The sequence below is a fragment of the Microbispora siamensis genome, from assembly GCF_016863095.1.
Lineage (GTDB): Bacteria > Actinomycetota > Actinomycetes > Streptosporangiales > Streptosporangiaceae > Microbispora > Microbispora siamensis.
Genome location: NZ_BOOF01000023.1, coordinates 56,147 through 113,817, shown reverse-complemented (window position 1 = coordinate 113,817; position 57,671 = coordinate 56,147). Strand labels below are relative to the sequence as shown.

The window sequence follows — 57,671 nt, the reverse complement described above, 5'->3', positions numbered from 1 at the left end:
GGCCAGGGCCCGGCCGAGCCGCTCGGCGGCCTCGGTCCACCGGGCGATCTCCTTGTCCGGCACGTGGTCGTCCTCGATGCCGAGCGCCTTCTCGCTGCGCTGGTAGAAGCCGAAGAGCTGGGCCAGCACGCCGGTGCCGAGCTGCGCGCCGCGCGGCCCGAGCCGCACGCCGAGGTAGACCTCCTTGCTCCAGAAGTCCTTGGCCCAGACGTGGCGGTACATCTCCTCCAGGTACTCCCGCCAGCCCGGGCCCTCGTCGGAGGTCGAGTTGAGCGCCATCGCCCAATCCGCCGCCGGGTAGGCCCGGTGCGCGATCCGCAGGTGCACCTCGGCGTCGGGCATCCTGATCGCGGCCAGCGCGATCGTGATGTTGGTGGCCAGCGCCTCGCGCTCCTCGGGGGTGAGGAACTCGTAGCTCACCGTCGGCAGCCGGAAGTAGGCCCAGGCCGCCGAGTCGGTGAGGAGAACGCGATCGTCGAAGTAACGCACCGCGAGGCGACTGCGCGCCTTGCTCATCGACCTCTCACCAGCTTCCTCGCTCGCCCCTCATCTGGCCACCTCCTGCTTGGCCTGGACAGCCGCCAGGCCGCTCACGATCACACCCGCAAGCGCAACGTACGCCCTGCGGCCGCCCATTCGGAGGTGATTGACGTCGACCGGTCCCGGCCGCCCGGGGGCCAGCTCGTCCTCCCAGGGCACCCGGACGATCGCCCGGCACCGGCCGCTGGCCACCGCCTCGGCCTGCTCCACGTCGGGGAGGCTGCGGCGGCTCACGCCGTTGATCACCATCACGGCGCGACGCCGCAGGTCGGAGCAGCCGTGCCCGTCGAGCCACTCGTAGGTCATCGCCACCGCCTCGGAGGCGTCCTCGCTCGCGGGGGCGACCAGCACGAGCTGGTCGGCGTACGGCAGGAGCCGGGCCGCCAGCGCGGCCGCGGGGTCGATCACGGTAAGCCGGTAGTGCCGGTCGAGCGCGGCGAGCGTCCTGCGCCAGTCGGCCAGGAACGCGCGTTCCGCCAGGCGCTGCGTCACCCGGTCGTCGGTGTCCGCCCCGACGACCTCCAGTCCCGATTCGCAGCGCGTCGTGTACGCCCGCATGCCGAGGTAGCCGGTCACCTCTTCCGAGCCCTCGATGAGCGAGCTCAGCGTCTCGGGGGACTCGGCGGCGATCCTCGTCGTGAGCGTGTCCTCTCCGGTGTTCGCGTCGAGCGCGAGCACGCGGTCGTCTCGATAACGGGCCAGTGTGTGGCCCAGCATTAACGCCGTGGTGGTCTGCCCGGCGCCGCCGGTGCAGCCGAGCACCATGATCCGCCTGCTCGTGGTGAGCGGGATGCGGGTGCGGGCCTCGTCGACCTCCATGCCGTCCGTACGGCTGCCGCCCACGACGACCTGTGCCAGCCGCCGCCAGCCGCCCGAGGTGTCACGCCCGACGACGGCCTCGACGCGGCGCAGCCGCGGCGGCTCCTCGTGCGCCGGCCTGCCGGGGGTGGTCGTCCCCGGGGTGGGCAGCGACGGCCGGGCGGGACCTGCCGGGCCGACCGCGCGGGGCCCCGCGGGCACGGCCCGGATCGACACTGCCGCCGGACCCGCCGGAGGCGGCGTCACGTCCCCCTTGCCCGTGGCGCTCTCGTACGGCCTGGACCCCGGCGCATGCGTCCCCTCCCGCGCGGGGTGAGCGGCAGAGTGCGCGCCGGAACCGGCCTCGTCCGGAACCTCCTGCGGCGTACGGGACGGCCTGATCCAGGTGGGCGTGTCCTGCGTGTCCTGCGTGACCTCCGCGGCCTCCGCGACCTCCGTGACTTCGGCGGCCTTCACGGGAGCCGGTGCCGGAGGAGCCGCCGCGGACGCCACCTCCTCCATCGCGGCCCGCTCGGCCGCCACGTCCTCGTCCGGCACGCGGGGGCGCACGAGCCGCGGCGGACGGCCCTTGCGATGCTGCTCAAGCGCCTCGGCGTCCCGATGCGCCGGGTTCTCCCGGCCCGCGTCATCGCCGGGCGAGGTGCCTACGCCCACGGGGGGCGCGGACTCCGCCTCGGGCCCCTGCGGCGCCGCTGCGGCATCGGCGGTGTGGGGAGTGTCGTCGGAGGCGTCGGAGGCGTCGGTGTCGGCGGGAGGGACCGGGTCAGGGACGCTCAGGTCGTCGGCGCCCTCCCCATCGGCCTCGGCGTCGTGCGCGCGCTCGTCGCGAGGCCGCTCCTCGTGCACCGACTCGCGCACCGGCTCGTGCACCGGCTCTCCCGTGGCCGGCTCGGTGAAGGAGGCCACACCGGACTGCCGTACGGGGCGGGGTTCGGCCGAGGCGGCGAGCCTGCGCAGGCGGCGCAGCGTCTCGGTGCCGATGGGCGGGACGGCCGGCGCCTCCGAAGCCTCGGCGGGAGCGGCAGGGGGCGCCTGGCGGCCAGAGCCCTGCTCCTGCCCCTCATCGCTCTGGTGACTCTCGTGGCTCTCGTGGACGTCATGTCCCTCGCCGTGTCCCTCATGCGGGTCGCGTTCGCGATCCGGGCCGGTGACGTGGCCGGTCTGCGGCTGCGCCGGGAGCGCGGGCGGTTCCGCGAGGTAGAAGACGCGGTCACCGGTGGCACCGGCCCGGGCGGCGGCACCGCTGCGGGAGGAGGTAGTGGGGGGTGTGTCGGTGACCGGTGCGGCGGCAGCCGCCGCGGCCGCCACGGCCGGGCGTACGACACGCGAGGGGTCCACCTGGTGCGCGCCCACTCGCGCGGCGGCGCCCGAGGCCGCCCGTGCGCCGGTCCTGGGAACCTTCGGGACGGGCACCTTGACCGAGACCCCGCGGCGCGCCTTGCGGGCCGCCTTCGCGTGCGCCGCCGCGACCGGCGGCGTGGTCCGCCAGACACGCGCCGTGAAGGCGACCTCGTCCGGCTCGTCGAACGGGGCCATGCGGCACCACGTGCGGGGCTCGCTCATGTAGCGGAGCTGCGACTGGAGCAACTCGGTGAGGCGCTTGCTCTCGATGACGGGACGGGTGGAGAGCCAGGTGAGCACGCCTGGAGGAACGAGGTAGATGACGTGCCAGGGGGCCGCGAACGGCAGTCCGATCAGGTAGAGGAAGACCCACCACGGCACGGAGACACCCACGAACACACCGATCCAGACGACCGGAAGCGGCATTGGCAGCCGTAGGTCGTACAGCTTGTACAGCCGCTTCTCAATGCGCCAGATATTGGTATATGTGGGCAGATCCACCCCGAACCTCCTCTCCGCCCGATCACTTGATGCCGAGCGCGCCCGCGATCGCCTTCGCCGTCACCTCGATGATGTTGGGAACGTAGAAGATCACTCCGATCGCGATCGCCAGGATGATGAACTGGACGAACCTGGTGATCTCGCGGGTGAAGAGGAAGAAGATCGCCACGACGGAGACGACCGCGAGGAAGAGCGGAGCGAAGAACTTCCGGAGGAAGTCGGCGAGACCTTCGGTGTTGATGCCCGTCGTCGGCGCCGGTGACGGCGCTGCCAGATCAAGGACGTGGTCCGCGATGGTCTTCAGTATCAACTCTCGCCCTCCCGGGGGTATGGATCAGCGATGTCTTTGCCGGGCATGCGCTACCCCACGGACCGGTTCGCACCCTGGATGTCCCTGACGAACCACTTGCCGCCCTGCTTTTCGATCGTCAACTGATAGGCCTGCTCGAGACCGGCCGGCTGCGCCGCCGGATCCTGCGACGGGCTCGCCACCGCCGTCGACTGTCCGGACGCCACCGCCCACACGACCACCGCCGTGACCTTCCTGCTGTCGGCGCCGCCCGGCGGAACCACCACGTCCTTCAACTCGGCAAGAGTGAACTCGCCGTTGAACCCGTTGACGGTCACCCCGCTCGTGACGTACCGCTGGAGGTCGACCTGGTTGCCCGCGGCGTACGCCTTGAAGAAGCCTTCGAGCTGGGGACGCAGTTCGGCCTCGGTGGCGGAGTCGCGGTCGGGGTCGGGAAGCTGCGGCAGGCCCGCCGGGCCCGGCGCGGGCAGCAGAGCCGGCTGGGCGGAGACCACGAACCTGCCGTTGTCGTAGTAGACCGGCACGGACAGCAGACCCCGGCTGCCCCCGGACTGGTACGTCACGGTCACACGGGCGTTGTGGTCGTCGACCACGTCGATCCCGGCGAACTGGAAGGCCCCCGCCGACATGCGGCCGTAGCCGTTCCAGCCGAACTGCTCGTCGGCGCCTTCCGGCAGGAACGACTTCAGCCGTTCCGCGCGCTGCTGGGGGTTGGCCGCGTCGTAGTTGAGGTAGACCGCCGCGAACTGGTTGGCGAAGGCCGCGGCCTCGGTCGCCGGGAACCCGGACGTGGCCGTGCCGGTGGGGGTCACACCGGCAGGGTCGTCCTGCGTCAGCCGTTCGAACGGGGCGCGGACGCCGTTGACCACGATGACGACGATCAGTGCCCAGAGGATGACCCGGCCGGTCCAGACGAGCCAGCGGCCGCCACCGCCGCTCCAGCCTCTGCGGCGGGGGGCCGTGCCGTGCGCGGCACTCGCCGCCTCGAAGCCTTCCAGTGGGTACGGGTCAGGGTCGCCAGCGATCCGAGGATCCTGCTGGACGTCTGACCTGCGAGCCATCACGCCTCCGCTCGCGCCGATCCCTCCGGCTGGCGCGGTTTCCTCTTGCTCTCGATCCGGTTAACCGCATTGAAGTATTCACCCTAGCGGTCTCGCCAATTCTTCCAGGTAAGCCACGCCCATGGTGCAAGCATCGCCGCGACCGAGCAAACCGGGTCTACATCCCGTAGAGACGCCCCACAGCTATCCACTCCGCGGAAAAGCACGTTACGCCTGGCCAGCGGGGGCATCGATTACCTAAGCGCCACCTATTGCTGTCTTCGCAGCTCGCAGGCATAACGAAAGCGACCGTGCGCTCCGCCCCGGTCCCCCGCCGCCGGACATCGGACGGCCCCGCGCGGAGCGGGGCCGTCGTGTCGCGAACTACGCCCGCGCCCTCACTGGCACGCCTCGGAGGAGGACGAGGAGGACGACTCACTCGAAGCCGGCGGGATGCCCGCCGGCGGGACGCTCTCCGGACCCGAGATCGCGGGCGGGACGCTCTCCGGAGCACTGCCCAGAGCGCTACCCGGAGCGCTCTCCGGCAGCGAGGAGCTCTGCGACTGACTCGCCGACGACTGCGACTGTGACTGCGCCTGCTCCGACACCCGCTGCTGCGCGCTCTGGGACATCTGCTCGATGCGCTGCTGCGCGCTCGCCGCGTCCCGCATGATCTGCTGTGTGGCGCGGCTCGCCTCGTCCCTGATGCTCTGCCGGGCCTCCTCCGCCGACTGCTCCATCGGCGCACCCGCGGCCGGGAACTCCGCCTCCGTGACCAGCCCGGTGACCAAACCCGCCAGGGGTAGGTCCTCGGTCGCCAGCAGCGGCTCGCGGATGGTCGTGTACGACGTCGCGCGCACCGAACCGCCGGGCTCGCTCGCCTGCGGCGCCCACGCCGCTCCCGGAGCGCCGGTGGCCGCGGAGGCGGTGCCGCCGAGCAGCGCGACCGCGCCTGCCGTGAGCGTCGAGGCGAAAATCGCCGCGAGAGCCGGCTGTGTGGATTTCCGATGCATAGTCCCTCCTTGGGCCCGATCGGGCCTCGCCAGGTCAGGCCACCTGGGCTTTTCCCGGTGCCCGAATTCGGCCGCCTCCCCTTCCGCCATGCCGGATTACGGCACCGGAGAGATTTGTCACGAAAAGGGATTCATACGGCGACTATGCGCCAAACGGCCTCATCTCGATGCTTCAACGAGCCTCACGAATGCGTCTAGGGCAGTTGGCCCAAGCGTTTCCGCTGGCCATGGAGGATCTGACCGGAGGGAGGGCTGCGGCTGGTGATGCCGGTCAGGCGGTTTGCGGCCCCTTGTACGGCAGAGCAGCCTGGGATTGTCCGCCGTGATCGCCGGGGTCCCGGCCGTCTCAGGGCCGTTCGAGGTCGTAGGTGACGTCCGCGACGCGGACCGTCCGGACCAGCGGATCCTCGATGATCTTCCGCAGCTCCCCGATCGTCGTGAACGGGTCGACGTAGGCGTAGGCCAGGCCGTCGTTCGCGGCCTTGCGCAGCCGGGCCAGACTCAGATCGAAGTCGTGCAGGTTGTCGTCGTCGTAGTCCTTGAGGATGCCGACCCAACGGCGGAAGTTCGCGAGGTCCGACGTGATCGGCTCGTCGGGCTCTCCCGGCATCGGGGCCCTGTCCCACATCGTCGGCCCTCCCCAGGTGATGGGGATCGACCTGGGACGCCGCTCGAAGACCACCTTGTCGGCATGCGACTTGTACGTGGCGGTGAAGGCGACCAGCTCATCGGTGGTGAGCGGCTTGGCGAACTCGACCACCGCCAGCGCGTTGAGCCCCTCCGGGAGCCTGGCCAGCACCTTGCGGCTGTCCTCCTTGGGCTGGTTGCCCGTCCCCACGTTCATCAGCGCCATGCTCAGCGTGGTGCCGGCGTAGTTGCCGAGCGGCAGCCTGCCCACGTGGCCGAAGAAGTCCTGGGTGACGACGTGCTCGACGCCGCCGTACCCCTCGACGAAACCCCCGACGGCCCGCATGGGCCTGGCGGCCACGGTGAACGACATCGACAGCGGTGTGGTGGCACCCCGCTCCCGGATTTCGATGTCGTAGGCGGGGTTGTAGATCTTGAAAGCGGTGCCCAGTACGTCGGTCATGCGCTGTTCCCGGTCACCGCGCCGCTGGACCACGCCGGAGCCCACCGTCGCCGCCAGAACGAGGATGAGCAGTGCCGCCAGCACCGTGATCGCAGTGCGGGCGACTCCCCGCCGGACGGCCCGGCGCGTCGCCTTGGGATCGAAGTCGGGCATCGGCAGCGGCAGATCGTCGTCAGTCATGAGGACCTCCGTAGAGATCGGCGAAGGCCGCTCTGGCCCGCCACACGGCCGTCTTGACAGTGGTGTGCTTCTTGCCGGTCATCGCGGCCACCTCGACCAGTGAGAACCCCTCGAAGTAGACCAGGGTGAGCAGCCTGCGGTGCTCCTCGGGCAGCCGGTCGAGGACGTCGCGTACGGCCAGCGACTCGATGTGCAGCGGGGGCACGCCGAGCTCGTCGGGGTGGGGCAGGCCCAGCTCCCGGCGGTGGCGCCGGACGTGGTCGACCAGGACGTTGCGGGCGATGGTGAGCAGCCACGCGGCCGGGTTCCCGCCGCGCCAGCCGAGCAGCGCCCTGGTCGCCTTGACGAACGTCTCCTGGGCCAGGTCCTCGGCGAGGTGGGGATCGCGGGTGCGGCGTAACAGGAACCCGCACACGAGCGCCCAGTGCTCGCGGTACAGCTCCTCGATGATGATGCCCCCCGCGTTCTTGTGTCTGTCACAACAGACCAGACGCGGCCGGGGCGGGAATGGTCACCGCCTCTTCCCCGGATGCTCGAAAATAGCGTGCAGTCCGCCGGGCAGAGCAGGAAGGTTGCAGAGGTGGCCATACCACAGCAAGAGCATCTGGTACGGCAGGCGACGACGTCCGACGCCGCTGTCGTCGCGGAGTTGCTGGACGCTTTCAACCGGGAGTTCGACGCTCCGTCACCGGGAACGGACGTGCTCACGGCACGCCTCCGCCGGCTGGTCGCCGGTGACCGCCTCGTCGCCCTTCTCACCGGCGAACCGGCCGTCGGCGTCGCGGTCCTGTCCTTCCGGCCCAACGTGTGGCAGGAGGGTCCGGCCGTGATCCTGGACGAGCTGTACGTACGGCCCGACATGCGCGGACAGCGGTTCGGGCACGCCCTGCTGGAAGAGGCGTGCCGCCTCGCACGGGAACGCGGCGCGGAGACGCTCGAGATCAACGTCGACGGCGAGGACACCGACACCCGCCGCTTCTACGAGGCGCACGGCTTCGCCAACAGCGAGCCCGGGGCGGCCGAGCCGATGTTCTACTACTACCGCGACCTCGCCTGACGTTCAGACGTTGAAGCGGAACTCCACGACGTCGCCGTCGCGCATCACGTAGTCCTTGCCCTCGATGCGAGCCTTGCCCGCCGCCCTGGCGGCGGTCATTGAACCCGCCTCCACCAGGTCGTCGAACGAGATGACCTCGGCCTTGATGAAACCGCGCTGGAAGTCGGTGTGGATGACCCCGGCGGCCTCGGGAGCGGTCGCGCCCTTGCGGATCGTCCAGGCCCGGGCCTCCTTGGGCCCGGCCGTCAGGTACGTCTGCAGGCCCAGCGTCTCGAAGCCGACCCGGGCGAGCTGGGAGAGGCCCGACTCCTCCTGGCCGACCGACTGCAGCAGCTCCAGCGCCTCGTCGTCGGGCAGCTCCACCAGCTCGGACTCGATCTTGGCGTCGAGGAACACGGCCTCCGCCGGCGCCACGATCGCCGAGAGCTTGGCCCGCAGGTCGGCGTCGGTCAGCTCGTCGGCGTCGAGGTTGAAGACGTACAGGAACGGCTTGGCCGTGAGGAGGTGGAGCTCGCGCAGGTCGGCGAGGTCGATCCCGGCGGCCTTGCCCCCGGCGTACAGGGTCGTGCCGGTGTCGAGCAGCTTCGCCGCGGCCTCGGCGGCCTCCAGGAGGACCTTGCGGTCCTTGTTGTTGCGCGCCTCCTTCTGCAGGCGGGGCAGCGCCTTCTCGATCGTCTGCAGGTCGGCGAGGATCAGTTCGGTGTTGATCGTCTCGATGTCGCGCTCCGGCGCGACCTCGCCGTCCACGTGCGTGACGTCGGGGTCGGAGAAGACCCGGATGACCTGGCAGATCGCGTCGGTCTCGCGGATGTTGGCGAGGAACTGGTTGCCCCTGCCCTGGCCCTCCGACGCGCCCTTCACCAGGCCCGCGATGTCGACGAACTCGACCTTGGCCGGGAGGACGCGCGCGGAGTTGTAGATCTCCGCCAGCTTGTCCAGACGGGAGTCCGGCACGCCGACGATGCCCACGTTCGGCTCGATCGTGGCGAACGGGTAGTTGGCCGCCAGGGCGTTCCCGCTCTTGGTCAGGGCGTTGAAAAGCGTGGACTTGCCGACGTTGGGCAGGCCGACGATGCCGATGCTCAGGCTCACGTACCACGAGTTTAGGGGCCTCGGGGGGTGCGCCGGACATCGGCGGCTCGGCCCGCTCCCGGGCGCGCCTCCCTGTTTGGCACGCCAATGCCTGAAATCATCCAGACCGTGGATGTCGTGGCTCTCGCATTGGGACTGGTGATCGGCGTGGTGGTCGGCGCGGCGCTGGCCGGGATGCGGACCGCCGGCCGCACCGCCCAGGCGGCCGCCAGGGTGGCCGAGGCCGAGGCGCGGACGCGGGCGGCCGAGGACAAGGTGGCCTACATGGAGAACCAGCTCACCGAGCGGTTCCAGGCCATCTCCGCGCACGCCCTCGACGTGGCCAACCTGCGCTTCCTCGAACTCGCCGAGAACCGGCTGAACACCACGAGGGCCGAGGCGGCCGGGGACCTCGACCAGCGCAGGCAGGCGGTCGAGAACCTGGTCGCGCCGCTGCGGGAGACGCTCGCCAAGGTGGAGAGCCAGCTCAGGGAGAGCGAGTCGGGCGCCCGCGCCGCCCGCGCCGAGCTGAGCAAGCAGATGGACTTCGTACGGGAGAGCTCCGATCGGCTCAAGGCCCAGACGGACGCGCTGGTGCGGGCGCTCCAGCGGCCGGAGGCCCGGGGACGCTGGGGGGAGCTGCAGCTGCGCCGGGTGGCGGAGATCGCCGGGATGGCCCGCTTCTGCGACTTCGACGAGCAGGTGAGCGCCGTCACCCGCGACGGCGTGGTCCGGCCCGACATGGTCGTACGGCTCAGCGGCGGCAAGAACGTCGTCGTGGACGCGAAGGTCTCGCTCGCGGCCTACCTGGAGGCGGCCGAGGCCGCCGATCCCGAGTTCGCCTCGGCCCGGCTGGACGCCCACGCGCGGCACGTGCGCGAGCACGTGGACCGGTTAGCCGCCAAGTCCTACTGGCAGGCGTTCAACCCGTCGCCCGAGTTCGTGGTCCTGTTCATCCCCGGCGAGGCGTTCCTCGCGCCCGCTCTGGAGCGCGACCCCGGGCTTCTGGAGTACGCGATGCGCAGGCGCGTCCACATCGCCACTCCCACGACGCTCGTCACGATGCTCCGCACCGCGCAGTACGCCTGGCAACAGACCGCGGTCAGCGAGAACGCCAAGGCCGTCTTCGATCTCGGCAAGGAACTGTACGAGCGGCTCGGCGGCCTCGGACGGCACGTGGACGGCCTGGGCAAGGCGCTCACGAGAGCGGTCACCGCGTACAACCAGACGGTCGGCTCGCTGGAGAGCCGGGTCCTGGTCAGCGCGCGGAGAATGAACGACCTCGGTCTCGTGGACTACTCGCTCGACGCCCCGTCGGCGGTCGAGGAGGTCCCCCGTCCGGTCGCCATCCCCGAACTCGAAGGTGAAGAGCGGGTAAGCCCCCCTCCCCCGCATCGTCAGAACGGTAAATTGACCCGAGACTTGTCGTAAGGGGGGCCCGATGACAGGCACCGGTCGAGCGGGGCTGCGGCTGACCGCTCGGGGGGCGATCGTCATGCTCTTCGTGATCACCGTGGTGGGCATGCCGTTCCTGCCCGGGCCCGCGTTCGTGGCCGGTTGCCTCGCGGCGGCCCTGCTGGTGCGTCCCCGGGACCTGCTGCCGCTGGTGGTGACGCCTCCGCTGGTCTTCTTCGTCGCGGCACTGCTGGTGGAACTCGTGCGGGCGCTCAGGTCCGCTTCGATGCTCCAGACGTTCGGGCTCGGCATGTTCACCGCGCTGTCGTCCAGCGCGCCGTGGCTGTTCCTCGGGTCCGCACTGGCGCTGGGGATCGCCTGGGTGCGCGGCCTGCCCGCCAACCTGAAGGAGTTGCGCGGCGCGCCGGCACCCGCGCCGACGCCCGCCTCCCGCTCCCGTTCGCGCCGTGGCCGCGTCCGCACGTTCGACCCGGAGCCCGAGGGCTACTTCGAGCCCCGCGTGTACGGCAGGGCCGCCGACGAGTAACCCGGATTCCGATCAGACTGCACGGAGGTCCTTGCGGAGTTCGTGGGGCAGGGCGAACCGCATGCTCTCCTGCACCGACTCGACCTCCTCGACCTCGGTGAAACCGTGGTCGGCCAGCTTGGCGAGCACGCCCCGCACGAGTTCCTCCGGGACGGAGGCGCCGCTGGTCAGGCCGACCGTGCGCACGCCCTCCAGCCACTCGTCCCGTACGAACGAGGCGTCGTCGACGAGGTAGGACGCGGCGGCGCCGTAGTCCTTGGCGACCTCGACCAGCCGCTTGGAGTTGGAGGAGTTGGCGGAACCGACGACGATGACCAGGTCCGACTCGGCGGCGATCTGCTTGACGGCCGTCTGCCTGTTGGAGGTGGCGTAGCAGATGTCGTCGCTCGGCGGGTCGATGAGGTTCGGGAACCGCGACCGCAGCCGGGCGACCGTCTCGGTGGTCTCGTCCACCGACAGGGTCGTCTGGGAGAGCCAGACCACCTTCTCCGGGTCCCGTACGGACACGCCGTCGACGCCGTCGAGCCCGTCCACGAGCTGGATGTGCTCGGGCGCCTCACCGGCGGTGCCCTCGACCTCCTCGTGCCCCTCGTGCCCGATGAGCAGGATGTCGTAGTCCTTGGCCGCGAACCTCTTGGCCTCGTTGTGCACCTTGGTCACCAGCGGGCACGTCGCGTCGATCGTCCGGAGACTGCGGCTCGCGGCCTCCTCGTGCACGGCGGGCGAGACGCCGTGAGCGGAGAAGACGACGATGGCGCCCTCGGGGACCTCCTCGGTCTCCTCCACGAAGACGGCGCCGCGCTCCTCCAGCGTCTTCACGACGTGGGTGTTGTGCACGATCTGCTTGCGCACGTAGATGGGCGCGCCATACTGCTCCAGCGCCCGCTCGACCGCCTGCACCGCTCGGTCGACACCCGCGCAGTAGCCGCGGGGCTTGGCGACCAGGACACGGCGGGTCGCTGAGGTCTGCACGTCCATGTTCCTATGCTATGTGGAACGCGAGCCGCCTCTTGACCCTGGTCTTGCAAGACTGGGGGTACCAGATACGCATCTCCCCGGGAGCCAATATGTCCGTCCTTAAGGCAATAACGAAACCTCTGCGTGATTTGCCGGTCTTCGTACTTCAGACCGCTCTCAACGGGGTCGGACAGGCACTGCTGGTCGGTGACAAGATCAAGACCACCATCAAGGAGCGCTTCGCCGGTGGCGAGGCACAGGACGGCGAACGCCCCGAGACCGCCGAGGCGCCGCGGGCCGAGCAGGCAGCCGAGCAGGCAGCCGGGGAGCGCCCCGCGCGCCGGGAGCCCGTCATCTTCGCCCCTCGCCCGAGCAAGGCCGAGCAGGCCGAGGCGGTGACGACCGAGGCGCCGGCCCCGGAGACGCCGGCCGCGGAAGCACCGGCGGCGGAGACGGCCCCGGCCGAGGCCGCGCCCGCTGAGCCTGCGGAGGCCGCCGAGCCTGCGGAGGCCGTGAGCGAGCCGAAGCCCGAGGCCGCGCCCGCCGCCGAGCCCGCGGAGGCCGTGGAGGCCGTGAGCGAGGCCGAACCCCCGGCCGTCGCCGAGGTCGCGGACCGGACCGCCGCGCCCAAGAAGCCGCGCACCCGCCGCAAGGCCACCACCGAAACCACCGAGGCCGCCGAAACCCAGGCCGTCGAGACCACCGAGGCCGCGACCACGGAAGAGGCCGCACCCGCCGAGGCCAAGAAGCCGCGCACCCGTCGCAAGGCCGCCGCCGAAACCGCCGAGGCCGCGACCGGAACCACCGAGAGCGGCGCCGAGAGCACGGCCACCGCCGCGCCGAAGGCCACCAGGACCCGCAGGAAGACCACCGCCGCCGCTCAGGCGCCGGAAAGCCCTGCCGAGGCGCCGGTGGAGCAGCCCGTGGAGCAGCCGGCGGCCGAGGAGACGACCGCCGAGACGGCGGAGCCGATGCCGGGCTACGCGAACCTCTCCGTGGCGTCGCTGCGGGCGCGGATGCGCGGCAAGTCGGCCGAGCAGGTGCACGCGCTGCTGGACTACGAGCAGGCGCACCTGAACCGCCCCGAGGTGGTCCGGATGTTCCAGAACCGGCTGTCCAAGCTCCAGTCCGAGTCCTGATCCCGAGCCGCGCCCGCCCGGCCATACGCCGGGCGGGTGACGGCGCCCTCCGCCCGGTCGCCTGTGGATTGTCGGACGGTGCGGCTAGCCTGCAGGTGCGAGCCGGGCCAGGCGAGGAGGGCATTTGAGCGCGAAGACGTCCCCTGAGGCGCCGCTGCCGATCAGGTCGGTGCTGCAGATGGTCGCCCAGTGGATCGGCAAGCTGGGCACCGTCTGGGTCGAAGGGCAGATCACCGAGCTGACCGCCCGGGGCGGCACCGTCTTCCTGACGCTGCGCGATCCCGTGGCCAACGTCTCCGCGCGGATCACCTGCGCGCGGGCGGTGTACGAGGCGAGCGTGCCGCGTCCCGTCGACGGCGCGCGCGTCGTGATGCACGTCAAACCGGACTTCTGGGTCAACAAGGGCTCGTTCGCGTTCACGGCCCTGGAGATCCGGCCGGTCGGCATCGGCGAACTGCTGGCCCGGCTCGAACGGCTCCGCCAGGTGCTCGCGGGCGAGGGCCTGTTCAACGTCGACAGGAAGAGGCGGCTGCCGTTCCTGCCGGGCACGGTCGGGCTCATCTGCGGGCGCGACTCGGCGGCGGAGCGTGACGTGCTGGAGAACTCCCGCCGCCGCTGGCCCGCCGTCCGGTTCAAGGTGGAGCAGGTCGCCGTCCAGGGGTCGTACGCCGTGGGCGAGGTGACCGAGGCGCTGCGCAGGCTCGACGCCGACCGCGAGGTCGACGTGATCATCATCGCCAGGGGCGGCGGCTCCCTCGAAGACCTGCTGCCGTTCTCCGACGAGTCGCTGGTGCGGGCCGTCGCGGCCTGCCGTACGCCGGTGGTGAGCGCGATCGGCCACGAGCAGGACAGCCCGCTGCTCGATCTCGTGGCCGACGTGCGCGCCTCGACCCCGACGGACGCGGCCAAGAAGGTCGTGCCCGACGTGGGCGAGCAGCTCACGCTCGTCCACCAGCTCAGGGACCGGGGCCGCCGGGTGCTGCGGGGCTGGGTCGAGCGCGAGATCTCCTGGCTCGAATCCATACGCTCCCGGCCGTCGCTCGCCGATCCCGTCCGTGAGCTCGACCGGCGGGCCGAGCAGGTCGACGCGCTGCGCGAGCGGTCCAGGCGCTGCCTTTCGGCGTCCCTGGACCGCTCGGCCGACTCGCTGGAACATCTCCGGGCCCGGCTCGTGGCCCTGTCCCCCGCCGCCACGCTGGAGCGCGGCTACGCCATCGCGCAGCGTCCCTCCGGAGAGGTCGTCCGCCTGGCGGCGGACGTCAAGCCGGGCGACGAGCTCACGATCCGCTTCTCCGACGACCGCGTGACGGTGACCGCCCAGGACGCGTGACCCGGGCGCACCGGGTCGCGGCGAGGTCAGATGGCGAGGCGGACGTCGTAGGCGCCCAGCCAGGCGTTCATCTGCAGGATGCCCTCCAGCGACGTCCGGGCGCCCTGCAGGCTGACCGCGCCCATGGGCTGGTCGAGCATCGTGCGCACCTTGCCCGCGTCCACCAGGCAGCCGATGGCCGGGGCTCCGTCGAGCACGCGGGTCACCTCCGCGCGCAGCGCACGCTCGTACGCCGGGTCCTGCGTCGAGGGGTACGGCACCTTGCGGCGCTCGACCACCGAACGGGGCAGCACGTCGGCCGTCGCCGCCCGCAGCAGGCTCTTCTCGTGCCCGTCGAAGGTCTTCATGACCCAGGGGGCGTTGAAGACGTACTCGACCAGGCGGTGGTCGCAGAACGGCACCCGGACCTCCAGGCCGACGGCCATGCTCATGCGGTCCTTGCGGTCGAGCAGGATCTGCACGAACCGGGTCAGGTGCAGGTAGCTGATCTCCCGCATCCGCTTCTGCAGCCCCGTCTCCCCCGGCACGCGGGGCACCTCGGCCAGCGCCCGCTGGTAGCTGTCCGCGCGGTAGGCGGGGATGTCGAGCTTGCGCAGCAGTTCCTCGTTCAGGAACTCGCCCCGGGTGGACAGGCCCGTCTGGGTGTGGGTGGCGAGCCACGGGAAGGTGCCGGAGTTGACCGCCTCGGGATCGTGGAACCACCGGTAGCCGCCGAACACCTCGTCGGCGGACTCCCCCGACAGCGCCACCGTCGAGTGCCCCCTGATCGCCTTGAAGAGCAGGTAGAGCGAGGTGTCCATGTCGCCGATGCCGAGCGGGAGGTCCCGCGCCCGCAGGACGGCCGCGCGTACGGCGGGGTCCATGAGGTCGGCGGAGTCAAGCACGATGTCCGTGTGGTCGGAGCCGACGTGCCGCACGACGTCGTGGACGTACGGCGTGTCCGGGGTGTCGCGCATGTCGTCGGCCTGGAAGTTCTCGCTGTAGCCGGCGAAGTCGACGGAGAACGACCGCACCCCGCCCTGGCCGGCGAGCGCGCGGGCCGCCAGCGCGGTCACGGCACTGGAGTCGAGACCGCCGGACAGCAGCGTGCACAGCGGCACGTCGGAGATGAGCTGCCGCTCGATGATGTCGTCGAGCAGCTCCCGCACGGTCCTGATGGTCGTCTGCAGGTCGTCGGTGTGCTCGCGGGCCTCCAGCCGCCAGTAGCGGCGCTTGCTCAGACCCTCGCGCCGCACCTTCACCACCTGGCCGGGGCGCACCTCGTACATCCCCCGGAAGACGGCGCTCTCCGGCGTCTTGACGAAGGCCAGGATCTCGCGCAGGCCGTCGGCGTCGATCACCCGCTCGGCGAGCGGGTTGGCCAGGATGGCCTTGGGCTCGGAGCCGAACAGCACCCCATCCCGCGTCGGGTAGTAGTACAGGGGCTTGATCCCCATACGGTCGCGCACGAGCAGCAGTTCCTCGCGGCGGGCGTCCCAGATGGCGAAGGCGTACATGCCGTTGAGGCGGGAGACGAAGTCCTCGCCCCATTCGAGGTACGCCTCCAGGACGACCTCGGTGTCGCTCTGGGTCCGGAACCGGTGGCCGCGCCGGGTCAGCTCCGCGCGCAGTTCCCTGAAGTTGTAGACCTCGCCGCTGTAGGTGAGCGCGGCGACGACGTCGCCGGCGTCGGCGGTCATGGGCTGGCGCCCGCCCTCGATGTCGATGATGGCCAGCCGCCGGTGGCCGAACGCGGCGTGCGGAGCGAGCCACATCCCCTCGGCGTCGGGCCCCCGGCACGCCATCGTGTCCGTCATGGCCTGCACGGTCTCCCGTTCGCGACGAAGGTCGCGTCCGTAGTCCACCCAGCCGCTGATTCCACACATGAAGATGACCCCCCGATCATCGCCCCCGAAGATGGTTAGTACATCTAAGTAACGGACGAACCATCCGATTTATGCCCAAATGGGACAGCACCTAAGAGGCCACGGAGTGTCGGTCGCGGCCTCTAAGGTGGGGACGTGGCTGAGGACAAGCAGACCCCGTCGGACAAGCAGACCCCGTCGGACAAGCAGACCCCGTCGTACGAGCAGGCCCGCGAGGAGCTGACCGAGGTGGTGCGCCGTCTGGAGACCGGCGGGCTCACGCTGGAGCAGTCGATAGAGCTGTGGGAGCGGGGAGAGCGGCTGGCGGCGATCTGCGAGGAATGGCTCCAGGGCGCCCGCGCCAAGCTGGCCGCCGCGATGGCCCAGCGCCAGGAGCCCCAGCCGAACGGTCCCGAGGAGGCCCCCTTCTGACTCCGGGCCACTCCGGACTTGCTCGTCTAAACCTGCCAGAGGGCGGCAAGCTGCCGGGTGGCCAGCCGGGACGGTACGGCGCGCAGCAGCATGTCGCGCAGCCACGCGGCGATGCCGGTCTGGGAGGTCAGCCTCGACTGCCGGGCCGCCGCCAGCATCATGCGGTTGGCGCCGGGTCTGCGCTCGGCGTCGTAGCGGAGGAGCCGCTGGGCGACATCCGCCGGCTCCGCGTCGGCCAGGTGGTGGGTCAGCGCGGCGGCGTCTTCGAATGCCTGGCTGGCGCCCTGGCCGAGGTCGGGTGACATTGCGTGCGCGGCGTCGCCGAGGAGCGCGATCCTGCCGGTCGCGAACGAGGGCAAGGGTTCGGCCAGGCGGGCGATCGGGTCGACGTAGATGTCGTCGGGCGAGGTGGCCTCGATCAGTGCCGTGACGAGGGGGTGCCAGTCGGCCATCAGGGACAGCATCTGCCGGCGTGCCTCGTCCGCGCCTGGCGGCGTGCCGTGCAGGACGGAGTCGGTGAACCAGTACAGGCGGTCCTCCCCGACCGGGAACAGGCCGAACATCGCCCCACTGCGGCGGTCGACCAACTGGCTGGTGAGCAGGTCCGGTGCCATGCCGGGAGGGCGGGGCAACATCCCGCGCAGGTCCATCCGGCCGGTGCGCCGCAGCCCGGGGTGACCGGGGAAGAGCTGTGCGCGCAGCGTGCTGCCGATGCCGTCGGCCGCGATCACGGCGTCCGCTCTCGCGACGGGCTCACCTTCGCTGATCACGGTGACCCCGGTGGAGTCGGGCTGCAGACGCTCGACCGAGGTCGCGGTCCGCACCAGGCCGGGAGGCAGCGGGGCGCGCAGCGCTCGGTGCAGTTCCGCTCGGTTGATCATGGCGGGGGTCAGGACCACCTGCTGGGCCTGGCCAAGGTCGGTGACCAGCAGCGGCCGTCCGCGCCAGTCCCGTAATCCCCCGCGGGTCGTGTGCACGACGTGCCCGCGGACCTCTTCACCAAGCCCCAGCGCGTCCAGCGCGCGCAGCCCGTTGGGCATGACCACGATCCCGGTGCCCGCTTCCCGCAGCTCGGCGGCCCGTTCGACGAGTGTCACCTCGTGGCCCGCGCGATGCAGTCCCACCGCGGCCGCCACTCCTCCGAGCCCGGCGCCGACCACCACGATCCTCATGAGACCTCCTGCTCATTCACTACGATCGTACTAGTACGGCTATTGGTAGCATTTTGCCATGCCACCCACTAATCCGGCCCGTCGGCAAGCCCTGACCGATGCCGCGATCGAACTGCTGGCGTCGTCGGGCGTGCACGGCCTGACCCACCGGGCGGTGGAGAAAGCGGCGGACCTCCCGCCGGGAACGGCTTCCAACTACTTCCGCACCCGGGAAGCGCTGCTGATGGCCGCCGCGGAGCGCATCGCCGAGTTGCATCACGCGGACACCGACCGGGCCGTCAAGCAGCCCGCGACGCTGGTCGACCTACTGACGGAATCGTTGCTCACAGCGGCGACCACGCTGCGCAGCCGCTATCTGGCGATCTTCGAACTGCAACTGGAGGCCGCGCGCCGGCCGGCGCTCGCCTCGGCTCTCGCGGGCCTGCAGGACACGGCATCGCTGGTCACCGCCGGGCACCACGAAGAACTCGGCCTCGACATTCCACGCGAGAAGATCCCCGCCATGATCGCGCTCTACGGCGGCGCGCTGTTCACCCTGGTCAGCGCGCCGCCGGAGCACATCAGCAGGGACATCGTCCAGAACATGGCCGAGGTCATCGTGTACGGCTGCGTTCAGCCGGCGTGAGCATTCCGGGATCTGGGTTCAGCCCGCCGACGGCGCCGGAGAGGGCTTGGCCTGGGGGGCGAGGGTCCGCACGAGGGCGGTCAGCTCGTCCCAGTCGGCCGTTCCGGTGACGACCACCGCGTGATCGGGGAAGACGCGGACCAGCGTCCGCTGGTTCTTGTCCTGGCGGAACCGCTCCTCCCAGGTCACGCCGTCGATCTGGCGGCTCCCGCCGGGCTTGTCGGTGTTGGCCATGCGGTTCACGAAGTCCGCGGACGGCCTCTCGTCGCTCTGGGCGAGCATGGCGTGCTGCCGCTTGGCGGTCGCGAACCCCAGCCGCCACGTCACGGCGCCGTTCTTCTCGGTCAGCGACGAGCTGTTGGGCACCCAGTCGGGCAGCACCCGGCTCGGGGCGACGATCTCGTACGGCGCCGTGCGCGCCGCGTTGACCCGGTCGATGGAGAAGTCCACCCGGGGGATGTGCTCCGTGCGGCTCTGCGGCGTGATGAGCAGGAACGCTCCGACGGCGGCGAGGCAGACGAGGAGCGCGAACGCGTAGCCGTAGAGTCCCTGGGTGAATCGTCCCACGTAATGCGAGATTAGTCGGTGGAGCGGGCGGTGGCCGTACCGGCCTTCACGGGTGCCGAATATCGCCGATGATGCGAAGAGCGTCCTCGGCCATCCTCCGGGCCTGCTCCGGGTCGTCGGACAGCGTGACCTCCTGCACGACGGCCGCCAGGGCGCCGGTGACGACGACGACCAGGGCGTCCTCGTGCTCGAACAGCGCCGCGGTGCGCCTGGCCCACTGCCGGAGCCGGTCGCGCATGATGACCTCGAACCCGGGCGGCGCGTCGCCGCGCAGGAAGAGCGCGGCGAGATCGCGCTCGGCGAGGCAGCCCTCCAGGTAGGCCCGCGCTGCGGCGAGGAACTGGGGCATCGGGTCGGTCTCCCCGGCCGCCCGGGCCTCCTGCACGGCCTGCCGGGTGCGCTGGGTCTGCCGCTTCTGGAACTCCTCGAACAGCGTCAGGTAGAGGTCGGCCTTGCCGGAGAAGTGGTGGTACAGGCTGCCGACGCTGGCGCCGGCCCTGGCCACGACGTCGGTGACGCCCGCCTCGGCGAAGCCGCTCGTGATGAACGTCTCCTTGGCGGCGTCCAGGAGGGCTCCCCGGGTCGCCGCACCGCGCTCCGATGTGCGCATCGTCACTGGTCGTTCGGTGTCGCCGCTCATGCGGCGACGATATCTCCGAGCCGTCCGTTCCGGGGGTCCGCGACCGCAAATGGCCTCCTACCTGGCCCAACAGGTTCAGACCAATCGGACAAGAACGGCTTCGCGAACTACGATCGCTAGAACGGCACCTACCTAAAGGGGATCAATGGCTGATCACGTACCGGCCGCTCTGGCGACGGGGGAACGCGCACCCGACCGCAACCTGGCTCTGGAACTGGTCAGGGTGACCGAGGCGGCGGCGATGGCGGCCGCCCGCTGGGTGGGACGCGGCGACAAGAACGGGGCGGACGGCGCCGCCGTGAACGCCATGCGCCAACTGATCAACACGGTCTCGATGAAGGGCGTCGTGGTGATCGGCGAGGGCGAGAAGGACAACGCCCCGATGCTGTACAACGGCGAGGAGGTCGGCGACGGGACCGGCCCCGAGTGCGACGTGGCCGTGGACCCGATCGACGGCACCCGGCTGTGCGCGCTCGGCATGAACAACGCGATCTCGGTGATCGCGGTCAGCGAGCGCGGCTCGATGTACGACCCGTCGGCGGTCTTCTACATGGAGAAGCTCGTCACGGGCCCGCAGGCCGCCGATCATGTGGACATCGACGCCCCGGTGGCCGACAACATCCGCGCCGTGGCGCGGGCCAAGGGCGCCAAGCCGTCCGACGTCACCGTGGTGATCCTGGACCGGCCCCGGCACGAGCGGATCGTCAAGGAGATCCGGGAGACCGGCGCCCGGATCCGTTTCATCACCGACGGCGACGTGGCCGGCGCGATCATGGCGGCGCGCAACGGCACCGGTGTCGACCTGATGCTCGGCATCGGCGGCACGCCCGAGGGCATCGTCGCCGCCTGCGCGCTCAAGTGCATGGGCGGCGTCATCCAGGGCAAGCTGTGGCCGCGCGACGAGGAAGAGCGCCTCAAGGCCCTCGACGCCGGGCTCGACCTCGGTCAGGTGCTCACCACCGACGACCTCGTACGCTCCGACGACGTGTTCTTCGCCGCGACGGGCATCACCGACGGCGAGCTGATGCACGGCGTGCGGTTCCAGGGCGGCGCGGCGGTGACGCACTCCCTCGTCATGCGGGGACGGTCGGGCACGATCCGGAAGATCGAAAGCGAGCACCAGCTCTGGAAGCTCGGCGCCTACAGCGCCATCAACTTCGACACCGCCGTCTGAGACACCGCCGTCTGGGACACCGGCGTGTGGGACACCGCCGTCTGGGACCTCAACGGCCGAACAGGCGGCGGCGGGGGCGCTTCGGCGAGCGGGCGACGACCTTGCCGCCGAAGACGAACCCGGCGAGCTCGATCACGGGCGCGTCCGGCGCGAAGTCGGCCGCGCCCGGCGGGAGCCGCACCTCGTTCCTGAGCGACCGCACGCGGGCGTCCGGGGCGGTCACGATTCGCACGCCCTCGGGGACCGTCAGGTTGACCGTGCCGGCCATGACCGCGAGCTGCACCACCACGTGCCGCGACTGGAGCAGCGCCTCGCACAGGTCCATCGTGACCGTGCCGCCCAGGGACGTCACCGGCACCTGGGAGGGCACGACCCACCGGCCGCCACGGGTCTCCGTACGGAAGAAGGCGGTGACGGGACGGCTGTCCATCCGGAACGGCTGGCTCTCCGGCGGCAGCAGGTCCACGGTCAGCTCGGCCAGCTCGCCGAGGGTCCGCGCGGCCCAGACGCGCTCCACCCGTTCCTCGTGCTCCAGCGGCGTGAGCCGCCCGTCGGTGACGGCGTCCGCGAGCACCTCGACGATCCGCTCCCGATCGGCGTCGGAGGCCCGCAGCACGGAGGGGTCGGGCGTGTCCGGAGTGCGCGGCGAGAGGAAGGCGGAGATCCACTTCACGGCTGAGGACTCGCTGCTGCTCACACCATCGAGAGTATGCGCTCCCCGCACGACGGTCACCATGCGACGCGACACGCGACGTCCACCCCACGTTGACCGGGGACTTCGTGGCCGCTTAGCGTGAGGAGGTGGTCGCGGGGGCGGTGACACGGCAGGTCGGCAACCTTCCGGCCGACCTGACGAGTTTCGTCGGCCGGCGGCGTGAGCTGGCCGAGATCAGGCGGCTGCTTGCGGCGTCGCGCCTGGTGACCCTCACGGGAGTGGGCGGCGTCGGCAAGACCCGGCTGGCCCTGCGGGCGGCCGCCGAGCAGCGCCGCGCGTTCGACAGCGTCTGGCTGGTGGACCTGAGCACCGTCACCGATCCCGCGCTCGTGGCGGAGACGGTGGCGTCGACCATGGGCGTACGGGACGAGTCGGCGGCCGGCCCGGTGGACGCGCTGGAGCAGGTGCTGTCCACGCAGCGGACCCTGCTCGTGCTGGACAACTGCGAGCACCTGCGGGACGCCTGCGCCGTGCTCGCCGACCGGCTCCTGCGCGCGGCTCCCGAGCTGCGCGTCCTCGCGACGAGCCGGCAGTCGCTCGGCATCACCGGCGAGCACCAGATGAAGATCTCGCCGCTGCCCGTCCCCGAGCCGGGCCGGCCGCTCACCCGCAGGTCGCTGGAGTTGTACGACGGGATCAGCCTGCTGACGGAACGGGCGGCGGCGGTCCTGCCCGGCTTCACCGTCACCGAGGACAACCACGCGGCCGTCGCCGAGCTGTGCCGCCAGCTCGACGGCATCCCCCTGGCCATCGAGCTCGCCGCGGTGCGGCTGCGGGCCCTGTCGGTGAACGCGCTCGTCGAGCGCCTGCGCGACCGATACCGCCTGCTCACCGGAGGCAGCAGTACGGCGGTGCCGCGTCAGCAGACCCTGCACGCGCTGGTCGACTGGAGTTTCCAGTTGCTGCCCGGCGCCGAGCAGACGCTGTGGACCCGGTTGTCGATCTTCCCCTCGCACTTCGACCTGGACGCCGTCGAGGCGGTGTGCACCGGCGGCGGCATCGAGCGCGACGACGTGCTCGACCTGCTCGACGCGCTGCTGGACAAGTCGCTGCTGCTGCGGGAGGAGCACGCCGGCGCGGTCCGCTACCGCATGCTCGACACCCTGCGCGAGTTCTGCCGCAAGCGGCTCGGCGAGCCGGCGGAGCGCCGGTCGCTCCAGCGGCGGCACCGGGACCACTATCTCCTGCTGGTGGGGCAGGCCGCCGCCGAGTGGTTCGGCCCCGACCAGTTCTCCTGGTCCAGGCGGCTGAACCTGGAGCAGGCGAACCTGCGTGCCGCGATGGACTTCTGCCTGCAGGAGCCCTGCGAGGCGGAGGCCGGGCTGCGCATGGCGACCCTGCTCACCGAGCCCTACTGGGTAACCAACGCCTTCTACAACGAGGGTCGCCACTGGCTCGACCGCATGCTGGCGGCGGCGACGGAACGCACGGAGTTGCGCGCCCGCGCGCTGCTCTCCGACGCCTTCATGGCGCTCACGCAGGGGGACGCCGCGGCGGGCCTGCCCCTTCTCGACGAGGGCCGGGCGCTGGCCGAGGAACTGGGCGATTCGGAGATCCTGGCGCACGCGTCCCTGATCGCCGGGCTGGCGGCGCACTACAGGGGCGACTACCCGAGCTGCGCCGAACTGCTGAACCTGGCCCTCGTCGAACAGGAGGCCGCGGGGCACAAGAGCGGGATACTGATGTCCCTGACCACGCTGGCGGCGACATTGGGCCAGCTCGGCGACCGCGAGCGCGCGACGGAACTGTTCGAGCGGAGCATCGAGCTGACCAGCAGCCACGGGGAGCGGGTCGGCCGGGCCTGGGCCCTGACGATCTTCGCGATCTACCTGTGGCAGTGCGGCGACGACGAGCGGGCGACCGCGCTGGCGCGCGAGGGGCTGGCTCTGGGCCGCGACTTCGGCGACCGGCTGAACGCCGCGACGAACCTGCAGACGCTCGCCTGGCTCCTCACGGGGAAAGGCCGTGACGCGGACGCCGCGCGGCTCCTGGGAGCCGTCGAGGAACTCGGACGCACGATGGGCCTGACCCCGACCAGGGTCAAGCGGTTCGCCGAGTTCCACGAGAACTGTCTGTCCACGCTCCGGAGCAGGATGGGCGACAAGGCTCTCGGCCTGGAGCTGCGCCGGGGCCGCCGGATGACGCCGGACGAGGCGATCGAGGAGGCGCTCGGCGACCGGGCCGAGGGCGGGCGCCCCCGCCAGGACGAGACGGTCGTGGAGGCGGAGCCCACGCCGCCCGGGCGCCCCGCGACGACGGTCTCCGCGGCCGAGCCGTCCCCGCTCACCCGGCGGGAGCGGGAGATCGCCGAGCTGATCGCCCAGGGACGGAGCAACAAGGAGATCGCCTCCGCCCTCGTCATCTCGCAGCGCACCGTGGAGGGTCACGTCGAGCACATCCTGGACAAGCTCGGCTTCGCCTCCCGGGCCCAGATCGCCGCCTGGATGGCCGCACGCGAGGCAGGCGGCCGGTCCTGACCGGCGCACCCCATTGACCGGGCGGGTGACGGCTCCTACGCTGACGAAAACTTGAACCCCCCTCATGTTCCTGGAGGCGTGCGATGCCGGCAGAGGACACGGTGCCTACTTCTCGCGACCGGCAGGCGCGACTCGCCACGTTCGCGGTGTTCTTCGTCCAGGGCCTCACCTTCGCCACGCTGCTCACCCAGGTGGCGGCCCTGCAGAAGAAGCACGGCCTGTCGGACGGCGAGCTGACCATCCTGCTCCTCGTCGTCCCGGTGATCGCGGGGGCCGGGAGCGCGCTCGCCGGGGCCGCCGCGTCCCGGTGGGGCAGCCGCCTGATCCTCCGCCTGGTGCAACCGCTCGCCTGCGCCGCCGTCGTGCTCGCGGGCCTCGCCCCGAACGTCCCCATGCTGGTGGCGGCCAACGTCCTGTTCGGCCTCGGCCTCGGCGGGGTGGACGCGGGCATGAACATGCAGGGCGTCGCGGTCGAACGCGAGTACGGCCGGGCGGTGCTCACCGGGTTCCACGCGCTGTGGAGCGTGGCGGCGGTCGTCGGGTCGCTGTGGGCCTCCGCGGCGGCCACGCTCGGCCTCGGCCTGCCCGTCACGTTCGCGATCGCCCTGGTCCCGGCCGCCGCCCTCGCCGTCCTCTCCTCGCTCTGGCTCTACCGGCCAGAGGAGGAGCACCGGGTATCCGCGGCCCGGGACGCGGGCGCGGGGGCAGGCGCGGGCAGGCCGGCCGGGGCCGCGTGGCGCCCGATCATCCCCCTCTGCCTCGCGATGGCGTTCCTCTACGTCGGCGACTCGTCGGTCTCCAACTTCGGCACCGTCTTCATGGACAAGGTCCTGCACGCCTCGGCGACCGTGATCCCGCTGGCCCTGGGGGCCTACCAGCTCACCACGTTCCTGGTGCGCGTCGGCGGCGACTTCGCGGTGCGCAGGTGGGGCCCGGCGGCCATCGTGCGCGCCGGGGGCTCCGTCGCGACGCTGGGCTTCGTCGCGATCGTGGCGGCGCCGACGGTGCCGCTGGCGATCGCGGGCTTCGCGCTCACCGGGATCGGCCTGTCCGTCGTCGCCCCGCAGTCGTTCTCCGCGGCCGGCCGCCTCGACCCGGCCGGCACGGGCGTGGCGATCGCCCGGGTCAACATGTTCAACTACGTGGGGTTCATCGTCGGAGCCGCGCTCGTCGGCGGCCTCGCCGACGCCTCCGGCTTCCGCGTCGCCTTCGCCGCGCCGCTCGTCCTCGCCGCCGCGGTCATCCTGCTCGCGCGCGGCTTCCAGCCGCGTACGGCCGACCCGGCCACCGCGACCACCGTCGTCACCCCCTGACGTCCCTCCCGACGTTCCCCGCCAGGGCGCGTACGGCCTCGGTGACGCGGTGGGCGGGCAGGCGGGCGAAGCCGATCACCAGACCCGGCGGACCGTGAGCCGGCGTCACGGCCTCCGCGGACAGGCCGGCGGCGCGGGCGGCCTCGGCCAGGCCCGACGGGTCGCCCCCGTCGTCCGTCTCCGCGTAGAGGTGCAGTCCCGCCGAGATGCCGCGCACGGTGATCCAGGGCAGGTGCTCGGCCAGAGCGCCGACGAGGGCGTCCCTGCGCCGCCGGTACTCCCGGCGCATCCGGCGCAGGTGACGGTCATACGCCCCCGCGGCGATGAGATGGGCGAGCGCGTACTGGTCGATGACCGGCGAGCCGAGGTCGAGTTCCCCGCGCGCGGTCCGTACGGCACGGGCGACGCGCGGCGGCGCCGCGATCCAGCCGAGACGCAGCCCCGGAACGAGGGACTTGCTCACGCTGCCCGCGAGCACGACCCGGTCGGGGGCGAGGCCCTGCAGGCACCCGACCGGGTCGCAGTCGAAGCGGAACTCGGCGTCGTAGTCGTCCTCGAGCACGAGGGCGCCCGTGCGGGCCGCCCACTCGACCAGCGCGGCGCGGCGGGCCGGGGACAGGACGACGCCGGTCGGGTACTGGTGCGCCGGGGTCACCAGCACGGCGTCGGCGTCGCCGGGCAGGGCACCGACGACGATCCCCTCCCGGTCGACGGGCACGGGGACGGTGTCCGCCCCGGCCCTGCGGAGCAGCGGTATCTGACGTGCGCTCGTCGGGTCCTCGACGGCCAGGACGACCCTGCGGCCCCGGTCCCGCACCAGGGCCTGGACGACGAGGCTGAGCCCCTGGGCCACCCCGGTCACGATCATGACGAGCTCCGCCGGCGCGTCCGCCGCGCGCACCCTGCCGAGGTACGCGGCGAGTTCGCGGCGCAGGGCCGGCACCCCGCCCGGGTCGCCGTAGTCGAGCGCGTCGTTGGGCAGTGTGGCCAGGACGTGCCGGACGGCGGCGAGCCAGGCCTGCCGGGGGAAGGCGCCGAGGTCGGGTGAGGTGGGCCGGTGACCGTAGTGGGGCCAGCAGTGCGGCTCGTCCGGGATCTGCTCGGCGGAGGCGTGCCGCCCGGCCCCCGCCGCGACCCGGGTGCCGGCGCCGGTCCTGGATTCGAGGAGTCCCTCCGCCACGAGTTGCTCGTACGCCTCGACGACGACGCCGCGCGACAGGCCGAGATCGCGGGCGAGGTCGCGGGTGGCGGGCAGGCGGGCGCCCGGGACGAGCCGCCCGGACCGGACGGCGTTCCGCATCTCGCGGGCGATCTGCCCGGCGAGCCCGCCCGCGGCCCTGTCGACCACGAGATGAAGATCGGCCATTGGTCCACTCTAACGCGCCTCGATTGGACCATGGACCAGGACCAAGCCGTCCCTAGCATCACCTGACATGAACACACATGTGACCGGAGCGGCGGGTGCGATGTTCCTCGTGGGGACGTTGGCCGCGGTCTCCGGCGTTATCGCCGACTATCCGGTCTACGGGGGTCAGGCGCTCCGCTACGCCCTCGCCGCCGTGATCCTGCTCGCCGTCGCCCGGGGGCGCGGGCTCGGCTTGGTGCGGCTCCGGCCGCGCCAATGGACGCTGCTCGCCGCGCTGTCGCTGACGGGGCTCGTGCTGTTCAACGTCTGCGTGGTCGAGGCGACCCGCGCGGCCGGGCCCGCGCTGCCCGGCATCGTCCTCGGCACGGTGCCGCTGGCGCTCGCCCTCGTGGGCCCGATCTTCACGGGCGCCCGGCCGTCCCCGCGCGTCGTGGCCGCGGGTCTGGTGGTGGTCGCCGGAGCCTCGCTGGCGACCGGCGCCGGCAGCGGGAACCTGACCGGGCTGCTGTGGTCGCTGGGCGCCCTGGTCTGCGAGCTCTGCTTCTCGCTGCTGGCCCTGCCGCTGCTGCCGCTGATCGGCCCCCTCAGGCTGTCGGCCTGGACGTCCGCGCTGGCGGTGCCGTTCCTGCTGGTCGTCGGCGTCGCCCTGGACGGCCGTCACGTGCTGCGCGTGCCGACCGGCGCGGAGGCGGCCGGCCTCGCCTACCTCGCCCTAGTGGTGACGACCGTGGCGTTCTTCCTGTGGTATCGCTCGCTGCCCCGCCTGGGCGCGGACCGGGCCGGGCTGTTCGCCGGGATGATCCCCGTCGGCGCGCTCGCCACGGCCGCCCTTCTCGGGATCGCCGTCCCCTCCGCGGCCGACCTGGCGGGCGCGGCCCTCGTGATCAGCGGGATCGCCCTCGGGCTCCGCTCGCCCTCACCTCGTCGGCCTGTTCGGTCCTTCGCGGCTCGTCGCGCGGCACCGCTCGCGCCCCGGGAGGGGACCACCAGCTGATGTCGCCGTCCTTGACCTGCCGCAGCACGAGCGTGAGCAGCGACACCGCCAGGGCCACGAGAATGCCGATCGCGAAGATGACCATGACCCATACTTCGGCGTTCATGACCCCTCCCCCCTGTGCTCTATGTCTTAATTATCCCGCTTTGTAGCCGAATATTCAGTGTGAAGTTATTCAAAAGCTACTCATAGCCCGGCATGATGACCACGGCCCGTGCGCCGTACGCTGTGCAAAGACCATGGGCGGTCCGCGCGGCGGGCGCGCCCGACCAGGCAGACCACGAGGAACCGAGGACGATGCCGGAGTTCGACTACACCGACCTGCTCCCGCTTGGACCGGACGAGACGGAGTACCGCCTGATCACCACCGAGGGGGTGCGGGTCACCGAGGCGGCCGGGCGCAGGTTCCTGGAGGTCGAGCCGGAGGCCCTGCGGCTGCTCACCGAGACCGCGATCCACGACATCTCGCACTATCTGCGGTCGTCCCACCTGGCCCAGCTCCGCAAGATCGTCGATGACCCCGAGTCGAGCGGGAACGACCGCTTCGTCGCCCTCGACCTGCTCAAGAACGCGAGCATCTCGGCCGGCGGCGTGCTGCCGATGTGCCAGGACACCGGCACCGCGATCGTCATGGGCAAGCGCGGCCGGCACGTGCTGACCGACGGGCGCGACGCCGAGCACCTCAGCCGGGGCGTGTACGACGCCTACACGAGGCTCAACCTGCGCTACTCGCAGATGGCGCCGCTGACGATGTGGGACGAGAAGAACACCGGCTCCAACCTGCCGGCGCAGATCGAGCTGTACGCCGAGGACCCGAACGGCCACCCGGACGAGTACAAGTTCCTGTTCATGGCCAAGGGCGGCGGCTCGGCCAACAAATCGTTCCTCTACCAGGAGACCAAGGCGGTCCTCAACGAGAAGCGGATGCTCGCCTTCCTCGAGGAGAAGATCCGCTCGCTCGGCACCGCCGCCTGCCCGCCGTACCACCTGGCGATCGTCGTGGGCGGCACCAGCGCGGAGTACGCCCTGAAGACCGCGAAGTACGCCTCGGCCCGCTACCTCGACTCCATCCCCACCGAGGGCTCGCCGAGCGGGCACGGCTTCCGCGACCTGGAGATGGAGAAGAAGGTCTTCGAGCTGACCCAGAAGCTGGGCATCGGCGCGCAGTTCGGCGGCAAGTACTTCTGCCACGACGTGCGGGTCATCCGGCTGCCCAGGCACGGCGCGTCCTGCCCGGTCGCCATCGCGGTGAGCTGCAGCGCGGACCGGCAGGCGCTGGCGAAGATCACCCCGGAGGGCGTCTTCCTGGAGCAGCTGGAAACCGACCCCGCCCGCTTCCTGCCCGACACCACCGACGAGCACCTCGGCGGCGACGTGGTCAGCGTCGACCTCAACCGCCCGATGCCGGAGATCCTCGCCGAGCTGAGCAGGTATCCGGTCAAGACCCGGCTGTCGCTCACCGGCCCCCTCGTCGTGGCCCGCGACATCGCCCACGCGAAGATCGCCGAGCGGCTCGACGCCGGCGAGGACATGCCGCAGTACATGAAGGACCACGCCGTCTACTACGCCGGCCCGGCCAAGACCCCCGAGGGCTACGCGTCCGGCTCCTTCGGCCCCACCACCGCCGGGCGGATGGACTCGTACGTCGAGCGCTTCCAGGCGGCGGGCGGCTCGATGGTGATGCTGGCCAAGGGCAACCGGTCGAAGCAGGTCACCGAGGCGTGCCAGAAGTACGGCGGCTTCTACCTCGGCTCGATCGGCGGTCCCGCCGCCCGGCTGGCCCAGGACTGCATCAAGAAGGTCGAGGTCCTGGAATATCCGGAGCTGGGCATGGAGGCGGTCTGGAAGATCGAGGTCGTGGACTTCCCGGCCTTCATCGTGGTCGACGACAAGGGCAACGACTTCTTCGACCCGCGGCAACAGGAGGGTGGGGCCACGTTCGTGGGCATCCCCACGCGAAGCCCCAGGTAGCCAGGCACGGGCATCCGCACGCGGGTAGACGCCCTGGGCGCCGAGCTTGCCGTCGTGGGCAGTCGGTCCATTCGATGACCGGCTGAGAGGAGCCACCGGCGCTGGTGACGGTCCCGTGACCTGCTCGCCACGCTCGTCGCCCTCTTGTCGGGCGCGGCCACGCGCGTCCCTATGCCGTACCCGCAGCTGAGCGGGTACGGCATAGGACGTTTATTCAGTTCCCCGCAAGGGACCGAACGCCGCCGGCGAAGAACGTCGGTAAGCCGTGTGCGGGAGAACGGCATGCACGGTCATCCGCGTGGGGAATCGTCTGCCGAGTCAGATTCGGGGAAGCCTTGGCGAAAGCACCCTTCCCCCGCCTCGCGACATTCGGATCCGCACGGGCGCCGAATCAGAGCTCATCACTTGTAGTGATACCAACCATCGGGAAATCATGGAGCGAGGAAACGAGTTTTTCAATGTACCAGCTCAGATCGACCCATTGAGGGGCGGCAGGAATGAGCCGGTAATCCAGCAGGGGGGCAAAGGAGACGGATTTTCTGTCGGTGTGGAACATGAGATTCCCCGAGTACTCCTCGCCGGGGATCGTCGCCGATATGGCCACGACCTCTCCCGCTTCATAGGACATCCGCATTTCCCGCATCACCGCATCCATGTGGCCGGGCGGCGCGTCCTTCCACTCGAAGTCGTCCACCATGTACCATACGGCGCCATCTCGTAGAAAAGTCCACCCGGAAAGGGCGAGACGGTCGATGACCGTCTCGAAGTCGAGGGGTGCGGCGAAGTTGAAACTTATCATTACATCCCGACTCATGTCATTCCTTTGTGCGTGATGGAGATCAAGGAGAGGTAGCCCTCCACCGAGGTCAGGTGAAGGGCTACCGGCTTCACTGGTCGACCGAACTAGTTACTTGCCGCCCGCTTTGGGAGGCGTTCGCGGCTCCACTCGGTATGGGATCCCCTTCTTCTCGAGCCACTTCCTGATCGCCTCAGGAATGGGCTTCTCCGAGATGATCTCAAATTTGTGCCCCTTCTCGGTGGCGATCTTGAGGGATTCGCCCATCTTCCCCTTGAAGGATTCCATCTTTCTGGGATCCTTCAGAAGTTCTTCCCAGAAGTTTCCTGACTTCGCTTCATACCACGTCTCGACGCCATCTTCTATTCGCTTCCCGTCGAATTGGCGCTTACCTTCCTTGAAGCCTCCCTCGCGACCATATTTCTCCCACAGGAACCTTTCGTATTCGTCCCCGCTCTCCTGTGCGAGTCGGCCCTTTGATTTGTTTTGCGTGCCATTTCCGGTGCCATTTTCGGCGCTATTTCCGCCACTGCCGGACTTGCTCTTCGCGAGTGCGAGCAGGTCCGCGGCAAGCCCCTGGCCACCAGCGAGAGCAGATACCGCGCCGGCAAGCGACGTCAGCTGCCCGGCGGTGGCCAGCGCGGCACCCGCTGGGCATGTCGCCAGGGCACCGACCCCTGCGGCCACAAGCCCTGCGGCGCAAGCAGCAGCTCCCGCACTGGTCATCCCCTGTCCGAGGAACCACAGCGCGATCCCGGCGGCTATTTCAGCCGCATGGCTGAGCATGGAGGTAGCGGAGCCGACCTTGCCGATACCCGTTGCGTCGGCAAGTTTGTTGAGGGCATCGCCCAGGTCATCCCAGAAGCCGTGGCCGTCGAGTTCGATGAAGGTGATGGGGTTGCCGCCGGTGAAGGCATAGCGGTTGGCGGTCCACGGATCGGTGCCGAGGGTCAGGTCGTCGAGAGCGCTGTTGTAGTAGTCGAGGGTGAGGAAGCGGTTGAGGTTGGGGTTGTAGTCGCGGAACCCCATGTCGTACATGCCGGTGGAGTTGTCCCACCGCTTTGCGTTGAAGCGGTAGGGGTTGTACTCCTCCTTGGCGGTGGGGTCGACCGGGTCGGGCTTGTCGACGCCGGTGAACAGCTTGTCGTCGTTCTTGCCATAAGCGGTGTAGCCGTAGGTGGCGCGGGTGTCACCGGTCTCGGACGTGACCTGCTCGACGTCGGTGTGGGCGTTGTAGCCGTAGTAGGACGACTCCTCACCGCCGTCGGCCTTCACCTTCACCTGTGACAGGCGCTCGCCCCAGGGGGAGTACTGGAAGGAGCGGGTGAGTTTGCCGGCCACTTCCTCGTCCAGCACCTCGCCGGACATGCCGAGGTAGGAGTAGTCGGTGGTCTTCGCGGCGGCGGTGCCGTTCTTCTCGGTCTTGCTGGTGGTGCGGTCGAGCGGGTCGTAGGTGTAGGTCGTGACGGTCGAGGTGGTCCCGTCCGCGCCGAGCTTTTCGTGCTTGGTCAGCTGGTCGAAGCCGTCGTAGGTGTACTTCTCCCAGGTCTTTCCCCCGCCGGTGATGGTGCGCAGCCGGCCGTAGGGGTCGTAGTTGTAGGTGGCGGTGGCCCCGTTGCTGGTCGAGGTCATCAACCGGTTGCGGTCGAAGCTGAACTCGGTGCGCTCACCGTGGACGGTCTGGTCGTAGACGTTGGAGTTCGGGTCGTGCAGGTAGGTCTCGGTCTCCGCCGCACCACCGCCGACCGGCGTCTTCGTGACCTTGGCGATGCGATCCCGCGGGTCGTAGGTGTAGGTGAACTGATTCTCCAGGTACGCCCCGGGGTTGTCGGCGTTCTGCACCTTGGCCAGGTCGCTGGCGCGGTTGAGGTTGGCCTGGTAGCCGATGGTGTGCTCGGCCACCACGGTGCCGTTGGGCTTCTTCTCCACCGAGTAGCGCAGCAGGCCGTCGAGGAAGTAGTCGTAGTCGACGGTGTTGCCGTTGGCCTTGGTTTCCTTCAGCCGCTCACCCTTGGCGGTGTAGGTGTAGGTGGTGACCTTCGGGGACGGGTCGGTGGCCGACTTGGCGTTGGACACCCGCTCGACCAGGTCACGGACGTCGTAGCCGTAGGTGGCGACGGTCTTGTCGTGCGTCCGCGTGATCGGCGCGCCGTTCGCGTTGTACGCGTACGTGGTGGTGTTCTTGACCGTGCCGTTCAGCTTCTCGAGGATCTGCTGGACCTGGTTGAGCCCCGTGTAGGTGACGTCCCAGGTGTCGATCTTCGCGGTCGGCGTCCTGTCCTTGATCTGAGTCAGGTTGGCGTTGGCGTCGTAGACGTACGCGAAGTCCTTCTTCTCGTTGTCCGTGTCGCCGCTGTTGTCGCGGACCAGCTTGACCGAGTCGGCCGTCACGGTGCCGTTGGCGTCGTTGGTCAGCGTGATCGAGTGGGTGATGCCCTCGGTGAAGGTGTAGGTGCCCAGCTCGACCCACTCGCCCGGGTCTGCGGTCTGGTCGACGGTCTTGGTGTCCTGGCCGCCGTCGTACTTGACCGTGTACTTGGCGTTGGTCGCGCCCGCCCCGGAGGGGTAGCGCACGTACGCCTTGTAGCTGCCGGCCGTGGGGATGGTCAGGTTCCAGGTGAAGCTGGCGTCGCCGGTGCCGGCCGGGGCGGTGGCGTAGTCGTAGCCGGTGAAGCCAGACGTGCCGGCGACGGTGGGCCCGGCGACCAAGGACGAGGTGTTCCCTCCGGTGGTCCAGGTGCCGGTGGTGGTGACCTGGCCGGTGTCGGAGTTGTCGGCCAGCACCACGTCAAGGCCGAGCGGGACGCCGTTGTCGGAGTGGGTCTTCAGCTTGCCGTCGGGGTAGTAGGTCCACTCGACGGCTCGCTGAGATGACCCGCCCGCCGAGGTGACGGTGCGGTTGGTCTGCTCACCGAGCTCGTTGTAGTCGTAGGTGGTCTTGATGTCCCACGGGTCGGTGGTGGTCTTGGTCCACCCGTTGTCCCAGTACGACATCGTGGAGACGTTGCGGATCGTCTGCCCGTGGGATGGCGGGTGGGAGATCTTCTCCAGCCTCGAGACCGCGTCGTAGCTGTAGATGACCTTGTCCGGGGTGTTGTAGAGCGGGTCATCCCGGTCGAAGGGATAGATCTCCTCGCTCGGCCGGTTCAGCTTGTCGTACTTGATCTCCTGAATGAAATCGCTCGGGTCGTCAGTGGTCTCGACCCCGCGCGGGGTGATGACCTTGGTCTGGTTGCCGACCTGGTCGTAGGTGAACTGGGTGACCGTGTACTTGATCGTGCCGCCGGTTTCCGAATGCGGGACCTTGGCCTCGACGACGTCGCCGCGCTTGTCCAGGGTCAGAAGGGTCTTGTTGCCCTCCTGGTCGGTCACGCCCTCGACCAGACCGTCCAGGTCGTAGTCGGTGACCGTCTGGTAGCCGGCCGCGTCCTTGACGTGGGTGACCTGATGGTTGCGGTCGTAGGAGTACTCGGCCGTGTAGTCGGCGGTGTCCGCGGTGGCGTTCTTGCGCGGGTCGACGACCCTGGTGAGGTTGCCGACGTTGTCGTAGGTGTAGGTGATCTTCTTCTGCTCGGCGTTGATGACGTCGGTCAGCTGGTAGATCGGGTCGTACTCGTAGGTGGTGGTGAAGTCGCCGGCCTCGGGGGTGAGGTTGCCCTTCGGCTCGGTCTGCGTCTTCAGGTTGCCGGCCGCGTCGTAGGTGAACGACGCCTTGCGCTCCGGCCCGTCCGCGGCGTCCTTGGGCAGGTAGGACTCGATCAGCTGGTCGGCGTCGTCGTAGACCGCGGTGGAGACGGCCCCGTTGGGGGCGGTCATCTTCGTGATGTTGTCGTTGCGGTCGTAGACCGGCGCCGGGGTGGTGATGAACTGGCCCTTGTCCTGGTCCTTGGGAACCTTGTTCTCCAGCGGCCGCTTGAAGACGTCGTAGGTCTGGGTGGTTTCCTTGCCCAGCGCGTCGGTCACCTTCAGCACGTTGCCGCGCACGTCATAACTGGTGGTCGTGACGTTGTCGTACGCGTCGGTGATCTTCTGCGGGTAGCCGGTGGGGTGGTAGTCGCTGTAGAGGGTGGGGTTGCCGTTGGCGTCGGTGACCTTGGTCAGCTGACCGAAGGAGTCGTACTCATAGGAGGTGGTGTAGTCGCTCGGCACCGAGGTCGTCTCGACGCCCTTGGGGTCGGTGACCGTCTTCAGGTTGCCGTTGGCGTCGTACCCGAACTGCCAGGTGCGGCCCTCGGGGCTGGCCTTGGAGATCAGGTCGGCGACATAGCCGTTGAGGAAGCTCTGGTAGACCAGCGTGGTCGGGTTGGTGTTGTTCGCATTGGCCTCGGCGTCCCGCATCTCGAGCGGGTAGCCGGTCTTCTGGTCGTAGGTCCAGGTGGTGTAGGCGCCGTTGGCCTCGGTCAGCTTGGTGACGTTGTGGTCGGGGTCCCACTCCAGCGCCGTGGTCTCGTTCTTGGCGTTGGTGATGGACTCCGGGCGGCCGTAGGCGTCCAGGACGTACTTGGTGTCGTGCTGCAGCGGGTCGGTGACGGTGGCGTGGATCTTCCCGCCCTGCGGGCCGTCGGGGTCGACGTAGTCGAAGTGGGTGACCCCGTTCAGCCGGTCGGTGAGGTTCTCGGCCTTCCACTTGTCCTTGGGGTCGACCGGCGCCTCGTAGTAGGACAACGCGGTCGAGTGGCCGCGCGGGTCCTTCACCGCCACGAGCTTGACGTTCTTGTTGCCCTGGGTGGCGTCGTAGGTGAAGCGGAACGTCTTGGCCTGATCGTCGCCGGCGCCGTCGACCATCTTGGCCATCAGGCCCTTGTCGGTGTAGGTGAAGGTCACCTTCCGCCCGGAGATGTCGGTGATGGACTCGACCTGGTCGATGATGTGCGGGTTGGTCAGCTTGGTGTCGGTGACCTCGTCCCCGGCGTCGTTGACGTAGGTGTAGTCCTGCCCCTTCTTGTAGTAGGTCAGCGACAGCGTCGTACGCCCGGCGGCGTCGGTGATGGTCTGCAGGAACTTGGTCGGCTTGTTGTTGGACCGGCGCCGCTCGTAGCTGAACGACATGGTGTTGCCGTTCTTGTCCACGATCGCCGACTGGAAGCCCTCGTCGTCGAAGAAGAACTGGGTGCGGTCGGGCTTGGTGAACACCCAGCGGCGCTGCGCCGTCAGCTCACGGTCGGGGTAGTAGTCGTTGGGGTCCACCCGTTGCAGGTACAGGTGCACCCCGCGCGGGTGGACGTAGTCGCAGGTGGTGTAGGTGCAGTCCTTGACGGCCTGGCCGTGGGTGTCCAGCGTCCACACGTGCGTGGTGCCGTCCCCGTCGGTCATGCGCACCTGGCTCGGCCAGGGCTGGCCCGGCGGGTGAAACTGCAACTGCGAACCCAGCCGCTGCAGCGTCGAGGTCTGCAGCGACCAGCCATACCCCATCGAGGAGGCCGAGGTGTCCAGGCTGTTGTAGGTCATCCGGACGAACGTCTGCACCCCCCGCGAGGGGTTGGTGAAGGCGTTATAGGACCACACCAGGTTCCCCGCATACGGGTTGACCAGCGCGGTCGATCCGGCTCCGGTGTTCTTGCCGGTGTAGGCGTAGAACTTCTCCGACCCCAGCAGATCGGACGTGGGCGAGTCGATCCGGATCTGCTGCGGCAGGGTCGGCAGCTGGTGGGAGGAGGACTGCCAGTTGTTGGTGACGGTGTCCTGCACGTCCCACACCAGCGTGACGCCCTCGGCGAGGTTGGTGCCGGCCCCGGATACCGCCGGCGCCTTCACGTTGGCCTGCACCAGCGTCGTCTGCCCCGGCGCCAGATCCGTCGGCAGCGTCGTCTTGAGCTGGTTGTCTGGGGTGGAGATGTCGGTGCCGTCGGGCAGCTGCCAGTGGTAGCTCACCACGGTGGAGGAGGCCGGCCAGTTCTGGGCGGTGGTGTTGGTGACCACCACCGGGATCTGCGTGGTCGCGCCGGTGTCCATCCGCTCGGGCGTGCTGGGCACGAAGAACGCCGCCGAGGTGCTGGTGTCGGCGAAGGTCACCCGCAGCCGCGGCGCCAACCGGCCCTCCTCCGCCTCCGTGGCGAGGAAAGACGCCTGCTGCTTGGCACTGCCGGCCTCATTGGCGACCTTGACCAGCAGCCCGTAATTGCTGCCTGGATTGGCCACCCAGGCCTTGGCGGCATCCGTCACCGACCAGGCGTGCCAGCCGGGCGTCGTGGTGATCCCCGACACACTGCCCAACGCAGCGGAATCGAAGTTGCCGCCCGGGGTGGTCCAGGGGCTGTTCCAGGTGGCCGTCTCGTCGAAGGCGCGGGTGAGCTTGTGGGCGTTGAAGGTGACCCCGGAGCCGGTGCTGGTGGTGCCCCACAGCGACAGCGTCGCCTCGCTGATCTGCGCATCGGCGGGAATCTTGTCGGCGAAGTCGCCGAAGCCGATCACCGCACGGGTGGTGCCCGCACTGGTGGCGGTGTTGCCGACCTGCAGCCACTTCTGCCCGCCGACGGTGTCGTGGCCGGTGGACGGCTCGCCGGAGGCGAGAGTGGTGTCGGCGCTTCCGTACAGGGTGACGGCGACCTTGCCCGGCTTGGGCAGGATGACCCGCTGCTCGGGGGAGGCGACGACCTCGCCGTTGGCCAGCACCGCCTCCACCCAGTAGTTGGCCTCGTGCACGTAGGCCGGGTCGGCGACCGCCTCGGGGTCACCACCGCTTGAGGTGTCGACGAAGGAGGTGACATCCGGCGGCAACGTCGTGATCAGCGAGTTCACCGGACCGCCGGTGGGGTTGACCTGGCACGCCGACGGGCACCAGCGGCGCAGCCGGTAGGCAACCAGATCATCCGAATCATCGGACGGGGTGGGGTCCTGATACGCCGTCCACGACAGCGACGCCCCGACCGAGGTGGCCCGGGTGACCGGGTTCAACCGGACGCTGGGCTTGCCGTAGGTGATCACCAGTCTGGGCGCGTTCAGCGACTCGCCCGCCATCCCGTCGCCGCCGTAGACGTCCTCGCCCGCCTCATACACCGGCCCGCCGATCGCCCCGGTCGATCCCTCGTCGGCCGCCTTCAGCATGATCCCGTATGCAGGGGCCTCCACCGACGACATCCACCGGTTCACCATCGTGGTCAGGTTGAACGAATGCCAGCGCGACAGCTCCCCGGGATTGCGCCGGACACTGCTTTCCACCGCGGACGCGAACGTCGGCTGACTGGCCCAGGTGACGTCGAAAGCGTTCCAGTCGGAGGTGATCTCGTGCGCCTCGACCGTCACCGCCCCGGCCTCACCCAGCGCCTGATCGAAATAGGTCTCCAACCGGGCCTCGTCCACCACGGCGCCGATCGGAAGCCCGGTGGGCATGTTGAAATACAGCAGCGCCCGATCGGTGTCCTTGGAGGAGGCCTTGCCCACCGGCAGCTTCCACGACCCGTCGAAATTGACCCGCGGCGAGGCCGAACTGACGTAGGCGTCCTGCCCGTCGACGTAGTCCGACACCATCACGAACGTCGGGTCGATCACCACCGGCCACTTACGGTCGGCAGCGCCCAGCCAGGCGGCGTCCGGCGTGATCGTGATCGTCGCCTCCGCGCCCTGCTGGGCGACGGTCTGGGTCACCGCGGCCGAATACCGCCTGCCGTACGGCGAGGCCGCATCGGCCTGCGCATCCACCATGAACGGCTTGGGCACCCTGAACACCGGACCCGACCCGTCAGCCGCCTCGAACACGATCGACCCGTCCTGCTGCTGCCGGGCAGCCACCCCGCCGGACTTCACCGTGAAGGCGAACGAGGCACCAGGAGCGGGCGGCTTGTTCAAGACGAGGAGCTCCTTGACCCCCTCGGCGGTGACCGCGTACGTCAGATCCGCGCCGTCCCACACCCCCGCATAGGTGACCGACGACCCCTTCACCGATGGGGCGATCTGCCGGGCCTCCCCGGCCAGGCCCAGGGTGACCTGCCGCTCCCCCAGCTTGACCTTCGCGAGCTTGTCGGTCTTGTCCCCGAACCGGGAGGAGAAGCCGGCCGCATCGTTGCCCTGGCTGAAGCCCTCCTCGGAGGTGCCCTGCAGGCGGGTGTCAATCTCCTGCCAGTTACCCGAGGCGTCCCGGTAGTGGACCGGCCGCGTGGACACCTCCGCCTGGAGCCGGCCGTCCTCCAGCTCGTACACCGTCGCATAGCGCGACCGCTTGCCGGTCAGCTCCTTGACCCGCTTACCCGGCGGCGGCGCCGCCTTCGCCTTCTGGGATGGCGGGGCGCTGCGCCCGGGCAAAGCGATCTTGCCGTTGCCCGGCCGCATCTCCCCCTTGGGATCTTCGGCGAACAACCCGGCGACGCTACTGCCCAGCCAGGTGGCCAGGCGCGTCAACAGCCCAGGCGTATCAGCGGAGGCGGCCGTCTGCGCGTTCGCCGGAACGGCCGGCGCCAGCGAGGCCAGCACTACCAGCGCCGCCAGCACAGCGACCATCCGGCGCAGCCTCCCGCGGCGCCTGGTTCCACCGGGGTCGGATCCGCTCTTCCATAGGTGCAGGACACGGTTCGACGGCGACAGGCGCACGCGAGCCCCCTCCAGCGAGATAAGGAGAAGTTAAAAACGAACCGATCAAGCCAAAAACCCGACAACCCGTCAAGATCAACGCAAAGTGATCAATGTTGGACTCGAACACATGTCCGCGCCCACTGGAACGCGCCACTGAGCTGGCCAAGATCACATCGATGACCAGGACAGCGACAATCCGTAAAGGTGACGGTCGGTGATAACCCCACGTCAAATCGAGCTGGACGTTACCAAACAGTGACCTCTTGCCATCATCAGGCGCAGCTTCGGACAGATGAGCGACCAGCGCCTGTTCGGCACGCCGCCCTCGGACTTCAGTGACCGGCAGCAAGATCAGCTACTACGCCACGACTTCGCCTCCCGTTACGCTGGGCGCACGATTCATCGAGGCGACGGATCGGATGTCGCCGACCCTGCGGGGAAGTTGTCAGGATCTTTGACAGAAGATCTCAACAATTTCCCGGCATGGTCTCTACAGGTCGCACTACACAAATCGGTAAGCTGCCACCCATGCGTGCGCCGTCCGGATACCTGTTAGCCGCGCGCTATCGGCTGATCGAGCCGGTCGGGCGCGGCGGGATGGGCACTGTGTGGCGCGCGCGTGACGAGCTGCTCGACCGCGAGGTGGCTGTCAAGGAGGTGCGGCTTCCGCTGGTCCTCGACGAGGACCTGCGGGCGGAGCTGTGCGCGCGCACCGAACGCGAGGGCCGGGCGACCGCCATGGTCGCCCACCCCTCGGTCATCACGGTCTTCGACGTCATCACCGAGGACGACCGTCCCTGGATCGTGATGGAGCTGCTCAGGGCGCGCTCCCTGGAGGAGCTGATCCGTCAGGAGGGCCCGCTGCCGCCGCGCCGGGTGGCCGACATCGGCCGGCAGGTGCTCGGCGCGCTGCGCGCCGTCCACGCCAAGGGCATCCTGCACCGGGACGTGAAGCCCAGCAACGTGCTGGTGACCGACGACGACCGGGCGGTGCTGACCGACTTCGGGCTGGCCGCCCTCGAGGGCGACGCCTCCATCACCCAGGCCGGGATCGTCCTCGGCTCCGCGGGCTACATCGCCCCGGAGCGCGTCCTCGGCGACAAGGCGAGCCCGGCGGCCGACCTGTGGTCGCTGGGCGCCACCCTCTACACCGCCGTCGAGGGCCGCGGCCTGCACGGGCGCCGTACGGCGGCGGCCGCGCTCGCGGCGCTGACCAGCGGCGCTCCCATCCCCATGGAGAAGGCGGGCCCGCTCGCCCCGGTCCTGCGCGGCCTGCTCCAGATCGACCCCGCGGCGAGGCTCGACGGCGTCCGCGCGGCCCACGCGCTGTCCAGGATCGCCGCCGGAGGCACGGCCGAGGACCCGTTCGCCTCCCCGTTCCGGGCCGCCCGGCCCACGCCGCCGCCCATCGCCCCGCAGCCCACCGCTCCGGAGACCCGCAAGCCGCCGCAGCGCAGCCGGGGGCAGCACCGGGCCGAGTCGCGGCCCACGCCCAAGGTGACCCCGCGCGACCGCGATTCCGGGCCCCACCGCCAGTCGGGGCCGTACGGCCAGCCGTACCGGCCCGGGGAGCACGGCCAGCCCCACGCGTACGACCCGTACGCCTCGGGGCGGTACGACGTGTTCGCTCCGCACGGACAGTACGGCCAGTTCGGCCAGAGCGGTCAGCTGCGGCACAGTGGCGCACAGACCGGCTCACATAGCGGCTCCTTCAGCGGCCCGCACCAGCAGGTGGGGCAGTCCGGCCACCACCGCGGCCACCCGCGCGACTTCGGCTACTCGCGGGAGGCGCCTTCCGTGCCGTCCCAGCGCCGGCGGCCGAGCGAGGGCCTGCACCGCAAGCCGTCGGAGCCCGCCCTCCACCACGTCGTGCGCATTCCCATGATGCGGCACGTGGCAAAGATGATCAAGATCCTGCTCCCGCGCCGCTATTGGCCGAGAATCTTCATCAAGTAACCAGAAAGCGATTTCCTAGGTGGAATCGCTATCTTTCTAGATATGCCGGAACAGCACCCGCGGCCGCTCGCCGACCGCTACGAGCTGCGCACCCGCATCGGCCGGGGAACCATGGGCACCGTCTGGCGGGCGTACGACCGGTCGCTGGGCCGGGAGATCGCGGTCAAGGAGATCCGCCAGGACCCCTCGCTCAGCCCTCGGCAACGACAGGAGCTGCGCGAACGCATGATGCGCGAGGGCCGCATGGCGGCGCGCGTCAGTCATCCCTCCGTCGCCACCATCCACGACGTGATCGTGTCCGACGGCATTCCGTGGATCATCATGGAGCTCGTCGAGGGGCGCTCGCTGGAACAGGTGATCGACGAGGAGGGGCCGCTGCCGCCGCGCCTGGTGGCGGAGATCGGTTACGACCTGCTCGGCGCGCTGCGCGCCGCCCACGCCCAGGACATCCTGCACCGTGACGTCAAACCGGCGAACGTGCTGCTGACCGAGACGGGCAGAGTGGTGCTGACCGACTTCGGCATCGCCAAGGCGCTGGGCGACCACGCGCTCACCCAGACCGGCATGGTGATCGGCTCGCCGGGATACACGGCGCCGGAGCGGGCCCGGGGCGACTACACCGGCCCCGAGTCCGACCTGTGGTCGCTCGGCGCGACGCTGTACTTCGCCGTCGAGGGACGGCCGGCGTACGAACGGCCGACCGTGGGCGAGACGCTGGCCGCCTTGATGACGGAGAAGGCCGACCCGCCCGCCCAGGCCGGGCCGCTGCGGCCGGTCCTGGACGGGCTGCTGGAGAAGGACCACACCGCGCGCCTCACGCCCGAGCGCGCCGCCGCGATGCTGCGCCTGATCGCCGACACCCCCACGGGCTCCATTCCCGCGGTGCCCCCGGTGCCCTCAGTGTCCCCGGTGCCCCCAGTATCCACAGTGCCCCCGGCACCGCCCCTGCCCGCCACTGGGGCCGCCGCCGCGGCGGCCGCCCGACCCCCCGGAGGGAACATGACCGGAGACGACGAGGACGACGCCAACCGCACGGTGGTCGTCCCCCGCCCCGCAGGCGGCCTCCGCCTCCCTTCCCCGCCTCCGGGCGGGCCCCGGAACGGTGCCGCGGGCGAGCCCGTCTCCGACGCCGCCGACAGGCACAGCACCACGGTTCCCGGAAGGCTGCCCGGTGCCGGGAACGGCCCCGCACCCACGCCGGGGCCCCCCGCCGCCCCGCCGCACCCCGGCCCCTTCCACCCCGGCACCTTCCAGCCCGGGGACGGCGTCCCGGGAAGACCGCCCAGCCTGGGCACGGATCTGTTCGCGATGCAGACTCCCGCCGGGCCGGACGCCAAGACGCAGGTCCGGGTGCTCGTGACGATGGGGATCGCGCTCTTCGGCATCCTCGCGCTGATCCTCCTGGGCGTCTTCATCTTCGCCAGGTGACCGGTGCGCAAAGGGATCGGCTACGCCGACGCGGTGCGCCTGCTCGGACAGGAGAGCAAGGTCGCGAAGGCCCTCACCGGCACCCTGATCGAGGCCGTGCCGGTGCTGTCGCTGTTCGACGTCAAGGACGAGGCCGTACGGCTGGCGGGCGAGGCGACCGGCAGGCTTCGCGACCGGGTGACGGGCCTGAACCGGTACGACCGTACGGCCCGGCTGGAGGCCGCACAGGCCGTCCTCGTCGTGGCGGCGTTCTTCGAGGCCCTTGACGAGCTGCCCCTGCCGTTCGACCCGAAGGATCTCCGCCTCGACCGGGACGAGCAGGCGGCGCTGGCCGGGTCCGGCGCGGGTCAGGAATCGTTCGTCCACACGCTGATGACGATCGAGCCGGCCGGTTTCCGGGCCGATCGCTCCTACGCGGACATGCTCGACTCGATCGGCGCGTACTACCGCAGGCTCGCCACGGCACTGACCGGGTTCGTCTCTGGGCTGGCGGTCCGTGACCGTCTGGACGCGACCGAATGGGCGCGCGCCACGATGGCGATCGAGGAGGAACTGCCCGAGACCGCCTGCCGGAGGTACGAGGAACTGCACCGGCGGCTGGCTCTGGACATCCCCGAGTTCGCGCTCTGGCGGGACACGATCGAGCGGCGGCGACTCGCCACAGGGCTGGGCGAGCTGGAGAGGCTGCTCACCGAGGTCGCCGCCCGCACCAGGACGCCGGAGCACCGGCACACGCTGTCGCGCGCCCTACGGGCCGTCCTGGACCGGCCGATCGCGCAGTCCGGCGAGGTCCCCTCGGGCATGCGCATGCCCACGCTCGTCGAGGCGTACGTGAACCCGGACTTCCGGCCGGCCGTGTACGGCGAGCAGGCCGATCCGAGCGCGGAATGGTGGTGGGACCAGAGGGAGCCGAGCGACGACATCGCAGGCTTCCTGGCCCGCTACTTCACCTCGCCCGAGGCCACCAGGATGCCGCTGGTCGTGCTGGGCCAGCCCGGCGCGGGAAAGTCCGTGCTCACCAAGATCCTGGCCGGTCGCCTCCCGGACGGCGACTATCTCCCGGTGCGCGTGCCGCTGCGGGAGGTGCCGGCCGACGGGACGATCCAGGAGCAGATCGAGGCCGCGGTGCGGGAGGCCGTCGGTGAGCACCTGAGCTGGCCGGAGCTGACCCGGTCGGCGGACGGCGCGCTGCCGGTCGTCATGCTCGACGGGCTGGACGAGCTGCTCCAGGCCACCGGCGTCCATCGATCCGACTACCTGAGCCGCGTGGCCGACTTCCAGCGCAGGGAGGCCGAGCTGGGCCGCCCCGCGGTCGTGCTCGTCACCACGCGTACGGCGGTCGCCGACCGGATGCGCTTCCCGCCCGGATGCCTGACGATCCGGCTCGAACCCTTCAAGGAGGAGCAGGTCCGCCGGTGGCTGGCGGTGTGGAACGCCGCGAACGACGAGTACTTCACCGCGTACGGGCTGAAACCCCTACCACCCGAGACGGCCTTGGCGCACGGCGACCTGGCGTCGCAACCGCTGCTGCTGCTGATGCTCGCGCTGTACGACGCCGACGCCAACGCCCTGCAGCGCGGCGAGACCGGGCTCAGCCAGGCGGAGCTGTACGAGCGGCTGCTGACCCGCTTCGCCCGCCGCGAGGTGGACAAGCACCAGCCGGGACTGCCGGAGACGGCGGCGGCGCAGGCCGTGGAGACGGAGCTGCGCACCCTGGCCGTCGCGGCGTTCGCGATGTTCAACCGCGGCAGGCAGTGGGTCACGACGGACGACCTCAACGGCGACCTGGCCGCGCTGCTCCCGGCTCCGGCGGCCCAGACGACGAGCTTCCAGGCACCCCTCTCCCGGGCCGACCGGGTGATCGGGAAGTTCTTCTTCGTCCACCAGGCGTCCGCGGAAAGGGACGGCGCCGAACTCCAGACGTACGAGTTCCTGCACGCCACCTTCGGCGAGTACCTCGTCGCGCGGATGACGCGCGATGTCCTGCGCGGCATGGTCGCCCGCGAGACGGCGGCCGCGGCCGATCCGTTCTTCGGCCGGCCCCAACCGGACGACGGGCTCCTGTACGCGCTGCTGTCGTTCTCCGTGCTGACCGGGCGGCAGCCGATCGTGGGGTTCCTCCGCGACCTGCTGCCCGCCCTCGACCGCGAGCCGGCCGTGGACCTGCTCGTCCGATTGCTGCACGCCGCCGAGACCCGCACCGGCGACAGCCACCCCGGGTACCAGCCCGAGAAGTCGACCTTCATCACCCGGTACGCCCACTACACGGCCAACCTGGTGATCCTCGCCTCGCTCATCGCCGACGGCATAGCGGGCAGCCGGCTCTTTCCCCACCACAAGCTCCCCCATCGTGCCTGGTATCGCTTGGCGTCCCTGTGGCACTCACGGTTCAGCGGAGCCGACTCCGACTCCTTGATCGGAAGCTTCCAGGTCGAACGCGTGCTCCAGCGTGACCATCACGACCTGCTCATCCGGTACATCGGCGCCGGGAGATACCAGCGAGTGGGCGGTTTCAATCTCAGGTGGGATTCGGGCGCGGTCGCGGTTGCGGGATCGGGTGAGGAGATCCTCGATATCGCGCACTTCCTCTGCAACCCGGTACTCGACACCCTGGCCGAAGCCGCCCAGCAGTCGATGTTGGTCGAGACCGGCCGTTCAGAGGGCGCGCATCCGGGCAGGAACGATGCGACAGGGAGAGGCTGAAGGACTGAGACATGGACGAATTCCGGATCGAGCACGACTCCATGGGCGAGGTCCGGGTGCCCGCCCGGGCGAAGTGGCGGGCCCAGACGCAGCGGGCGGTGGAGAACTTCCCGGTGTCCGGCCGGGGGCTCGAGCCCGCGCACATCGCGGCGCTCGCCCGCATCAAGGCCGCCTGCGCGAAGGTCAACGCCGAGTACGGCGTCATCGACAAGGACATGGCGCAAGCGATCCAGGAGGCGGCCGAGGAGGTCGCCGAGGGACGCTGGGACGACCAGTTCCCGGTGGACGTCTTCCAGACCGGCTCGGGCACCTCGTCCAACATGAACATGAACGAGGTCGTCGCGACGCTGGCGCAGGAGCGGCTCGGCCGGCCCGTCCACCCGAACGACCACGTCAACGCCGCCCAGTCGTCCAACGACGTCTTCCCTTCCTCCATCCATGTCGCGGCGACGTACGCCGTGGTGCACGAGCTGACGCCTTCGCTGGAGCACCTGGCGACCGCGCTGGAGGAGAAGGCGACCGAGTTCGCCGACGTGGTGAAGTCGGGCCGCACCCACCTCATGGACGCGACGCCGGTCACGCTCGGCCAGGAGTTCGGCGGCTACTCCACCCAGATCGAGCTGGCGCTCGAACGGCTCCAGGCCGCGCTGCCGCGCCTGGCCGAGCTGCCGCTGGGCGGCACGGCCGTGGGCACCGGCGTGAACGTGCCGGGCCCCGGCTGGGCGCAGGCCGTGATCGCCGAGCTGAGCCGGACGACCGGCCTGCCGTTCACCGAGGCCAGGGACCACTTCGAGGCGCAGGGCGCGCGTGACGGCCTGGTCGAGCTGTCGGGCATGCTCAAGGTGATCGCCGTCTCGCTCAACAAGATCGCCAACGACCTGCGCTGGATGGGGTCGGGCCCGCGCGCCGGGCTGGCCGAGATCAACCTGCCCGACCTGCAGCCGGGCTCGTCGATCGTGCCGGGGAAGGTCAACCCGGTGATCCCGGAGGCCGTGACCATGGTGGCCGCGCAGGTCGTGGGCAACGACGCCGCGATCACGATGGCCGGAGCCTCGGGATCGTTCGAGCTCAACGTGATGCTGCCGGTGATGGCCCGCAACGTGCTGGAGTCGATCCGGCTGCTGGCCAACGTGTCGCGGCTGCTCGCCGACCGGTGCGTCGGCGGGATCACCGCCAACGTGGAGCGCCTGCGCGAGTACGCCGAGTCATCGCCCTCGATCGTCACCCCGCTCAACCGGTACGTGGGGTACGAGGAGGCCGCCAGGATCGCGAAGCAGGCGCTGAAGGAGCGCAAGACGATCCGGGAGGTCGTCATCGAGCGCGGCCACGTGGCGAGCGGCGCGCTGACCGAGGAGCAACTCGACCAGGCGCTGGACGTGCTGTCCATGAGCCGCCCCACATAGGAGGGTGGGCATCTATGTCGCCGGCCGCCATGTGCCGGGCGGAACCTGGTTCCTATCGTGAGGCAGCATGAGCCTTGAAGGGCGTACGGCCCTCGTCACCGGCGCGGGGAGCGGCATCGGACGGGCGTGTGCCCGGCGCCTGGCCGCCGAGGGCGCGCACGTCGTCGTCGCCGACATCAACGCCGAGGCCGCGGACAAGGTGGCCGCCGAGATCGGTGGCACTCCGGTGGCCGTCGACCTGTCCGATCCGGAGTTCCTGGTGGCCTGGCGGGGCCAGCTCCCGCCCTCGCCGGACACCCGCCTCCAGGCCGACATCGTGGTGAACAACGCCGGGTTCCAGCACGTGGCCCCCATCGAGGAGTTCCCGCCCGAGATCTTCGGCAAGATCATGCGGGTGATGGTCGAGGCGCCGTTCCTGCTCGTGCGGGACGTGCTGCCCGGCATGTACGAGCGCGGCTGGGGCCGGATCGTCAACATCTCCTCTGTGCACGGCCTGCGCGCCTCGCCGTTCAAGGCGGCCTACGTGACGGCCAAGCACGCGCTGGAGGGCCTGTCGAAGGTGATCGCCCTCGAAGGGGCGCCGCACGGCGTGACCTCCAACTGCGTCAACCCCGCCTATGTCCGCACGCCGCTGGTGGAGAACCAGATCGCCGACCAGGCGCGTACCCACGGGATCAGCGACGACGAGGTGGTGGAGCAGATCATGCTCGCCCCCGCGGCGATCAAGCGGCTGATCGAGCCGGACGAGGTGGCCGAGATGGTCGCCTACCTGTGCGGCCCGCAGGGATCGTTCGTCACCGGCGTCTCGATCCCCATCGACGGAGGATGGAGCGCGCGCTGACCACTCCGGCCCCCAAGAACGCGACGCCCCCCAAGAACGGGACGGCCCCGAAGACCGCGATGGCCCCGAAGAGCACGGACGGCGCCCGCGCCTACCTCGACCTGCTCGCCCGCGAGGCGTCGGCGGTCGAGTTCGAGGGCCCGATCCTGCAGGCCCGGGCGGCCGGGGCCGACTCCGCGACGCTGGAGGAGCTGGAGCGGGCCAAGGTCGCGGCGCTGCAGGTGCGGGCGGTGCTGCGCCGGCGGGCCAAGCGGGAGGCGGAGCTGTCGGCGCTGTTCGACACCGCCAGCGACCTGGCCGGGCTGCGCGACCTCGACGCGGTGCTCGAGGCCATCGTGCACCGGGCCAGGCAGTTGCTCGCGACCGACATCGCGTACATGACGCTGAACGACCCCGAGCGCGGCGACACCTACATGCGGGTGACCGACGGGTCGATCTCGGCGAGCTTCCGCCGGCTGCGGCTGCCCATGGGCGCCGGGCTGGGCGGGCTGGTGGCGCAGAGCGGCACGCCGTACAACACGGCGGACTACTTCGCCGACCCGAGGTTCCGGCACACGAACACGATCGACGTGGCCGTCCACGAGGAGGGCCTGGTGGCGATCCTCGGGGTGCCGCTGCGCCTCGGCACGCAGGTCATCGGCGTGCTGTTCGCGGCCAACCGCAGCGCCAGGCCGTTCGCGCAGGAGGAGGTGGCGCTGCTGTGCTCGCTGGCGGCGCACGCCGCGGTCGCCATCGACACCGCCCGGCTGCTGCAGGAGACCCGCGCCGCGCTGGCCGAGCTGAGCGAGGCGAACACGCTGATCAGGGCGCACAGCGAGTCGATCGAGCGGGCCGCCGACGCGCACGACCGGATGACCGGCCTCGTGCTGCGCGGCGGCGGGGTCGAGGACGTCGCCGCGGTCGTCACCGAGGTGCTGGGCGGCCGCCTGACCGTGCTGGACGACGAGGGCCGCCCTCTCGTGGGCGAGTCCGGCGACCTGGACACGGGCGTGTTCGACGCCGCGCAGTCCTCGCGCGCGCTGGGCCGCACGGTCAAGCGCGGCGACGCGTACGTCGCCTCGGTGGACGTGGGGGCGGCGCCGCTGTGCACGCTGGTCCTGCGGACCGACCACCCGGTGTCCGACACCGACCAGCGGATCCTGGAGCGCGCCGCGATCGTCACCGCGCTGCTGCTGCTGTTCCGCCGCAGCGTGGCCGAGGCGGAGGGGCGGGTGCGCGGCGAACTGCTCGACGACCTGGTCTCCCGCCCGGAGCTGCGCGGGCTGGACGACCGGGCGCGGCGGCTCGGCGTCGATCTCGACGCGCCGCACGTGCTGGTCGTGGCACGGCACGACGGGCAGCGGGAGCGCGGCGCGTTCTGGGCGTCGTCGCAGGCGACGCTGGCGCACGGCCTGGCCACCGCCAGGGGCGACGAGGTGGTGCTGCTGCTGCCCGGTGACCGGCCCGGCGCGCTGGCCCGGCGCGTCGCTGCCGAGTTGAGCGCCTCGCTCGGCCGCCCGGCGACCGCGGGGGCCGCGCCGGCCTCCGGGCCGGTGACGGCGGTGGCGTCCGCCTATCAGGAGGCCCGGCGCTGCGCCGGGGCGCTGGTGGCGCTGGGCCGTACGGGCGACGGGGCGAGCGCCGAGGAGCTGGGCTTCGTCGGCCTGCTGGTGGGCGAGCGACGCGAGGTGTCCGGCTTCCTGTCCGGCGCGCTCGGGCCGGTGCTCGACTACGACGCGCGCCGGGGGACCGCCCTGGTCAAGACGCTGAACGCCTACTTCGGCACGGGCGGCTCGCTGTCGCGTACGGCCGAGGCCCTGCACATCCACGTCAACACGGTGACCCAGCGGCTCGACCGGGTGGGGCAGTTGCTCGGCGAGGACTGGCAGGAGCCCGAGCGCGCCCTGGAGATCCAGCTCGCCCTGCGGCTGCACCGGCTGCGCACCCACATGCCGGACGCCTGAGGTGTGTGGCGGGACCCCATAGGAGTGACCTCGGTCACTGCATACCGTGTGCGGAACCCCCCATCGGAGGAGTTCCCATGGCAAACACCCCACCTGCCCGGATCGGAAAGGTCGTCGGGGCCAGCCTGATCGGCACCACCATCGAGTGGTACGACTTCTTCCTGTACGGCTCGGCCGCCGCACTGGTCTTCAACAAGCTGTTCTTCCCCACCGAGGACGAGCTGACCGGCACCCTGCTGGCGTTCCTCACCTACGCCGTCGGCTTCGTCGCCCGGCCCCTCGGCGGCCTGGTCTTCGGTCACTACGGCGACCGGCTCGGCCGCAAGCGACTGCTCGTCATCAGCCTGCTCCTGATGGGCGGGTCGACGTTCCTGATCGGCTGCCTGCCGACGTACGCCGCCCTCGGCGCCGGCGCGCCCCTGCTGCTGACCGCGCTGCGCCTGGTGCAGGGCTTCGCCCTCGGCGGCGAGTGGGGCGGCGCGGTGCTGCTGGTCTCCGAGCACGGCGACCCTCGCAACCGCGGTTTCTGGGCGTCCTGGCCGCAGGCCGGCGCTCCCGGCGGCAACCTGATCGCCACCGGTGTGCTGGCGCTGCTGGCCGCGGTGCAGCCCGACGACGCCTTCCTCGCCTGGGGCTGGCGGGTCGCGTTCCTGCTGTCCGGCGTGCTCGTGCTGATCGGCCTGTGGATCAGGCTGACGGTCGCCGAGTCGCCGGTGTTCCAGGAGGCGCTGGAGCGGCAGGAGCCCGCGCCCAAGGCCCCCATCCTCGGCGTGCTGCGCCACCACTGGCGGGACGTGCTGGTGGCGATGGGCGCCCGGATGGCCGAGAACGTCTCCTACTACGTGATCACCGCGTTCGTCCTCGTGTACGGCACCACGGCGGCGGGCCTGCCCAAGGGCACCGTGCTCAACGCGGTGCTGATCGGCTCGGCGTTCCACTTCGTCACGATCCCGCTGTGGGGCGCCCTGTCGGACCGGATCGGCCGCAGGCCGGTCTATCTTCTCGGCGCCGTCGGCGTCGGCCTGTGGGCCTTCGCGTTCTTCCCTCTGATCGACACCAAGAACTTCGCCCTGGTCACCGTGGCCGTGACGGTCGGCCTGCTGCTGCACGGCGCGATGTACGGCCCGCAGGCGGCCTTCTTCTCCGAGCTGTTCGCCACCCGGATGCGTTACTCGGGCGTCTCGATCGGCTACCAGCTCGCCTCGATCGCGGCCGGCGGCGTGGCCCCGCTGATCGCGGTCGCCCTGCTCGACGCGTACGGATCGAGCGTGCCGGTCTCCGTCTACGTGGTGGCGGCGGCGATCCTCACGATCATCGCGGTGATCGCCTCAAGGGAGACCCGCGACCGCGACCTGTCCGCCATCGAACCGACCTCGGGCGCCGCCAAGACCGCCGCGATCGTGAAGGAGGCCTGATGCGCCCCGGTTCCGTCCTGCTGGCCGCACTGGCGCTGGCCCTCCCCCTGGCCGCCGCCATCCCGTCCGAGGCCGCCGCCTGCCCGAACGTGATCGTGCCGGGCGCGCAGAAGCAGGTGATCGCCTGCCTCGACGATCTCACCACGAAGGGCACGCTGGCCTCCGGCCACACCGACCAGTCGGACTGGTCGGGCCTCAACTCCCCCGGCGCCGTCAACCCCAGCGGCGTGCCCGGCGTGCAGATCGACGGCTACTTCCCCGACACCTCCACCGGCAACACCAACCACGGCTGGAACCACGACGCGCAGTTCGTGATCCGGCTGCCGGAGCGGTGGAACGGCGGACTGGTCGTCGCCGGGTCGCCCGGCAACCGGGAGACCTACGCCAACGACTTCACGATCTCCGACTGGGCGCTGGCCAAGGGCTACGCGTACGCCGCGACCGACAAGGGCAACACCGGCGTCCAGTTCTACCGCGACGGCGTACGGCCCGGCGACGCGGTGGCCGAGTGGAACCGCCGGGTGAGCGAGCTCGCGGTCGCCGCCAAGGCCGTCGTCCGCCAGCGGTACGGCAGGCCGGCCCGCACGACGATCGCGGCCGGCCAGTCCAACGGCGGCTACCTGGTCCGCTGGCAGATCGAGAACCGTCCCGACCTGTTCGACGGCGGCGTCGACTGGGAGGGCACGCTCTTCACCGCCGACGGGCCCAACCTGCTGACGTTCCTGCCGCCCGCGCTGCGCGCGTACGCGAAGGGCGACACGGCCGGGGTCGCGGCGGCGGGCTTCGCGCCCGAGTCCGACTTCCTGTGGCCGTTCCACTACCAGTACTACTGGGACTTCACCCAGCGTGTCTTCCGTGAGGAGTTCGACCCCACCTACGACGGCGACGCCGAGGCGGGCACGCCGTTCTGCGCCTCCGGCACGCCCGGCTGCGACACCGACTACGACTACGCCTCGAGGCCCGCGGCGGTGAAGCAGGCGGTCGCGCGGGTGAGCGTCACCGGAAAGATCAAGCGGCCGCTGATCGTCGTCCACGGCACCCTGGACGCGCTGCTGCCGATCCGCGAGGATTCGGACGTCTACGCCAAGATGATCGCCGACCGGCACCGGGACCGGCTGCTGCGCTACTACCGCATCGAGGACGGCACCCACGTCGACAGCCTCTATCCGGCCTTCCCCGACCGGCTGCGGCCCCTGCTGCCGTGCTTCCGCAGCGCGTTCACCGCGTTGGAGGCGTGGATCGGCACGGGCACGCCGCCGCCCCCGAGCGCCACCCTGCCTCGCCCGGCCACGGGCGACCTCGAGAACACCTGCACACTGGGAGCAACACCATGACCCTGCCCATATCCGCCGAGCGTGTCAGCACTCCCCGGCTGACCCTCAACGTCCTGTCGGTGCCCGGCTCGTCGGGCGACCCGGTGTTGTTCGTGCACGGCAACGTCTCCTCCAGCGCGTTCTGGCACTCGACGATGACCGCGATCGCGGCCGAGGGGTTCCGTCCGTACGCGCTCGACCTGCGCGGCTTCGGCGACTCCGACCCGGAGCCGGTGGACGCGAGCCGAGGTGTGCGCGACTACTCCGACGACGTCCTGGCACTGCTCGACCGGATCGGGCCGGCGCACCTCGTGGGCTGGAGCCTCGGCGGCGGGGTCGTCATGCAGGCCATGCGCGACCGGCCCACGGCGGTGCTGAGCGCGACGCTGGTCAACCCCGTCTCGCCGTACGGCTTCGGCGGCACCACGGGCCCGGACGGCGTGCTCACCAGCCCCGACGGCGTGGGCTCCGGCGGCGGCGCGGCCAACCCCGAGTTCGTGGCGGCGCTCCAGGCGGGCGACCGGTCGGCCGACTCCCCCGTCTCGCCCCGGAACGTGCTGCGCGCCACGTACGTCGCCGCGGGGACGGACCTGGGCGAGGAGGAGGACGCGTTCGTGGAGTCGATGCTGTCCACCCGGATCGGCGACGACCACTACCCGGGCGACTCCCTGCCCTCGGACGCCTGGCCGGGCGTGGCCCCCGGCAAGCGGGGCGTGCTCAACACGATCGCGCCGACGAACTTCCGCATCGACGACCTGCACGAGATCGACCCGAAGCCGCCCATCCTGTGGATCAGGGGCGATCAGGACGTGATCGTCTCGGACACCTCGCTGTTCGATCTCGCGCACCTGGGGGCGATCGGCGCCGTGCCCGGCTGGGACGGCACGCCCGCGCAGCCCATGGTCACCCAGACGCGGGCCGCGCTGGACCGCTACGGCGCCTACCGGGAGGTGGTCGTCGAGGGCGCGGGCCACGGCCCGCACCTCGACAGGCCGGCGGAGTTCCGCACGGCCCTGCTCGCGCACCTGCGCGGATAGTCGGCGGAACAGCTATCGGCGGTCGCGCAGGACGCGGACGGCGAGGCGCCGCAGCAGTGAGGGGGCCTGCGGCGAAGCCCCGGCGGGCAGGACGGACACCTGCCCGCCACGGCGCACCGTCAGCCCGAACAGCAGGTCCACGTCCTTCTGGTCGACCCGCAGCGCGGGCCGCCAGGACCCCGGGCCGAGGCAGTCGTCCCCACCGATCCGGCTCACCGGCACCCGCGCGACGAGCTGCCCGGCCACCCGGCCGGGTATCCCCGGCTCGACCAGCGCGGGCACGATCATGCTGCGCCCGCGCCCGTCCTGCTCGCGCAGCACCAGCTCGGCCGGCGGCCCGCCGCTCGGCGGCACGTACGGCACGGGGACGACGACGAAGACGTGCCCGTCCTGCCGGGCCACGGTGGCCCGGGACGAGACCAGCGCGATCGACTCGGGGAACGACTTCGGCTCCACGCAGACGCCCAGCTCGCCGCGCTCCGACCAGCAGGGCACGACGAGCCGCCTGGGCTCGCCGGCGAGCGCGCCCGCGCAGCTCATCGGCAGGGCGGGGCGGGCCACACGGGTGCGGCCCGCCTGGACGCCCCGCATACGCACGTGGACCTCCCACAGCCCGGCGGGCAGCGGCCGCCCGAGGGCCGCCTCGCCGGCGTCGAGGCGGGCCTGGCCGGTCACCCACACGCGCACCTGGTCGCCGCGCGTCTGGTCCCCGAGGCCCGCACGGCCCACCGAGCAGGTGACCGGCAGGGAGTGGACCACCCCGGTCTCCACGTGGCGGACGCAGACCTCGACGCGGGCTCTGCGCACCGCGTCGGTCACGTCGGCGCCCTCGTCGTCGAGCAGGCCGTCGAGCAGGCCCTCGACTCCGGGGGGCGGGGTCCACAGCAGCCGGTCGCCCCGCTGCCGCAGCCACAGCGGAGCGCCCCCGGCCCGCAGGATCTCCACGCTCAGGTCGAGCAGCAGCACGCCCTGATCCCAGCGCAGATCCCGCAGCTCCGCGCTGAGCCTGGCGCCCCTGGACGCCTCGGCGAGCGCGACCAGCGCGTCGAGGCGGTCCTGGCGCAGCAGCGCCGTACGGGCGCGCAGGTGCGCGGGCAGGTGGACGTCGAGCGCGGCGGGAAAGCGGTCGAGGGTGAAGCGGCGCAGGAAGGAGAACAGGACCATCCGCTCGTCGGGCTCCGCGGCGAGGAACCGCGCGCCCGCCAGACGGCGCAGCCCGAGCGTCCGATACCAGTGGGCCTGGATGCGCTCCCGCTGCGCGCCCGGCTCGGTGTAGGCGTCCACCACATCGAAGATCGCGTTGAGGCCGTCGAAGAGCGCCTCGGCGTCCGGCCCCTCCTCCTGGTGCGGGCCCAGGTGGCAGCAGATCTCGTCGGCCAGCACGGCGATCACCTTCGCGGCGAGGTACGCCCTGGTCACGAAGGCCTGCTCGGACAGCGGCCGGTCGGCGAAGCGGAGCTGGCAGGTCTCCAGGAAGTCGCGGCTGAACAGCTTGTGCGCCGTCGGCAGCGCGAGGAGGTGGTCGCGCAGCACGTCGGCCCGGTCCCGGTCGCGGGCGAAGGCGGCCGGCGGCGGCCCCTGGTCGGCGAGCCTGCCGATCAGCACGTCGGCGTCGGTCTCCACGGCCCTGTCGTACATCCGCTCCAGGGCGTGCGGCTCGAGCCTGTCGTACTGGCCGAGCAGGTAGACGTACTCGCCGCGGGCAACCGACAGGCCGACGTTGCGCCCGCGCGCGGGCGAGCCGCTGTGGTCGAGGTGCAGGACCCGCACGTTGTCGCGCTGCTCGGCGATGGCGTCGAGCCGCCTGCGGGTCCCGTCCGTCGACCCGTCGTCCGCGAAGACGACCTCGTACTCGTCCGGCGGCAGCGACTGCTCCAGCACCGAGCGCACACACGCGCCGAAGGCGTCGTTCGACAGCCCGGGGTTGGACACGGGCATAACCACGCTGACCTTCACACCCATGAGGCCAAGGGTGCAGTGCGACCCCCGCCGTACGCGCGGGCTTGCCGAAAGGTCGAGAAACCCTGACCAGAGTTTCGCGGACCAGTGCCGCGACTAGTACCAACCGGTGGACTGGGAGTGCCCCCAGGCGCCGCAGGGCGTCTTGTAGCGGCCGGCGATGTAGCCGAGACCCCACTTGATCTGGGTGGCGGGGTTGGTCTGCCAGTCGGAGCCCGCGCTCGCCATCTTGCTGCCGGGAAGCGCCTGGGGGATTCCGTAGGCGCCGCTGTAGCGGTTCATGGCCCGCTCATTCCAGTGGCTCTCCTTGTCCCACAGCTTCTCCAGGCAGCCCCACTCGCCGCCCCAGCCGCGCGCCTCCGCCATCTGCTTGCCGAGGGCCTTGTTGCTGCCGGGGTCCGGGGTGGAGCCGGGCGGGAAGTCGGCCGGGGTGAAGCCGCCGCCGCCGGGGGCCTTCTGCACGATCTCGACCGGGTCGAGCCCCTTCTTCCGGTCCTCACGGGTGCTTTGCAGCCTGTCCTTGCGCAGCGCCTGGACCGCCTGCTCCTTGAGGATGTCGGACTCGGGGTCGGGCGCGTTCGGGTCGAGAGCGAGGAAGCTGTCCGGGCCCAGCACCTGCTTGGGAGCGTTGTTGTGCTCCATCGAGGTACGGATCACGAAGGTCGCCCCGCCGACCACCACGACCACGCTGACGCCGAGGATCACGATCCGCTTGGCGGTCAGCCAGCCGGAGCCGGAGCGTTCGTCTCCTCCCCGCCGGGAGCGGGGGGCGCGGGGGCGATCCTTCAACTGCTGACCAGAGCTCACGGCTTATGAGCTTGCCCTGTGGTGGGGGGTGCTCCGCAACCGAATCGTGGTACCTGTTTGGTGACGTCTTGACCCGACCGCCGATCACATGGACTTTCCCCAACAATGTGATTTTGCTCACACTTTGCGCCACAGGGAGAGGCATGGGTGCCCGGCACCAGCCTGCTCCCGCTTCTTGACAACGGCGTCCGGACCAGGTCACAAGGTCGTGACAAATAGGGGAATTGGTGGGGTCCGCACCATAATGACCGGGTGGCAGGCATCCTCCTGGTCGAAGACGACCCCTCGGTCCGTGCCGGACTCGAGCTCGCGCTCACCCGGCAGGGCCACTCGGTGACCGCGTACGCCACCGGCGAGGAGGCCCTCGACCACGTACGCTCCCGGCGCCCCGAGATCGCGATCCTGGACGTCATGCTGCCCGGCATCGACGGGGTCGAGGTGTGCCGCCGCATCCGCAGGCTCGACCCGCTGCCGATCATCCTGCTCACGGCCAGGGGCGACGACCTCGACGTGGTGGTGGGGCTGGAGGCCGGCGCGGACGACTACGTCGTCAAGCCGGTCGAGCCGCGGGTGCTCGACGCCCGCATCCGCGCCATCCTGCGCCGCCTGGAGTCGGCCTCGCCCGACCGGCTCACCTTCGGCGACCTCGTGATCGACCGCGGAGCCCTCAAGGTGAGCCTCGCGGGCAAGGAGATCCACCTCACCCCGACCGAGCTGCGCCTGCTGCTCGAACTGGTCCGCCACCCCGGCCAGGTGCTCAACCGCCGCTACCTCCTGCGCGCCGTCTGGGACCACACCCATGTGGCGGACTCACGGCTGGTCGACGCGTGCGTGCAGCGCATCCGGGCCAAGATCGAGCCGGTGCCCGCCGATCCCGTCTACATCCACACCGTGCGCGGCTTCGGGTACCGCTTCAGCCCGCCATGACCTGGGTGCCCACCGGGTTGCGGGCCCGGCTGGTGATCACCTTCCTGCTGGTGGCGGTCACCGCGTCCGCCATGGTGGCGGGCCTGGGTTACCAGATCGTCCGCCGGGGGCTCCTGGAGCGCGCGGAGCGGGGCGCGGTCGCCGACGTACGCGAGACGCTGTCCAGGATCACGCTGCCGATCGGCGCGAGCGACGTGGTCTGGCCGAGCGACACCACCGTCACCGAGGAGGACCTCGGCGGGGTGGTGCAGGCGCTCGAGGCCCCGGAGCGGACCGTCATCGTCACCTACGGCGACCACCGGCGCTCCAACACCGGGGCCGGCTTCACCATGAGCGACGTGCCCGACCAGCTCCGCTGGCAGGCGGCCCGGCGGCTGGTCTACCAGAGGGTGGTGCTCAGGGACCACCCGTGGCTGATCGTCGCCACGCAGATCCAGCGGGCCACCCGCGACGGCGTGCTGCGCCCGACAGGCCTGACGGCCTACGTCTTCGTGCCGCTGGCGGAGGAGGCGGCCGTGCTGTCCCGCCTCAAGGCCGCCCTCGCGCAGGCCGGAGGCATCACGCTCGCCCTGGCGCTGACACTGGCCCTGCTGTCGGCCCGGCGGGTGCTGCTGCCCGTACGGCGGCTGGGCGCGGCCGCCCGCGCGCTCGGCGCCGGTGAGCTGCACGTCCGCCTCCCCGTACGGGGCAGGGACGAGCTGGCGGAGCTGACCGCGACGTTCAACGAGACGGCGGCGGCGCTGGAGGACACGGTCTCCGAGCTGCGGACGCTGGAGTCGATGTCGCGGCGGTTCGTCGCGGACGTCTCCCACGAGCTGCGCACACCGCTGACCGCGATGACCGCGGTGACGGACATGCTGTCGGAGGACGCCGACGACCTGCCGGACGACGCGGGGGAGGCCGTGCGGATCGTCGTCCGCGAGATCGACAGGCTCCGGGTGCTGGTCGAGCACCTCATCGAGATCAGCAGGTTCGACGCGGGCGCCGCCACGCTCCGCCGGGAGACCGTCGACGTGGG

At 70.7% G+C, this 57,671-nt stretch carries 42 protein-coding genes (2 of these 42 running past the window's edge); 23 read left to right on the top strand and 19 right to left on the bottom strand.

Features of this window, described 5'->3' with window-relative positions:
• The 7 genes from Msi02_RS20025 to Msi02_RS19995 form a co-directional block, all read right to left on the bottom strand.
• On the bottom strand, positions 1-516 hold the start of the coding sequence (locus Msi02_RS20025; RefSeq protein ID WP_204049751.1) for an ATP-binding protein. The gene continues 1,962 nt to the left of window position 1, outside the view; 516 of the gene's 2,478 nt are visible here — the first part of the coding sequence; its start codon is at positions 514-516; the stop codon falls past the left edge of the window.
• A gap of 30 nt (positions 517-546) precedes the next feature.
• Entirely contained in the window at positions 547-3,201 is a 2,655-nt protein-coding gene (locus tag Msi02_RS20020) for a TcpE family conjugal transfer membrane protein (RefSeq protein ID WP_204049750.1), read from the bottom strand.
• A gap of 22 nt (positions 3,202-3,223) precedes the next feature.
• Positions 3,224-3,511, bottom strand: a complete 288-nt coding sequence (locus tag Msi02_RS20015) for a hypothetical protein (RefSeq protein ID WP_139577384.1) — start codon at positions 3,509-3,511, stop codon at positions 3,224-3,226.
• Between the two features lie 50 nt (positions 3,512-3,561).
• Positions 3,562-4,572 carry a conjugal transfer protein gene (locus Msi02_RS20010; protein ID WP_204049749.1) on the bottom strand — a complete coding sequence of 337 codons (1,011 nt, stop codon included), beginning with the start codon at positions 4,570-4,572 and terminating at the stop codon, positions 3,562-3,564.
• 377 nt (positions 4,573-4,949) lie between these two features.
• The gene (locus tag Msi02_RS20005) at positions 4,950-5,564 is read right to left on the bottom strand and encodes a hypothetical protein (RefSeq protein ID WP_204049748.1); all 615 of its coding nucleotides are present in this window, start codon (positions 5,562-5,564) and stop codon (positions 4,950-4,952) included.
• Between the two features lie 346 nt (positions 5,565-5,910).
• Positions 5,911-6,834, bottom strand: coding sequence for a hypothetical protein (locus tag Msi02_RS20000; protein ID WP_204049747.1), 924 nt, complete (start codon positions 6,832-6,834; stop codon positions 5,911-5,913).
• Positions 6,827-7,273, bottom strand: a complete 447-nt coding sequence (locus Msi02_RS19995; RefSeq protein ID WP_275414156.1) for an RNA polymerase sigma factor — start codon at positions 7,271-7,273, stop codon at positions 6,827-6,829. Before Msi02_RS19995 ends, Msi02_RS20000 begins: the two co-directional genes overlap by 8 nt.
• Before the next feature lie 141 nt (positions 7,274-7,414).
• Between Msi02_RS19995 and Msi02_RS19990 the strand changes: the two genes are divergently transcribed.
• Complete coding sequence (locus tag Msi02_RS19990) at positions 7,415-7,891, top strand: GNAT family N-acetyltransferase (RefSeq protein ID WP_204049745.1); 477 nt, start codon at positions 7,415-7,417, stop codon at positions 7,889-7,891.
• Between the two features lie 3 nt (positions 7,892-7,894).
• On the opposite strand, the gene ychF is transcribed toward Msi02_RS19990, so the two are convergent.
• Positions 7,895-8,983, bottom strand: a complete 1,089-nt coding sequence (ychF, locus tag Msi02_RS19985; protein ID WP_079316685.1) for a redox-regulated ATPase YchF — start codon at positions 8,981-8,983, stop codon at positions 7,895-7,897.
• 108 nt (positions 8,984-9,091) lie between these two features.
• Between ychF and Msi02_RS19980 the strand changes: the two genes are divergently transcribed.
• Positions 9,092-10,393, top strand: a complete 1,302-nt coding sequence (locus tag Msi02_RS19980; RefSeq protein ID WP_204049744.1) for a DNA recombination protein RmuC — start codon at positions 9,092-9,094, stop codon at positions 10,391-10,393.
• Between the two features lie 10 nt (positions 10,394-10,403).
• The gene (locus tag Msi02_RS19975) at positions 10,404-10,904 is read left to right on the top strand and encodes a DUF6542 domain-containing protein (RefSeq protein WP_204049743.1); all 501 of its coding nucleotides are present in this window, start codon (positions 10,404-10,406) and stop codon (positions 10,902-10,904) included.
• A gap of 12 nt (positions 10,905-10,916) precedes the next feature.
• On the opposite strand, the gene Msi02_RS19970 is transcribed toward Msi02_RS19975, so the two are convergent.
• Positions 10,917-11,882: a 4-hydroxy-3-methylbut-2-enyl diphosphate reductase gene (locus Msi02_RS19970; RefSeq protein WP_204049742.1), complete on the bottom strand. Its 966-nt coding sequence runs from the start codon at positions 11,880-11,882 to the stop codon at positions 10,917-10,919.
• Positions 11,883-12,010: 128 nt separating this feature from the next.
• On the opposite strand from Msi02_RS19970, the gene Msi02_RS19965 reads away from it, so the two are divergent.
• Together Msi02_RS19965 and xseA are read left to right on the top strand one after the other, a co-directional pair.
• Positions 12,011-13,000 (top strand): DUF8129 domain-containing protein, encoded by a 990-nt coding sequence (locus tag Msi02_RS19965; protein WP_204049741.1) that lies wholly within the window; start codon positions 12,011-12,013, stop codon positions 12,998-13,000.
• A 124-nt stretch (positions 13,001-13,124) separates the two neighbouring features.
• Positions 13,125-14,330: an exodeoxyribonuclease VII large subunit gene (gene xseA, locus Msi02_RS19960; RefSeq protein WP_204049740.1), complete on the top strand. Its 1,206-nt coding sequence runs from the start codon at positions 13,125-13,127 to the stop codon at positions 14,328-14,330.
• 26 nt (positions 14,331-14,356) lie between these two features.
• On the opposite strand, the gene asnB is transcribed toward xseA, so the two are convergent.
• Positions 14,357-16,195, bottom strand: coding sequence for an asparagine synthase (glutamine-hydrolyzing) (gene asnB / locus Msi02_RS19955; RefSeq protein ID WP_204049739.1), 1,839 nt, complete (start codon positions 16,193-16,195; stop codon positions 14,357-14,359).
• Between the two features lie 135 nt (positions 16,196-16,330).
• On the opposite strand from asnB, the gene Msi02_RS19950 reads away from it, so the two are divergent.
• A complete protein-coding gene (locus Msi02_RS19950; RefSeq protein ID WP_204049738.1) occupies positions 16,331-16,606 on the top strand; it encodes an exodeoxyribonuclease VII small subunit in 276 nt (91 codons plus the stop codon).
• A gap of 26 nt (positions 16,607-16,632) precedes the next feature.
• On the opposite strand, the gene Msi02_RS19945 is transcribed toward Msi02_RS19950, so the two are convergent.
• Positions 16,633-17,778, bottom strand: a complete 1,146-nt coding sequence (locus Msi02_RS19945; RefSeq protein WP_204049737.1) for an FAD-dependent oxidoreductase — start codon at positions 17,776-17,778, stop codon at positions 16,633-16,635.
• A 58-nt stretch (positions 17,779-17,836) separates the two neighbouring features.
• Between Msi02_RS19945 and Msi02_RS19940 the strand changes: the two genes are divergently transcribed.
• Positions 17,837-18,403, top strand: coding sequence for a TetR/AcrR family transcriptional regulator (locus Msi02_RS19940; protein WP_204049736.1), 567 nt, complete (start codon positions 17,837-17,839; stop codon positions 18,401-18,403).
• Positions 18,404-18,421: 18 nt separating this feature from the next.
• Here Msi02_RS19940 and Msi02_RS19935 read toward each other — a convergent pair whose 3' ends face one another.
• Together Msi02_RS19935 and Msi02_RS19930 are read right to left on the bottom strand one after the other, a co-directional pair.
• On the bottom strand, positions 18,422-18,970 hold the full coding sequence (locus Msi02_RS19935) for a DUF4245 domain-containing protein (protein WP_204049735.1): 549 nt from the start codon (positions 18,968-18,970) through the stop codon (positions 18,422-18,424).
• A gap of 46 nt (positions 18,971-19,016) precedes the next feature.
• Complete coding sequence (locus tag Msi02_RS19930; RefSeq protein WP_079316694.1) at positions 19,017-19,610, bottom strand: TetR/AcrR family transcriptional regulator; 594 nt, start codon at positions 19,608-19,610, stop codon at positions 19,017-19,019.
• A gap of 145 nt (positions 19,611-19,755) precedes the next feature.
• On the opposite strand from Msi02_RS19930, the gene glpX reads away from it, so the two are divergent.
• Positions 19,756-20,784 (top strand): class II fructose-bisphosphatase, encoded by a 1,029-nt coding sequence (gene glpX, locus Msi02_RS19925; protein ID WP_204049734.1) that lies wholly within the window; start codon positions 19,756-19,758, stop codon positions 20,782-20,784.
• 49 nt (positions 20,785-20,833) lie between these two features.
• Here the strand turns inward: glpX and Msi02_RS19920 are convergent, their stop codons facing one another.
• Entirely contained in the window at positions 20,834-21,481 is a 648-nt protein-coding gene (locus tag Msi02_RS19920) for a DUF1707 SHOCT-like domain-containing protein (protein WP_239108547.1), read from the bottom strand.
• 104 nt (positions 21,482-21,585) lie between these two features.
• On the opposite strand from Msi02_RS19920, the gene Msi02_RS19915 reads away from it, so the two are divergent.
• Both Msi02_RS19915 and Msi02_RS19910 read left to right on the top strand, forming a co-directional pair.
• On the top strand, positions 21,586-23,976 hold the full coding sequence (locus Msi02_RS19915; protein WP_204049733.1) for an ATP-binding protein: 2,391 nt from the start codon (positions 21,586-21,588) through the stop codon (positions 23,974-23,976).
• Positions 23,977-24,059: 83 nt separating this feature from the next.
• Entirely contained in the window at positions 24,060-25,289 is a 1,230-nt protein-coding gene (locus tag Msi02_RS19910; protein ID WP_239108546.1) for an MFS transporter, read from the top strand.
• On the opposite strand, the gene pdxR is transcribed toward Msi02_RS19910, so the two are convergent.
• The gene (pdxR, locus tag Msi02_RS19905; protein WP_204049732.1) at positions 25,279-26,655 is read right to left on the bottom strand and encodes a MocR-like pyridoxine biosynthesis transcription factor PdxR; all 1,377 of its coding nucleotides are present in this window, start codon (positions 26,653-26,655) and stop codon (positions 25,279-25,281) included. The genes Msi02_RS19910 and pdxR overlap by 11 nt on opposite strands.
• A 67-nt stretch (positions 26,656-26,722) precedes the next feature.
• Between pdxR and Msi02_RS19900 the strand changes: the two genes are divergently transcribed.
• Both Msi02_RS19900 and Msi02_RS19895 read left to right on the top strand, forming a co-directional pair.
• Positions 26,723-27,649, top strand: coding sequence for a DMT family transporter (locus Msi02_RS19900; RefSeq protein WP_204049731.1), 927 nt, complete (start codon positions 26,723-26,725; stop codon positions 27,647-27,649).
• Between the two features lie 297 nt (positions 27,650-27,946).
• Positions 27,947-29,620, top strand: a complete 1,674-nt coding sequence (locus Msi02_RS19895; RefSeq protein WP_239108545.1) for a fumarate hydratase — start codon at positions 27,947-27,949, stop codon at positions 29,618-29,620.
• Between the two features lie 391 nt (positions 29,621-30,011).
• Here the strand turns inward: Msi02_RS19895 and Msi02_RS19890 are convergent, their stop codons facing one another.
• Both Msi02_RS19890 and Msi02_RS19885 read right to left on the bottom strand, forming a co-directional pair.
• Entirely contained in the window at positions 30,012-30,434 is a 423-nt protein-coding gene (locus Msi02_RS19890; RefSeq protein WP_204049730.1) for a hypothetical protein, read from the bottom strand.
• Positions 30,435-30,527: 93 nt separating this feature from the next.
• Complete coding sequence (locus Msi02_RS19885; protein ID WP_204049729.1) at positions 30,528-38,849, bottom strand: DNRLRE domain-containing protein; 8,322 nt, start codon at positions 38,847-38,849, stop codon at positions 30,528-30,530.
• Positions 38,850-39,449: 600 nt separating this feature from the next.
• Here Msi02_RS19885 and Msi02_RS19880 point away from each other — a divergent pair.
• From Msi02_RS19880 to Msi02_RS19840, 9 genes are all read left to right on the top strand, one after another.
• On the top strand, positions 39,450-40,877 hold the full coding sequence (locus tag Msi02_RS19880) for a serine/threonine-protein kinase (protein WP_204049728.1): 1,428 nt from the start codon (positions 39,450-39,452) through the stop codon (positions 40,875-40,877).
• A 42-nt stretch (positions 40,878-40,919) separates the two neighbouring features.
• On the top strand, positions 40,920-42,305 hold the full coding sequence (locus Msi02_RS19875) for a serine/threonine-protein kinase (RefSeq protein WP_204049727.1): 1,386 nt from the start codon (positions 40,920-40,922) through the stop codon (positions 42,303-42,305).
• A gap of 3 nt (positions 42,306-42,308) precedes the next feature.
• Positions 42,309-45,008: an NACHT domain-containing protein gene (locus Msi02_RS19870; RefSeq protein WP_204049726.1), complete on the top strand. Its 2,700-nt coding sequence runs from the start codon at positions 42,309-42,311 to the stop codon at positions 45,006-45,008.
• An 11-nt stretch (positions 45,009-45,019) separates the two neighbouring features.
• Positions 45,020-46,411, top strand: coding sequence for a class II fumarate hydratase (locus tag Msi02_RS19865; protein WP_204049725.1), 1,392 nt, complete (start codon positions 45,020-45,022; stop codon positions 46,409-46,411).
• Positions 46,412-46,478: 67 nt separating this feature from the next.
• The gene (locus Msi02_RS19860) at positions 46,479-47,252 is read left to right on the top strand and encodes a 3-hydroxybutyrate dehydrogenase (RefSeq protein WP_079320997.1); all 774 of its coding nucleotides are present in this window, start codon (positions 46,479-46,481) and stop codon (positions 47,250-47,252) included.
• A complete protein-coding gene (locus Msi02_RS19855) occupies positions 47,237-49,195 on the top strand; it encodes a helix-turn-helix domain-containing protein (protein WP_204049724.1) in 1,959 nt (652 codons plus the stop codon). The genes Msi02_RS19860 and Msi02_RS19855 overlap by 16 nt, the downstream gene beginning before the upstream one ends.
• 77 nt (positions 49,196-49,272) lie before the next feature.
• Positions 49,273-50,610: an MFS transporter gene (locus tag Msi02_RS19850; protein WP_079315651.1), complete on the top strand. Its 1,338-nt coding sequence runs from the start codon at positions 49,273-49,275 to the stop codon at positions 50,608-50,610.
• Positions 50,610-51,944 carry a 3-hydroxybutyrate oligomer hydrolase family protein gene (locus tag Msi02_RS19845; protein WP_204049723.1) on the top strand — a complete coding sequence of 445 codons (1,335 nt, stop codon included), beginning with the start codon at positions 50,610-50,612 and terminating at the stop codon, positions 51,942-51,944. The genes Msi02_RS19850 and Msi02_RS19845 overlap by 1 nt, the downstream gene beginning before the upstream one ends.
• Complete coding sequence (locus Msi02_RS19840; protein WP_079315652.1) at positions 51,941-52,960, top strand: alpha/beta fold hydrolase; 1,020 nt, start codon at positions 51,941-51,943, stop codon at positions 52,958-52,960. The genes Msi02_RS19845 and Msi02_RS19840 overlap by 4 nt, the downstream gene beginning before the upstream one ends.
• Positions 52,961-52,972: 12 nt before the next feature.
• On the opposite strand, the gene Msi02_RS19835 is transcribed toward Msi02_RS19840, so the two are convergent.
• Together Msi02_RS19835 and Msi02_RS19830 are read right to left on the bottom strand one after the other, a co-directional pair.
• Positions 52,973-54,922, bottom strand: coding sequence for a glycosyltransferase family 2 protein (locus tag Msi02_RS19835; RefSeq protein ID WP_204049722.1), 1,950 nt, complete (start codon positions 54,920-54,922; stop codon positions 52,973-52,975).
• A gap of 93 nt (positions 54,923-55,015) precedes the next feature.
• Positions 55,016-55,726, bottom strand: a complete 711-nt coding sequence (locus Msi02_RS19830) for an aggregation-promoting factor C-terminal-like domain-containing protein (protein WP_239108544.1) — start codon at positions 55,724-55,726, stop codon at positions 55,016-55,018.
• Positions 55,727-55,978: 252 nt separating this feature from the next.
• On the opposite strand from Msi02_RS19830, the gene Msi02_RS19825 reads away from it, so the two are divergent.
• Both Msi02_RS19825 and Msi02_RS19820 read left to right on the top strand, forming a co-directional pair.
• On the top strand, positions 55,979-56,653 hold the full coding sequence (locus Msi02_RS19825; RefSeq protein WP_079315655.1) for a response regulator: 675 nt from the start codon (positions 55,979-55,981) through the stop codon (positions 56,651-56,653).
• Positions 56,650-57,671 carry the 5' portion of a sensor histidine kinase gene (locus tag Msi02_RS19820; RefSeq protein WP_079315656.1) on the top strand. Its footprint extends 424 nt past the window's final position, so the window shows 1,022 of its 1,446 coding nt (coding positions 1-1,022); it begins with the start codon at positions 56,650-56,652; its stop codon lies beyond the right edge, outside the window. Before Msi02_RS19825 ends, Msi02_RS19820 begins: the two co-directional genes overlap by 4 nt.

Excerpts from the sequence above, each read along its gene's own strand:
- Msi02_RS20010 (WP_204049749.1), bottom strand. The coding sequence starts at position 4,572 with ATGGCTCGCAGGTCAGACGTCCAGCAGGATCCTCGGATCGCTGGCGAC.
- Msi02_RS20005 (WP_204049748.1), bottom strand. The coding sequence starts at position 5,564 with ATGCATCGGAAATCCACACAGCCGGCTCTCGCGGCGATTTTCGCCTCG.
- Msi02_RS20000 (WP_204049747.1), bottom strand. The coding sequence starts at position 6,834 with ATGACTGACGACGATCTGCCGCTGCCGATGCCCGACTTCGATCCCAAG.
- Msi02_RS19975 (WP_204049743.1), top strand. The coding sequence starts at position 10,404 with ATGACAGGCACCGGTCGAGCGGGGCTGCGGCTGACCGCTCGGGGGGCG.
- Msi02_RS19970 (WP_204049742.1), bottom strand. The coding sequence starts at position 11,882 with ATGGACGTGCAGACCTCAGCGACCCGCCGTGTCCTGGTCGCCAAGCCC.
- asnB (WP_204049739.1), bottom strand. The coding sequence starts at position 16,195 with ATGTGTGGAATCAGCGGCTGGGTGGACTACGGACGCGACCTTCGTCGC.
- Msi02_RS19945 (WP_204049737.1), bottom strand. The coding sequence starts at position 17,778 with ATGAGGATCGTGGTGGTCGGCGCCGGGCTCGGAGGAGTGGCGGCCGCG.
- Msi02_RS19940 (WP_204049736.1), top strand. The coding sequence starts at position 17,837 with ATGCCACCCACTAATCCGGCCCGTCGGCAAGCCCTGACCGATGCCGCG.
- Msi02_RS19930 (WP_079316694.1), bottom strand. The coding sequence starts at position 19,610 with ATGAGCGGCGACACCGAACGACCAGTGACGATGCGCACATCGGAGCGC.
- glpX (WP_204049734.1), top strand. The coding sequence starts at position 19,756 with ATGGCTGATCACGTACCGGCCGCTCTGGCGACGGGGGAACGCGCACCC.
- Msi02_RS19910 (WP_239108546.1), top strand. The coding sequence starts at position 24,060 with ATGCCGGCAGAGGACACGGTGCCTACTTCTCGCGACCGGCAGGCGCGA.
- pdxR (WP_204049732.1), bottom strand. The coding sequence starts at position 26,655 with ATGGCCGATCTTCATCTCGTGGTCGACAGGGCCGCGGGCGGGCTCGCC.
- Msi02_RS19900 (WP_204049731.1), top strand. The coding sequence starts at position 26,723 with ATGAACACACATGTGACCGGAGCGGCGGGTGCGATGTTCCTCGTGGGG.
- Msi02_RS19895 (WP_239108545.1), top strand. The coding sequence starts at position 27,947 with ATGCCGGAGTTCGACTACACCGACCTGCTCCCGCTTGGACCGGACGAG.
- Msi02_RS19890 (WP_204049730.1), bottom strand. The coding sequence starts at position 30,434 with ATGAGTCGGGATGTAATGATAAGTTTCAACTTCGCCGCACCCCTCGAC.
- Msi02_RS19885 (WP_204049729.1), bottom strand. The coding sequence starts at position 38,849 with ATGGTCGCTGTGCTGGCGGCGCTGGTAGTGCTGGCCTCGCTGGCGCCG.
- Msi02_RS19880 (WP_204049728.1), top strand. The coding sequence starts at position 39,450 with ATGCGTGCGCCGTCCGGATACCTGTTAGCCGCGCGCTATCGGCTGATC.
- Msi02_RS19875 (WP_204049727.1), top strand. The coding sequence starts at position 40,920 with ATGCCGGAACAGCACCCGCGGCCGCTCGCCGACCGCTACGAGCTGCGC.
- Msi02_RS19865 (WP_204049725.1), top strand. The coding sequence starts at position 45,020 with ATGGACGAATTCCGGATCGAGCACGACTCCATGGGCGAGGTCCGGGTG.
- Msi02_RS19860 (WP_079320997.1), top strand. The coding sequence starts at position 46,479 with ATGAGCCTTGAAGGGCGTACGGCCCTCGTCACCGGCGCGGGGAGCGGC.
- Msi02_RS19855 (WP_204049724.1), top strand. The coding sequence starts at position 47,237 with ATGGAGCGCGCGCTGACCACTCCGGCCCCCAAGAACGCGACGCCCCCC.
- Msi02_RS19850 (WP_079315651.1), top strand. The coding sequence starts at position 49,273 with ATGGCAAACACCCCACCTGCCCGGATCGGAAAGGTCGTCGGGGCCAGC.
- Msi02_RS19845 (WP_204049723.1), top strand. The coding sequence starts at position 50,610 with ATGCGCCCCGGTTCCGTCCTGCTGGCCGCACTGGCGCTGGCCCTCCCC.
- Msi02_RS19840 (WP_079315652.1), top strand. The coding sequence starts at position 51,941 with ATGACCCTGCCCATATCCGCCGAGCGTGTCAGCACTCCCCGGCTGACC.
- Msi02_RS19835 (WP_204049722.1), bottom strand. The coding sequence starts at position 54,922 with ATGGGTGTGAAGGTCAGCGTGGTTATGCCCGTGTCCAACCCCGGGCTG.